Origin of the sequence: Oribacterium sinus, from assembly GCF_963553175.1 — a bacterium.
In the GTDB taxonomy this organism is placed as follows: Bacteria; Bacillota; Clostridia; order Lachnospirales; family Lachnospiraceae; genus Oribacterium; species Oribacterium sinus_B.
Genome location: NZ_CAUVME010000015.1, coordinates 1 through 57,671, shown reverse-complemented (window position 1 = coordinate 57,671; position 57,671 = coordinate 1). Strand labels below are relative to the sequence as shown.

48 protein-coding genes and 2 tRNA genes (1 of these 50 running past the window's edge) are annotated in these 57,671 nt (G+C 42.8%); 1 reads left to right on the top strand and 49 read right to left on the bottom strand.

Going from position 1 to position 57,671, the window contains the following annotated elements; genetic code table 11:
- The 24 genes from nifJ to RYO92_RS05825 form a co-directional block, all read right to left on the bottom strand.
- Positions 1 to 659 carry the 5' end (the start) of a pyruvate:ferredoxin (flavodoxin) oxidoreductase gene (gene nifJ / locus RYO92_RS05940; RefSeq protein ID WP_183684042.1) on the bottom strand. 2,878 nt of this gene lie to the left of the window's left edge, so only the first 659 of its 3,537 coding nucleotides appear in the window; it begins with the start codon at positions 657 to 659; the stop codon falls past the left edge of the window.
- A gap of 226 nt (positions 660 to 885) precedes the next feature.
- Positions 886 to 2,799 carry a VanW family protein gene (locus RYO92_RS05935; protein ID WP_315369779.1) on the bottom strand — a complete coding sequence of 638 codons (1,914 nt, stop codon included), beginning with the start codon at positions 2,797 to 2,799 and terminating at the stop codon, positions 886 to 888.
- Positions 2,800 to 3,029: 230 nt separating this feature from the next.
- Positions 3,030 to 5,444, bottom strand: coding sequence for a leucine--tRNA ligase (gene leuS, locus RYO92_RS05930; RefSeq protein WP_315369778.1), 2,415 nt, complete (start codon positions 5,442 to 5,444; stop codon positions 3,030 to 3,032).
- A 47-nt stretch (positions 5,445 to 5,491) separates the two neighbouring features.
- Positions 5,492 to 7,489: a selenocysteine-specific translation elongation factor gene (gene selB / locus RYO92_RS05925; RefSeq protein WP_315369777.1), complete on the bottom strand. Its 1,998-nt coding sequence runs from the start codon at positions 7,487 to 7,489 to the stop codon at positions 5,492 to 5,494.
- A 241-nt stretch (positions 7,490 to 7,730) separates the two neighbouring features.
- Entirely contained in the window at positions 7,731 to 8,201 is a 471-nt protein-coding gene (locus tag RYO92_RS05920; protein WP_314966499.1) for a glycine/sarcosine/betaine reductase component B subunit, read from the bottom strand.
- Positions 8,202 to 8,213: 12 nt separating this feature from the next.
- On the bottom strand, positions 8,214 to 8,990 hold the full coding sequence (prdD, locus tag RYO92_RS05915; protein ID WP_308579481.1) for a proline reductase cluster protein PrdD: 777 nt from the start codon (positions 8,988 to 8,990) through the stop codon (positions 8,214 to 8,216).
- A 65-nt stretch (positions 8,991 to 9,055) separates the two neighbouring features.
- On the bottom strand, positions 9,056 to 9,781 hold the full coding sequence (gene prdB, locus RYO92_RS05910; protein ID WP_083793702.1) for a D-proline reductase (dithiol) protein PrdB: 726 nt from the start codon (positions 9,779 to 9,781) through the stop codon (positions 9,056 to 9,058).
- Positions 9,782 to 9,818: 37 nt separating this feature from the next.
- Complete coding sequence (locus tag RYO92_RS05905; protein ID WP_007156068.1) at positions 9,819 to 10,064, bottom strand: CBO2463/CBO2479 domain-containing protein; 246 nt, start codon at positions 10,062 to 10,064, stop codon at positions 9,819 to 9,821.
- Between the two features lie 2 nt (positions 10,065 to 10,066).
- Positions 10,067 to 11,953, bottom strand: a complete 1,887-nt coding sequence (gene prdA / locus RYO92_RS05900; protein ID WP_315369776.1) for a D-proline reductase (dithiol) proprotein PrdA — start codon at positions 11,951 to 11,953, stop codon at positions 10,067 to 10,069.
- A 15-nt stretch (positions 11,954 to 11,968) separates the two neighbouring features.
- Positions 11,969 to 13,441, bottom strand: coding sequence for a proline reductase-associated electron transfer protein PrdC (gene prdC / locus RYO92_RS05895; protein WP_315369781.1), 1,473 nt, complete (start codon positions 13,439 to 13,441; stop codon positions 11,969 to 11,971).
- A gap of 238 nt (positions 13,442 to 13,679) precedes the next feature.
- Positions 13,680 to 15,587 (bottom strand): excinuclease ABC subunit UvrC, encoded by a 1,908-nt coding sequence (gene uvrC / locus RYO92_RS05890; protein WP_315369774.1) that lies wholly within the window; start codon positions 15,585 to 15,587, stop codon positions 13,680 to 13,682.
- Entirely contained in the window at positions 15,580 to 16,887 is a 1,308-nt protein-coding gene (locus RYO92_RS05885) for a putative glycoside hydrolase (RefSeq protein ID WP_183684049.1), read from the bottom strand. The genes uvrC and RYO92_RS05885 overlap by 8 nt, the downstream gene beginning before the upstream one ends.
- A 424-nt stretch (positions 16,888 to 17,311) precedes the next feature.
- Positions 17,312 to 18,523, bottom strand: a complete 1,212-nt coding sequence (locus RYO92_RS05880) for an FprA family A-type flavoprotein (RefSeq protein WP_315369773.1) — start codon at positions 18,521 to 18,523, stop codon at positions 17,312 to 17,314.
- Positions 18,524 to 18,526: 3 nt separating this feature from the next.
- Positions 18,527 to 18,691, bottom strand: coding sequence for a rubredoxin (rd, locus tag RYO92_RS05875; RefSeq protein WP_183684051.1), 165 nt, complete (start codon positions 18,689 to 18,691; stop codon positions 18,527 to 18,529).
- A gap of 233 nt (positions 18,692 to 18,924) precedes the next feature.
- The gene (gene rpmF / locus RYO92_RS05870) at positions 18,925 to 19,107 is read right to left on the bottom strand and encodes a 50S ribosomal protein L32 (protein ID WP_007156060.1); all 183 of its coding nucleotides are present in this window, start codon (positions 19,105 to 19,107) and stop codon (positions 18,925 to 18,927) included.
- Positions 19,108 to 19,251: 144 nt separating this feature from the next.
- A complete protein-coding gene (locus tag RYO92_RS05865; RefSeq protein ID WP_183684053.1) occupies positions 19,252 to 20,448 on the bottom strand; it encodes an acetate kinase in 1,197 nt (398 codons plus the stop codon).
- Between the two features lie 15 nt (positions 20,449 to 20,463).
- On the bottom strand, positions 20,464 to 21,474 hold the full coding sequence (pta, locus tag RYO92_RS05860; RefSeq protein WP_315369772.1) for a phosphate acetyltransferase: 1,011 nt from the start codon (positions 21,472 to 21,474) through the stop codon (positions 20,464 to 20,466).
- A gap of 141 nt (positions 21,475 to 21,615) precedes the next feature.
- Entirely contained in the window at positions 21,616 to 21,948 is a 333-nt protein-coding gene (locus tag RYO92_RS05855) for a cyclic-di-AMP receptor (protein WP_007156056.1), read from the bottom strand.
- A gap of 30 nt (positions 21,949 to 21,978) precedes the next feature.
- A complete protein-coding gene (locus tag RYO92_RS05850) occupies positions 21,979 to 23,115 on the bottom strand; it encodes a nucleotidyltransferase family protein (RefSeq protein WP_314346140.1) in 1,137 nt (378 codons plus the stop codon).
- 2 nt (positions 23,116 to 23,117) lie between these two features.
- Positions 23,118 to 23,894: an MBL fold metallo-hydrolase gene (locus RYO92_RS05845; RefSeq protein ID WP_315369771.1), complete on the bottom strand. Its 777-nt coding sequence runs from the start codon at positions 23,892 to 23,894 to the stop codon at positions 23,118 to 23,120.
- Positions 23,863 to 24,465 carry a dephospho-CoA kinase gene (gene coaE / locus RYO92_RS05840; protein WP_314667438.1) on the bottom strand — a complete coding sequence of 201 codons (603 nt, stop codon included), beginning with the start codon at positions 24,463 to 24,465 and terminating at the stop codon, positions 23,863 to 23,865. The genes RYO92_RS05845 and coaE overlap by 32 nt, the downstream gene beginning before the upstream one ends.
- Positions 24,444 to 24,710: a hypothetical protein gene (locus RYO92_RS05835; protein ID WP_183684058.1), complete on the bottom strand. Its 267-nt coding sequence runs from the start codon at positions 24,708 to 24,710 to the stop codon at positions 24,444 to 24,446. Before RYO92_RS05835 ends, coaE begins: the two co-directional genes overlap by 22 nt.
- Positions 24,711 to 27,317, bottom strand: a complete 2,607-nt coding sequence (gene polA / locus RYO92_RS05830; RefSeq protein ID WP_315369770.1) for a DNA polymerase I — start codon at positions 27,315 to 27,317, stop codon at positions 24,711 to 24,713.
- Positions 27,318 to 27,327: 10 nt separating this feature from the next.
- A complete protein-coding gene (locus RYO92_RS05825; protein WP_007156050.1) occupies positions 27,328 to 27,663 on the bottom strand; it encodes a zf-HC2 domain-containing protein in 336 nt (111 codons plus the stop codon).
- Positions 27,664 to 27,732: 69 nt separating this feature from the next.
- Between RYO92_RS05825 and RYO92_RS05820 the strand changes: the two genes are divergently transcribed.
- Positions 27,733 to 27,811, top strand: a tRNA-Leu gene (locus RYO92_RS05820).
- A gap of 154 nt (positions 27,812 to 27,965) precedes the next feature.
- Here the strand turns inward: RYO92_RS05820 and upp are convergent.
- The 25 genes from upp to RYO92_RS05695 form a co-directional block, all read right to left on the bottom strand.
- A complete protein-coding gene (upp, locus tag RYO92_RS05815; RefSeq protein WP_007156049.1) occupies positions 27,966 to 28,607 on the bottom strand; it encodes a uracil phosphoribosyltransferase in 642 nt (213 codons plus the stop codon).
- 173 nt (positions 28,608 to 28,780) lie between these two features.
- Complete coding sequence (locus RYO92_RS05810; protein WP_442945627.1) at positions 28,781 to 29,455, bottom strand: UDP-N-acetylglucosamine pyrophosphorylase; 675 nt, start codon at positions 29,453 to 29,455, stop codon at positions 28,781 to 28,783.
- Between the two features lie 95 nt (positions 29,456 to 29,550).
- A complete protein-coding gene (locus RYO92_RS05805; RefSeq protein WP_315369768.1) occupies positions 29,551 to 31,563 on the bottom strand; it encodes a DNA topoisomerase in 2,013 nt (670 codons plus the stop codon).
- A gap of 39 nt (positions 31,564 to 31,602) precedes the next feature.
- Entirely contained in the window at positions 31,603 to 32,655 is a 1,053-nt protein-coding gene (locus RYO92_RS05800; RefSeq protein WP_315369767.1) for an aldose epimerase family protein, read from the bottom strand.
- A 68-nt stretch (positions 32,656 to 32,723) separates the two neighbouring features.
- The gene (asd, locus tag RYO92_RS05795) at positions 32,724 to 33,806 is read right to left on the bottom strand and encodes an aspartate-semialdehyde dehydrogenase (RefSeq protein ID WP_315369766.1); all 1,083 of its coding nucleotides are present in this window, start codon (positions 33,804 to 33,806) and stop codon (positions 32,724 to 32,726) included.
- Positions 33,807 to 33,876: 70 nt separating this feature from the next.
- A complete protein-coding gene (locus tag RYO92_RS05790; RefSeq protein WP_315369765.1) occupies positions 33,877 to 36,111 on the bottom strand; it encodes a DNA gyrase subunit A in 2,235 nt (744 codons plus the stop codon).
- Between the two features lie 21 nt (positions 36,112 to 36,132).
- Positions 36,133 to 38,061 carry a DNA gyrase/topoisomerase IV subunit B gene (locus RYO92_RS05785; RefSeq protein ID WP_315369764.1) on the bottom strand — a complete coding sequence of 643 codons (1,929 nt, stop codon included), beginning with the start codon at positions 38,059 to 38,061 and terminating at the stop codon, positions 36,133 to 36,135.
- Positions 38,062 to 38,170: 109 nt separating this feature from the next.
- A complete protein-coding gene (locus tag RYO92_RS05780) occupies positions 38,171 to 39,712 on the bottom strand; it encodes a UDP-glucose--hexose-1-phosphate uridylyltransferase (protein WP_315369763.1) in 1,542 nt (513 codons plus the stop codon).
- A 6-nt stretch (positions 39,713 to 39,718) separates the two neighbouring features.
- Positions 39,719 to 40,738 carry a UDP-glucose 4-epimerase GalE gene (gene galE / locus RYO92_RS05775; RefSeq protein WP_304071270.1) on the bottom strand — a complete coding sequence of 340 codons (1,020 nt, stop codon included), beginning with the start codon at positions 40,736 to 40,738 and terminating at the stop codon, positions 39,719 to 39,721.
- Between the two features lie 9 nt (positions 40,739 to 40,747).
- A complete protein-coding gene (locus RYO92_RS05770; RefSeq protein ID WP_315369762.1) occupies positions 40,748 to 41,926 on the bottom strand; it encodes a galactokinase in 1,179 nt (392 codons plus the stop codon).
- The gene (locus RYO92_RS05765; RefSeq protein ID WP_304071276.1) at positions 41,923 to 42,633 is read right to left on the bottom strand and encodes a sce7726 family protein; all 711 of its coding nucleotides are present in this window, start codon (positions 42,631 to 42,633) and stop codon (positions 41,923 to 41,925) included. The genes RYO92_RS05770 and RYO92_RS05765 overlap by 4 nt, the downstream gene beginning before the upstream one ends.
- Positions 42,623 to 44,152: a hypothetical protein gene (locus RYO92_RS05760; protein ID WP_315369761.1), complete on the bottom strand. Its 1,530-nt coding sequence runs from the start codon at positions 44,150 to 44,152 to the stop codon at positions 42,623 to 42,625. The genes RYO92_RS05765 and RYO92_RS05760 overlap by 11 nt, the downstream gene beginning before the upstream one ends.
- 36 nt (positions 44,153 to 44,188) lie before the next feature.
- Positions 44,189 to 45,529 (bottom strand): L,D-transpeptidase family protein, encoded by a 1,341-nt coding sequence (locus RYO92_RS05755; RefSeq protein ID WP_315369760.1) that lies wholly within the window; start codon positions 45,527 to 45,529, stop codon positions 44,189 to 44,191.
- 12 nt (positions 45,530 to 45,541) lie between these two features.
- Entirely contained in the window at positions 45,542 to 46,291 is a 750-nt protein-coding gene (truA, locus tag RYO92_RS05750; protein WP_007156035.1) for a tRNA pseudouridine(38-40) synthase TruA, read from the bottom strand.
- A 9-nt stretch (positions 46,292 to 46,300) separates the two neighbouring features.
- On the bottom strand, positions 46,301 to 47,212 hold the full coding sequence (locus RYO92_RS05745) for a selenium metabolism-associated LysR family transcriptional regulator (protein WP_315369759.1): 912 nt from the start codon (positions 47,210 to 47,212) through the stop codon (positions 46,301 to 46,303).
- A gap of 45 nt (positions 47,213 to 47,257) precedes the next feature.
- Positions 47,258 to 48,298, bottom strand: a complete 1,041-nt coding sequence (gene selD, locus RYO92_RS05740) for a selenide, water dikinase SelD (RefSeq protein WP_331648381.1) — start codon at positions 48,296 to 48,298, stop codon at positions 47,258 to 47,260.
- Between the two features lie 88 nt (positions 48,299 to 48,386).
- Positions 48,387 to 49,652, bottom strand: a complete 1,266-nt coding sequence (locus RYO92_RS05735; RefSeq protein ID WP_315369758.1) for a glycosyltransferase family 4 protein — start codon at positions 49,650 to 49,652, stop codon at positions 48,387 to 48,389.
- A gap of 63 nt (positions 49,653 to 49,715) precedes the next feature.
- Positions 49,716 to 49,813 (bottom strand) — tRNA-Sec (locus tag RYO92_RS05730).
- A 135-nt stretch (positions 49,814 to 49,948) separates the two neighbouring features.
- Positions 49,949 to 50,185 carry a DUF3343 domain-containing protein gene (locus RYO92_RS05725; protein WP_315369757.1) on the bottom strand — a complete coding sequence of 79 codons (237 nt, stop codon included), beginning with the start codon at positions 50,183 to 50,185 and terminating at the stop codon, positions 49,949 to 49,951.
- A complete protein-coding gene (yedF, locus tag RYO92_RS05720) occupies positions 50,185 to 50,766 on the bottom strand; it encodes a sulfurtransferase-like selenium metabolism protein YedF (protein WP_315369756.1) in 582 nt (193 codons plus the stop codon). Before yedF ends, RYO92_RS05725 begins: the two co-directional genes overlap by 1 nt.
- Positions 50,767 to 50,921: 155 nt before the next feature.
- Entirely contained in the window at positions 50,922 to 52,061 is a 1,140-nt protein-coding gene (locus tag RYO92_RS05715) for an aminotransferase class V-fold PLP-dependent enzyme (protein WP_315369755.1), read from the bottom strand.
- Complete coding sequence (locus RYO92_RS05710; protein ID WP_315369754.1) at positions 52,058 to 53,143, bottom strand: ABC transporter ATP-binding protein; 1,086 nt, start codon at positions 53,141 to 53,143, stop codon at positions 52,058 to 52,060. The genes RYO92_RS05715 and RYO92_RS05710 overlap by 4 nt, the downstream gene beginning before the upstream one ends.
- Before the next feature lies 1 nt (position 53,144).
- Positions 53,145 to 54,656, bottom strand: coding sequence for an ABC transporter permease (locus tag RYO92_RS05705; protein ID WP_315369753.1), 1,512 nt, complete (start codon positions 54,654 to 54,656; stop codon positions 53,145 to 53,147).
- 172 nt (positions 54,657 to 54,828) lie between these two features.
- A complete protein-coding gene (locus RYO92_RS05700) occupies positions 54,829 to 55,935 on the bottom strand; it encodes an ABC transporter substrate-binding protein (protein ID WP_183684080.1) in 1,107 nt (368 codons plus the stop codon).
- A gap of 555 nt (positions 55,936 to 56,490) precedes the next feature.
- Positions 56,491 to 57,671, bottom strand: a 1,181-nt coding sequence (locus RYO92_RS05695; protein WP_315369752.1) for a M20 family metallopeptidase, incomplete at its 5' end; no start/stop codon positions are given.

The following is a 57,671-nucleotide window of genomic DNA, read 5'->3' as shown; positions in this document are numbered from 1 at the left end:
TGAGCGGAACCTCTCTCTACAGGGTGATTCGGGTTTAATGCGTTCTGACGGAATGCATCTACATACTCCCAATCCACCATATCCTTTAAGTCTTCGTAATCCCACTCTTCAATCTTCTGAATCTCATGGGAAGTACGGAATCCGTCAAAGAAGTTGATGAAAGGAATACGTCCCTTTAAAGCTGCAAGGTGAGCTACAGGAGTTAAGTCCATAACTTCCTGAACGGAAGACTCACAAAGTAAAGCGGCACCGGTCTGACGACAAGCCATAACGTCGGAGTGATCTCCGAAGATGGAAAGGGCGTGGCTGGCAACAGCTCTTGCAGAAACATCAAATACACCGGGAAGCTGCTCTCCGGCAACCTTATAAATATCAGGAATCATCAATAAAAGACCCTGAGATGCTGTAAATGTAGTAGTTAAAGCACCGGCAGCCAAAGCACCATGCACAGCACCTGCAGCACCTGCCTCGGACTGCATCTCAGTAACCTGAACAGTCTCCCCTAAAATATTCTGTCTTCCCTCTGTTGCCCACTCATCCATATGCTCAGGCATAACGGAAGAAGGAGTAATTGGGAAAATCGCAGCGACCTCTGAGAACGCATAGGACGCATGAGCAGCAGCCTGATTACCGTCCATGGTCTTCATTTTTCTAGCCATAAGTTTCCTCCTAAACTGAAATAAATAAAACCTCTACCTTTCCCCTTTTAGGGAAATCATACAAGGGAATACTAATCTATCCCCATGCTAAAATCAAGGAAAACGCTTACCGTTTTTGATTTAGTACAATAGCTATTTTTTTCACAAGTATTTTTTCGCTTTTTAAAGAAAAAAGCAGCCTTGAATTCCTTGACAATTGCCAAAAAATTCAAAGCTGCCGTAAGCCTTAGGTTCCGGGACCGCCGGAAATAACATCCGCTTCCGTAGTGGGAACATTGTTATTACCTACAGGTCCGTCATTGGAAACAACAGGATTCTCAGAGGCCTTTGTGGTACTCTGGGTTTTGCTCTCCTGCGCCTTGGTCTCTGAAGCCTTACTTTCCGTGCTTGCCGCACTGCTTGCTGCCGTGCTTTCCGCTGCACTACTGCTTTCTACAGCATTTGCACTGTACTTCTTAGGAGTATGTCCCTTATAGCTGACATAATGATCTTTTACCTTCTCAGTCTTGCCGTCCTTAGTAATAATCTTATAGGCCTGCCATTCGGAACCGGCGGAACCGTTGCTCTCCTTACCCTGCTGTGGAGTAATTACCTGCACTGCCGGAACGGGAAGGTCTTTAATCTTCTCGGATTCCAATTCCCACTTCACTCCGCTGGGAAGCACAGGAATTCCGTAGATCTGTACTGTAGCGGTTTGTTTGGAATACCAGGCACGAATACCGATGGCATGCTTGGAATCATTTACAAACTTAAAATCCGGTCCCGGCCAAGATACCGTAGCATCCGTACCCGGAGTTACATAGTTAGGGGCAAAGGTGTGGGATCTGCGATAGGTCGTGGTTAATCCGGAGCGGAATACCGCATTGTATAGAGTGGAAGAAATCTGGCAGATTCCTCCTCCTACCTCTTCTACAACTTCTCCCTGATTATAAGCCGCAGCCGCCTTATAGCCCTTTTCTGCAGTTCTCTGTCCTACTACACCGTTAAAGGAAAACTCCTCTCCGGGCTGAAGAACAGTACCGTTTACCGCCTCTGCCGCAAGACGAACATTGGTATTTCTCAGTTCATTAGAAGTAGTTTTGGTGGTAAAGCTGGCAATAATCTTATACTGATCCTTAATGGATGCAGTGGATGCGGGAACCTTCTCTCCCTCAGTACTAATCTCGGAGGAAAATTCTTTATTGTTCAGGGCGTTCAGAATATCCTGTGCGGTAGCATCCACATTAATGGCATAACCGTCCTTGCTGCCGCCAAATTCAAATTCTCCGGTAGATTTATTGTACTTGGTAATGTCTCCATTTTTCGGAGCCATCTTCCAAACAATCGCAAGCTGATTCACATAGTCTTTAATTTTATCGCTAAAATCGGGAAGCTGCAGAATATAATCCGCCTGAATGGCAGTTGAACTTTCCGCAGTGGTTTCTTCCGCCTTTTTCTTCTTCTTTTTCTTCTCTGTGGAGCTCTCCTCCGTACTGCTTTCCGAAGCCTTCTCTTCCTGATATTTGGTATAAATCTGGTCTACAAAATCTGTAATGCTGTCGGATAAGATATCCGGAATTTCATAGTCACTCTTATTGGGACGAATGGTTACATCGGAAAGGGTATTCTTAACCTTTACCACTTCCTCCGTTCCTTGATCATCTATACCGTCTTCGCTTTTATTGTCTTCCGCCTTTGGAAATTCCGGCATGGAAAAATAATCAATATTAGGATTGGCGTTTTTTACCACAAGATGCCAAGTGTAAGATTTCTTCAAGAAATCAATTACCTGCTCCTTGGTCATTCCCTTTAGATTTAAAAGCTCCGCTCCCGGTTTAAAGGCGGAATAATCCAAATACAAATCCTCATGAATTGCATTGGGATCTATGTACTCCGTTTCCGTAGCAGTAGTCTCCGCTTCATGAAAAAAGCCGGCATTCCTGCTTAAAGCAAAGACTGCGGCTGCACTGCCGAATAGGGCTACTGCGGCTATAATAATAGGAAGATGGCCATTGTTCTTGGGGCGTCGTCCACCGCTTCTACCATTACTTCGTCCACCACGTGCCCCTTTATCGCCATAGCTATACTGGGCACTTCTGCTTCTTGAACCACCCTTTGCTCTACTGATTCCTTGAGATAATCTTCTTTCGCTGGCTATCATATTCCATCCTTTGTATATGTTTATAAATTTGATAATCCGGATGAGATAGGATTCTCCTATACCATCGGTTAATAACAAGATACCGCACGCTTCGCAGGCGATATTCTTCAAGAATAAAAGGTGCTGAGACACAGCACCTTTTTATCATACCATAATCTTTTCATTTGTATAGAAAAGAATCCTAAAAAAAATCTATAGGGCTTTACAAAAATGTAAGAAAAATTCTTCTGTTATTTTACAACAAAGTTCACGATTTTTCCGGGAATATACACTTCCTTTACGAGAGTGCCGCCCAACTTATCCCCTAAACATTCCTTAGCCTTAGCAAGAATTTCTTCTTTGCTTAAATCCTTGGGAACCTCCAGTACCGCCTTTACTTTTCCGTTTACCTGTAAAGGAAGCTTAATTTCATCCGCCTCCATAGCTTTATCATCGTACTCAGGCCAGCCGGCGGCAAATACACTGCCTTCTCCCTTTGCCAAATGATAACACTCCTCTGCAATATGGGGAGCAAATGGAGCCAAAAGCACGGAGAAAGTGCGAAGGGTTTCCAAATCTACGCCCCCTTCTTTCTTTGCCAGATCCAAGAGACTGTTATTGTACTCCATAAAGCCGGAAACAACAGTATTTAAGTTGAAGCTGTCAAAACGAAGCTGAATATCATGAATTAAGTTATGCCGTACACGAATCATTTCTTTTGTAGGACTGATATTCTTATCCTTGGATTCTTCCACAAGATTATAGAAACGATTCAGGAAACGATAAACTCCATCAATTCCTCTGTCATCCCATTCCGCATCCAATTCGGGGGGACCTACAAAAAGCTCATAAAGTCTAAGAGCATCACAGCCGTAATCCCTAACCAGATCATCGGGAGAAACTACATTTCCCATGGACTTGGACATCTTAATACCGTTTTGTCCTAAAATCATTCCCTGATTAAAGAGCTTTACAAAGGGCTCCTTAAATCCTACCACACCGATATCATAGAGGAATTTGGTCCAGAAACGGGAATACAGAAGGTGTAATACTGCATGCTCCACGCCTCCGATATACATATCCACCGGCAAATATTTATCAGCCTTCTCTCTGCTGACCAAAGCCTTGTCATCATGATTATCAACATAACGCAAGAAATACCAGGAAGATCCTGCCCACTGAGGCATTGTATTAGTCTCTCGCTTTGCCGGACCTCCACACTTTGGACAAGTGCAGTTTACCCAGTCAGTAATGCCGGCCAAGGGAGATTCTCCCGTTCCGGTAGGCTCATAGTTTTCTACCTCAGGCAGCTTTAAAGGAAGCTCTTCCACCGGTACCGCTACATTTCCGCATTTCTCACAATGTACGATAGGAATCGGCTCTCCCCAGTATCTTTGTCTGGAGAAAACCCAGTCTCTAAGCTTAAAGCTTACGGTCTTCCGGCCGAAGCCTCTTTTCTCCACCTCATTAGCCGCTTCCACCTTTAATTCGGAGGACTCTCTTCCATTCCATTCTCCGGAGTTAATCATAATACCGGAGGCTTCTGTATATGCCTCTTCCAATACCTCTTCCTTCCCGTCCTTGGAAATAACCTGAACAATGGGAAGGTCAAACTTCTTGGCAAAAGCAAAGTCCCTGGCATCATGAGCAGGTACACACATAATGGCTCCGGTTCCGTGATCTGCCAATACATAGTCGGAAATCCAAATAGCACACTTCTCCCCGTTTAAAGGATTAATAGCATAGGCTCCGGTAAACTCTCCGGTTTTATCCTTGTCATTCACCGCCATTCTTTCCACGTTGGACTTATTGGCTGCCATGGAAATATAAGCTTCTACCTTTTCTCTTTGGGCATCCGTACAAATCTTCTGAACCATAGGATGTTCCGGAGCAAGAACAAGGAAGGTGGCTCCGTAAAGCGTGTCAGGTCTTGTGGTGAAAACAGTAATCTTATCTTCTCTTCCCTCTAAGGCAAAGTCCACCTCCGCTCCGTAGGAACGACCAATCCACTCTGCCTGCATCTTCTTAACCTTTTCCGGCCAATCCAATTCCTGCAAATCATCCAATAAGCGATCTGCATATTCGGTAATCTTCAGCATCCACTGTCTTAAATTCTTCTTGGTAACTGCCGTACCGCAACGTTCACACTTACCATCCACTACTTCCTCATTGGCAAGTCCTGTTTTACAGCTTGGGCACCAGTTAATAGGGAACTCCTTTTCATAAGCCAGTCCCTTCTCAAACATTTTCACAAAAATCCACTGGGTCCACTTATAGAAGTTGGGATCAGTAGTATTCACTTCCATGTCCCAATCGTAAATGGCATTAATCTGCTGTAACTGTCGCTTAATGTTCTCCACATTTTTCTTTGTGGTGATAGAAGGATGAATTCCCATCTTAATGGCATAGTTTTCAGCAGGCAAGCCGAAGGCATCCCAGCCCATGGGATGAATCACATACTTTCCCTTAATGACCTGATAACGGGACCAGGCATCGGAAATCACGTAGCCTCTCCAGTGTCCTACATGCAGTCCGGAACCGGAGGGATAAGGGAACATATCTAAGCAATAGTATTTTTCTTTCTTCTCGTCCTTTGGGTTAATGGGATTTTTCTCCCAAAATTCCTGCCACTTCTTCTCTACGGCAGCATGATTATATCTAGCCATTTTTTCACCTCGAACTTTCTATGATAACGAATGCCATTTTATAACCCCTACTCTGTCTCGTCAAGCTTAGGATAGGGCTTCCTTGCACTTTCAAAGCCGTTGTCCTTGGTAATATGCAATCGATCACAAGCTTTAAAAAATAGTTTACTGTTTTTTCTGGATAAGGAAAATTCTTCTCTCAAGTCCTCAACAGTGATTTCTCCGTTGCTCTGTAATTTTTTCAAAGTAAATTCTTTTAACTTGGAAAATAAATTACCCAAAGTATAATATTCCCCCTCCAGCTGCACCAGGGTTCCCTTCTCCTCCAAACAAGCTACGATATCCAACAGGATTTTTTCTTCCTCCTTGCTCCATAAAGGTTCCGTAATTTTCGAAAAAGAGAATTTAGCCTTTTGCATCAGAGTAATCAAAGTATTGGCAATCTTGGTATATTTTTCATCCTTTTTCATCTTATAATCTTTTAGGGCTAGAATATCATAAGATATTCTGAAAATTTCCTTTTCACGCCAATATTCCAGAAGTGCTTTATATATGTTTTTGTTGTAAGAACTAAAAAAACGACTGTACAATACCGGTGTTTTTTCTCCCATTTTATAAGGATTTCTTTGATAAAAATCCTTCATATAGTACTGAATTTGCTTTTCCTTCTCTTCCAGATCTTCCCCGGGAATCAGATACTTTTCTCCTTGCAAAAGGATGCTGATAAGTTCTCCCTTTTCTTCCTTATCTCTTAAGGCATTTTCAATATTGCCATATCCGGGAAAAGCTTTTCGAATAGTGGAGAGAGACAAAAAATTGCCTTTTTTCTTGTGAAAGAAATTCTGAAGCAAACTTCCTTCATCCGCATCTTCCAGGCTTCTCAGTCGTTCTGTTTGAAAACGCCCTTTTCTATGCCTACCCCTTGGCAAAGGATCTATTACCTTTCCCCCGCCAATGCTTAACTTTTGGGATTCGTCTCTTAGAATAAATCTATCCCCGCTTAAGGCTACAACAGGCTCTTCACACTGCAACTGAACCAAGGCTGAGCTCTTATTGGGAATTTCCTCCCCCTCCAAGCAAACAAGCTTGCAGAGCACATGTCTTGTTCCTAAAAGAAGTTCCAGCTTTCTGTTGTTCTTGATGGATTGTTCTAAGGCATTGTCTACCTGAACTCTGCAATCCAATAAAGAACTGGGATAAAGTAAGTCCTTCTCCGCCAGTACATCTCCTTTTTGACAAAGAGACTTATCCACAGAGGATAAATTCACGGCAACTCTTTCTCCGCCAACCGCAAAATCACTGTCTTTGCCATGAACCTGCAGATTTCTGACTTTTACCGGTAAATTCTTCGGGTAGAGGGCATACTCTTTTTTTAACTCTATTCTTCCGGACATTGCTGTTCCGGTAAGAACGGTCCCCGCCCCGGCAATGGAAAACACCCGATCCACAAACATTCTGAAAATTCCTTGTTCCGGCTTCCCTTGAATAAATTCATGCAAGGTAGATAGATATTTTATTAAATCCGGAATCCCTTCTTTGCTAAAAGAAGAAAGGGGGAAAATCGGTACGGTAAAAGAAAATTGCTTCTCCAGATACTCGGTAATTTCTTCTTTTCTTTGTTCCACTTCTTCCGGAGAAACAAGATCAATCATCGTTAAACAAATAATAAAATTCTTTATTCCAAGAAGAGACAGAATGCTGAGATGCTCTCTGGTTTGAGGCATAATACCTTCCTTGGCGGAGATAACCACCATAACCAAATCCATTCCCACAGCTCCGGCAACCATGGTTTTTACAAATTTTTCATGTCCGGGAGTATCCACAATTCCGATTTTCTGACCGTCCGGAAGAGACAATGAAGTAAAGCCCAGCTCAATGGTCATCCCTCTCTTTTTTTCTTCTTCCAGGCGGTCCGCATCATATCCGGTTAATGCCTTAATTAAGGCGGTTTTTCCATGATCAATATGCCCTGCAGTTCCAATAATCAGGTGCTTGGATTCTTTTTTTTCCTCAGGTTTTACTACATTGGATAATTGTTGAACATCAAGATTCTGCGTACTCTCCATAAGTTTTATTTACTCCATAGTATTTCCAAAAGATTTGTTCCGGATTTAAGATAATCAGTATATATTCTATTTCAAATTTACTCTCATGCTACGTACATTATCTTCAAAGTAAATTTTTCGCTTATTTTTACATAGCTTTTTTATCATACAAGATAATCTTAGGAAAATCGAGGGATTGCCTTAAAAAGGCCAAAAAAAGAAAGAATCCCCATGTTCCATTTAGGAATTCTTTCTAAGGTGCTTATCTTTTAACTGCTCTCATTTTCAGCTTCAGAAGTGCCTTTGCCTTCTTTGCATCCTGGGCAACGATATTATTTTCCCCGACAACGTTGGTTTCAATGCCTTCTTCACTCTTGTTAAAGTCCACAATAGTGTTCATATATTGATTCGTAACCACAAAGGCACCCTGGGTTCCCACAAAGGAAACTCCTACAACCGCAATATCTCTTTTACCGATTTCTTCAATGGCTTGAGCAAAATCCACGTTGCTGTTTCCCCAGCTGTCCTCACTGACAATTGCCCCTTTTACACGAAGGGCTTCAGCCCAAGCACCTACACGACTACCGGTAAAAAGTTTATTAACGTTATCCTGTGGAATTCCGGCAAGTATAATACCTACAAAGTCCAAGTCAGTATCATCGCAAAGCTCTTCTACCAGAGGGTCACGAAAATGATGCAAGGTGGTTTCTTTGGTTGATGGTCCAATTCCCATAAGCTCCTCCTCTTAATATAATGCTCGAATAGCGCCATCACGATACTCATTGGGAGAAATAATCATCGGCGCTCCGGTAATATCAATAATTGAATGAGATCCTATAAATCCGGAAGGTTCATCCGGAAGAAATCTGGTATCATACATAGCTCCCTGACCGGAAACCATCTTCACCAAAACCACTTTATCCTTACCCGGACGTTCTACATCCTTAAAATCATGACGCTCCGTACAGAAGGAACCATTGGTTTTCTTCAATACTTCGCGAATTTCCTGACAGAAATGATCACATAGTCTATGGCAGGCATCAGGCCCCGGTCTGGAATATCCGGCCTTCGCCTGTAATACCACATCAATTAGAATGATTATATCCTCAGGTCCCGGAGTCCCGGCACGGCCAAAAACCACCTGCTCATCTAAAAATCCGTCGGAATTACCAAAAGCGGAGACATAATTTCCTTCCGTATCCGTAGCGGTAAGGATTACATACACTCCGGTTAAAGTATGGCTAATTCCCTCTCCTATTTTACCCAATACTTTGGTAGAAATAGGCATTATATCCATAATAGAATTAATGGGAATGTGTCTTTCATTTTTATGAATGATTTTTAGACTGCAATCTTCAATCAGCTCTTCCTGCTTAGCGAAGTCCTTTAAACGATTGGGATTAATCACCAAGCTATATTCTTTATTTTCCTCTTTTTTTAAGGAGACTTTCTCTCCCTCTGAAACAGCACGAACATGAAAAGCTTTAATCGCTAACTGTCTCAATACTCTTTCTTCACTCATTCTATCCTCCAAGGAAATTTTAGAAAAAAATGGAAGCATGAAGATCATGCTTCCATTTCTTGGCATTATACCTTCGCAACGTATTCATATGGCAAAGGAACAATCTTACCGGCAGACTCGATTTCCTCAAGCTGCTCTAAGGTATCCTTTACGATATTGTATTGCATTTCTCTGTTGTTTGGCTCTCCGGCATTTGCACCCATCGGAACGAGAGGAGCAACTGCTCTGGGGGAACCGGTCTGTCTTACGACAGGAGGTAACGCAGCAATGATAATTGTAGGAATTCCTGCGGCCTCAATAGCTCTCTGCACAAGCACGGCAGAACGATGGCAAGTTCCTCAGCCAGCGGTGAGGATTACGGCGTCTACGCCCTCCTCTTTCAGCTGTCTGGCAATTTCAGGACCTGTCTCGTTTTTGAACTTTTCCTGGTTTCCACCACCGCCCATGAATCCGAAGTGTACAGGAGCTACCCCCTTAATTACACCATCTTTAGCCAACTCATGAAGACGATCAATTGGGAACATACAGTTGATATCTTTGTTAACGTCACCGTTATCGTAACCACCATGTGATACCATTAGTTCGCTAGAAGGCATTGTATCCTTGATAACTCTAAAGGTAAAATCACCAGCCAGGTTAAAACGCTTGTCATCTTTATGGTGCACACCTGCGGCCGTTGCAATGGCAATAACCATATCCTTTAACGGCTTTGTGACAGGAGCCCATACAGGTGGAGGAGTAACAGGTACGAAGATTTCAGACTGCATCCCTTTTACTACAGTATTACCCATGTCTTTCTCCTTTCATAAATTTTTTTATGTAATTATTCTACGGCTCTTGGCGCTTTTGAATATTACTAATGTATTTTTCATTTACATCCGGACTTAATTGCTCAATAAAACTCATATTGAAACCAACCTCCTGACCGACTTTAATTTCATAATCGGAAATGAGCATCCGCATGGGAATTTTTAAAAAGCCCAAACGACCTTTTAAGTCAATCCCCACGGCACCATCATGAACCTCCACGATAATGCCTTCCATGTAAATAATCTTATCTGTGTATTTAGCCATAATTATGCGTTCATGTACTTCTCTTTGAACTTATCACTCATTGGAAGAGAAGTTTCATTCTCAACAAGCTCAATGGGCTTTCCGGTAACATTGGAAACCAACTCAATGTTCTGGGTCTTTACGTTTGGATTCCACTTACGCTCAGCCTTCTTCACCTCTTCGCCTGCCATCTCAGCCTTCAACATGCTTAATGCACGGATAGCGTCCTCAGTACAAAGGGTGTTGTTAGCAAGAATCTCGTTCTCAATTCCGCCTTCAGATTTGTTGTTATCTACCATGCTGGTCATGTACTTGTTACCTACAACCAGAGCACCCTGGTTAGCACAGAAGGACATACCTACAACCTTGATTCCTCTCTTACCGATCTGCTCGATGTGAGAAGCAAAGTCAATGTGGTTGTTTCCGAATCCCTCAGTGGTTACAAATGCACCATCCGGTCCGATAGCCTCTAAGGTCATACCTACACGACGAGAAACATAGAACTTCTCAGCGTTAATCTGTGGAGATCCAACCAATACAACACCGGTTAAATCCACTTCATGATCATGAAGAACCTCTAATACCAACGGCTCTCTCCAGTAGTGACGAGACATCTCCTTAGATGCAGGTCCGATACAGGTTAATGCATGGATACATCCATCAAGAATCTCTAATGGAGAAACTACTACCGGAACGTTTCCGATATCAACGTTAGGCTTAGCACCAAGTACACCAACAGGCTCAACAGGAAGGAGTAAGTTATCATGCATTGCTCCCTGTCCCATGATTTCCTTAACGATAACAACCTTCTTCTTACCCGGTCTTCTTACCTGGTTAAAGGTCTCAGTATCAACAACCAAGCTCTCATCAGCCTTCTTTAATACCTTACGAATTTCATCGGTGATTAAGTCAGTTGCTGTGTGAGCAGCCAATGGTCCCGGACGCTCCATGTTGGTCTTCTCTTTGATGGTTACATTGGTCTTAATGAAGATATCTCCCTTGTCAGGACAACCGGGACGTCCCCACATAATATTCTCATCAAGGTATCCTTCGGAGGATCCGAACTCACCAATCTGAACACCATTCTCATCAGTTCCGGAAACCACCATAACAACGCCGTCTAATACACGGGTTGTTCCGGTTCCAACTTCATCATCACCCTCTTTGGTCGCAATAGGCTGAACATCCATGATGGTGTTGGAGTAGGTATGATATTGATCCGGAGTAATGATATCAATCTTCAGATCCACTACAAGCTTCTGAGAATCAACACATTCCTTTTCAATGCCTTCACGAATGGTAAGAACGGTACCCTCTAACTTGGTTTCAGGACCTCTCTTAACTTCAGTAATCTTGAAGTGCTTTCTGGTAAGACTGCGAACTACCACTTCCTCATCTGTAGCAACCGCTCCGGGAGCTGCAACACCTGAATTACCTGCATTACCTGCTACGGCCTGTGCTGCATTAGATACTACAGGAACGCCGGATGCGCCGCCTAAAGCACCTACAGGAATCTGAATGTCGATTCCCTTACCTTCACCAATGTGAATCTTCAAGCTTCCTCCTAAGGCAGGTGCTGCTACTGCTCCTACTGAAGCTGCCGCTGCTGCAACTGCCGGAGCTGCGGCAGCTTCTTCAACCTTTGCTGCCTCTGCAGGCTTATCGGCAAGCGCTACTAAATCTTTTGTAAGAGGTGTGAGAGAATCACAGGTCTTTAAAAGCTTAGCCCCTAAAACATCGCCAATGGTTAAACAACCATCCAACTTCAACAATCCCTGATCTACCAAATCATCAAAGATTTCAGGATCCTCCAAGTTGTGGCTGGAGAGAACTACTCCCTCCTCAGCCCTACAGCATAACACCGCCGGACTGCTCTTGTGCTCTTCTGCATACTCTGCTGAAATAGACATATTTTGCTTCCTTTCTTATGAAAATTCTATATGAATATCTTGGCCTTCTTCCACATGGATATGGAATAATCCATCATCCAGCATGGTAGAAAAGCTGAATTCCTGCTCCACTGCCTGCTCTGTCTTTTCCTCTTCCTTGGGGAAAGGAAGCTGGCGACCCTTATCATCTACCGGTAGCTGCTCTACAACCTTGGACTTGGTTAAGTAACGCATAGGCTCCATACCCACGGTTTCAAAGATATGATCAGTCTGATGATGAACATTCAGATTCATCTTCGGTGCAGATCCCATAACCGTATTGGTACAGTCACTACAGTTTCCGATAATGACATCAGTACATCCTGCATTCTTGAAGTGTAAAATCTTCTGTGCCTGTCCGGGGCAGTTTCCGGGGTTCTGGCACTTCAGTGTTCCTCGAACATCTTCAGCCTGCTTACAAGCCTGTACATCCGTAACCACGGCATTGTACTTCTTGCACAAATCTTCCATTCTTTCCAGGTTTCCACCACAGGCACAAAGAAGAATACCCATCTTTGCTCCCTTTAAATCCTTAAAGGGTTCTGTAACCAGGATTCCACCGCTGGTTTTGGTAATCGGTGTAGAAAACTCAACAGCATGTCCGGTGAAAGGACCTCCTAAAACGATTTCTCCGTATTCCCCGTCAATACCGCCGGCCATCTCGATAAGCTCACCTACGGTGGTGCCTACAGGAACATCCATAAAGACCTGTGTCTTAGTTCCCTTCTTTAGCTTTCCGCCAACGGAAATATTCTTTAAGAAGCAAGGCTTCTTATCCTCAATTGCCTCTGCTATGCGAAGACAGGTCTCTACGTTAATAACAACGGAGTCAGCTTCTGAAGGAAGGGAAGTGGGAGGAAGTAATTTACCAAGAACCTCACGAACAACAGCTCTTTCTTCTCCCATCGGGTAGATATCCGGTAGTAGATGAATGGAAATATTCGGGAATTTTTCCTGTAAAGAAAGAAGAACTTTAATTTCTTCCTCATGCTTCTTTTTAATGGCGATTACACCCTTAGCAGCATTGGTCACCTTCATACAGTAATCAATACCCCGCATGGTTTTTTCAGGCTGTTCCATAATCTGCTTCATGTTATGCTCCAGCAAAGGTTCACACTCCGCTGCATTCACCAGAATACATCCGCCCTTCAAGTCGATATTCAACTTCACAGCTGTGGGGAATCCTGCACCGCCCATTCCCACAATTCCTGCGGCTTTAATCAAATCAAGAGTATTCTCGCCCTCAATCTTTACGTAATCATCGCTCTGCTTTTCGGAAGCTTCAATGATGACCGCCTCCTCGGTAATTTCTTTTACCACACCATCCACACTGGAATGCACATTGGCGCCAAGTTTCTCCGGTGCGGCAAGCAAGCTTCCTCTTTTAACGGAATCCCCTACTTTTACGACCGGTGTAGCAGGTGCACCGATGTGCTGTCTGAGTAAAATTGTTTTAACCACTTTTCCCATCTCCTTCTTCAACTTACTGATATTATGGATTATTATCGCCTGACACGATAAAGTGTTACTCATCCTTCCTCTACAAAAGATTGTTAATTCTTTAGTAATATTACGGCGAAAATTCGGTTTTTACAAGTATTTATTATCATACGATATAAATCCTTGCTATTTCTTTAGCTTGGCAAAAAGCAAGAAAAAGCGCTAAAACACTGGGAATATCTGGCAATTTCGTAAGAATTAATTTAGACTATTCATCGTCCATTCTATTTCTGTTCTTAAAAAAATGCAATACCGATTGGGCGCTTTTTTCATCCATTCCCGGACAGGAAAGTAGCTCTTCGAAATCGGCTTTAGCCACGCCTTCCAAGTCTCTAAATTTTCTCATCAATGCTTTTCTTCTCACCGGACCGATTCCCGGAATATCCTCCAGAAGAGAATGGATCTGCTCTTTTCCTCGTAAGGAGCGATGATAGCTAATGGCAAAGCGATGTACCTCATCCTGAATTCTGGTAAGAAGTTTAAAGCATTCACTTCTTTCCGATAAGGGGTATTCTTGATTTCCAACCAACAATGCTCTGGTACGATGATGCTCATCCTTAATCATTCCGCAAACAGGAATGGTAATCCCCAGACTTTCCAGTACGGACTCACAAATACCGACCTGTCCCTTGCCTCCATCCATCAGTATTAAATCGGGAAATTGAGAAAAACGCCCCAGACGGTCCTCTTTTCCTCCGGCCTTATTTGCCTCCTGTTCCTTTAAGCCGTGAGAAAAGCGGCGAGTGAGCATCTCCTTCATCGCTCCGTAATCATCCTGTCCTACTATACTTTGTATTCTAAATTTTCTATATTCGTTGGGTTTTTCTTTTCCTTCCTGATAAACCACCATGGAGCCTACCGTTAGAGCACCGGAGGTATTGGAAATATCATAGGATTCGATTCTTTTAGGAATATCCGGAAGCCCACAGGCATTTTTCAGTTCCTCCAAAGCTTCTTTTCGCTTCTTTTCCTCCATTCTGTATTTTTCTACATAGCGAAGCATCAAAATGCCTGCATTCTTTCCTGCCAGCTCCACCAGCTTCTCTTTATCTCCTTGCTTGGGAACCAGAATATAAACCTTCTTTCCCTTCACATAGCTTAACCATTCTTCCAAAATCTTTTGATCCGGAAGCTCAACGGGTAAATGGATTTCCTTTGGAATAAAAGGTGTACCGTTATAAAACTGTTGTAAAAAGCTGGCTAAGATTTCTCCATCACTTTGTTCTTCGTCGATTCGCAAAAACTGGTGATCTCTGCCAATAATTTTTCCGTCACGAACGAAGAAAATCTGCACAATACAGTCACTGTGGTCTCTTCGTAATCCTATAATGTCCCTGTCCTCACCGTCCAAAGCAGTAATCTTTTGTTTGTTTTGTAAACTTTGAATTGCCTGAATCAAATCTCGAAATTCCATAGCTTTTTCAAAGTCCAAACGCTCGGATGCTTCCAACATCTTCTCTTCCAATTCCTTAAGGGTTGCTTCGGTTTTTCCGGATAAAAACTCTGTAAGTTTCGGAATGGAGGCTCTGTATTCTTCCTTGGTCTGCTTTAAAACACAAGGTCCCAGGCATTGTCCCATATCATAGTAAATGCAAGGGCGGGTTAAAGGATTATCCTCCGAAAATACTTTATTACAATTCCGAATATGCATGGTTTTTCTGAGTAACTCAATCACCTCATTGACCCGCTCCATAGAAGCGTAGGGGCCGTAATATTTTGAACTCTTAATCTTCTTATTACGGGAGGCAAAAAGCCTGGGATATGGCTCTTCCACACTTAATCGAATATAGGGATAGGCTTTGTCATCCTTTAACAGAGTGTTATAGCGGGGCTTATATTCTTTAATCAGATTGGATTCCAGCACCAAAGCCTCTATCTCTGAATCCACAACAATATATTCAAAGCGTCGGATTTGAGCGACCATCTGTTGAATTTTCACGGATTTTTTCGTGGATTTTTGAAAATATTGTTTGACTCTGTTTTTCAGAATTTTCGCTTTTCCAACGTAAATCACTTCATCCATATCGCCATGCATTAAATAAACTCCCGGCATTGCCGGGAGTTTTTTCAACTCTTCTTCAATAATAAACTCTTTATCAAAGTTTTTCTTATCCATTATTTCCTTCCTGATCCGTCTTAGCTTCGGATTGTACCGATGCTCCCTCTTCCTTGGTATAGAAATAGGAAAAATCATAATTACTTCCCGCATTCCAAAACAGCCATTCATCATATCCGCTATCGTATACAGCCTGAATTTGTGCCCGGAATTGTTCCTTTTCATAAGGAATATAATGCTGTAGATAGGATGCTGTAAAGCCCTGTAGCCAGGGACGAACCGTTGCCTGATAGTTGTCTCCGCTTTTCACCAAAGCCAGTTCCTTCTGAGATGACCTTAAAGCAGAGTAAATCGTTTTGTAGGGATCCGTATCCGGATGTTCTATACCGAAATTTCCGTCTCCATAGTGAGAGGGATAAATCATAGGACACATATAGTCCACGGAAGCTGCCATATCCGAATAATCCTGTCCAACAGCGGTACTGTCCACATAGGAACCTATAATGGTTCCAAAAACATCCGTAGAAAAAAAGACTTGTTTATTCGCTAAACGATCTGACATATACTGTACAAATTCTGTAATAATTTGGGTTTTATTGGTCTCTGCTTCTTCCGGGTACTGCACTTCCTTCATACCCTTCTCGGTACAAAATCGAACGTAATCCAACTGAATTTCATCAAATCCGTCATCAGCACAACGTTCCGCCACAGAAGCAATATAATCCCAATAATCTTTTTTATAAGGATTAATCCAGGTCATCCCGCTATTATCTTTAAATAAGCTTCCATCCGCCTTCTGATTCATCCATTCCGGATGAACTTCTCCCATGGCAGGGTCGCGAAAACAAACCAAACGAGCAATTAAATACAGTCCCTGATCATGGCATTTTTTTAGCAATGCCGGTAAGTCTTTGACGATATTCGTCGTATTGTAGAACTCCTGCTGTCCGCCATTATTCATCTGATATACGATTTGTCCGTTATCATTTTTAATATCAATGACTAAAGCATTCAGCTCAGTATCCTTCATTTTCGATAAGATATCCTCCATTTTCGGAGAACCGGCGGTAAGGTCTGTAATATAAATTCCCTTTACCTTTACCCTGTCCTTCTGAATATCTTTTTTCTTCCAAATCAAGGCCTCTTTTGCTTTCTCCTCCTCTTCCGCCTTTTCCTTAGCCAACAAGCTTTCCTGTGCCAGGGATTCTTTATACAAAGATTCCGCTTGTAATTCAGATTCGTACTGTTTCAGCTCCGGGGTTTTGTTTACATTGTACTGTAAAGGCTCCGGAGTCTTACAGGAACTTAATAAGCTGAAGGTAAGAAGAAAAAGGAAAAGAAAAGAAATATATTTTCTCATAATCCTCCCACTTTTTGCCTAAAACACAGGATAATTATATCACTTTACCCCTATATTACAAGAAAAATTGGGATTGGATGATTTTCCGCTGTTGGATAAGTCTGAAATTCTCTCGAAGATATTCCTTAAATAAAAAAAGTTTTAAAAATCAAAATAATTTTCTAATCAATATAGGCCTGAAACGAGGCACGCTCTCGCTAGCTTCGCCACGAAGCGGATACTAAGCGAAAAACTGCGTTTCTCTTGTTTTTCGCAAGTACCGTCGTGCTCAGACTGCCTCGTATTCAGACCTATATTGCCGAAAATTTCTATTTTTGATTTTTAAAACCCTTTTTTCCGCGTTAAAGCTTAATGAATACACTCCGGAAACAGATGATATATCCGGCTTTTCCGATTCATCAGAAAACTCGGTATTGTGCAAGTTTTATTCTTTTCCTAATACGGAATCAGCTACCTCATCAGCCAACTTCTCTAAAGCGCTGCGATCCACGGATGCGGACTTTACAGTAAGAATGTCGCCGATATAGCTCATATTTTTCATCTCATCAAAGGCTTTCTTCATCAGCTTACCGCTTTGAGGAGCCCAGCTTCCATTTTCCAAAATAGCAATCTTTCGATTCTGCACATTCAGATTCTTCATGTCGGTAATGAGATTTTCCATCTTCGGAAAAAGGTTATTGTTATAGGTTGTTCCCGCAAATACCAGATGACTGGCACGGAAACATTCTGCAATGCAATAGGATACATCCGTCTTGGATACATCGTAGGCTTTGATGTTCTTAACTCCACGAATACCAAGCTCTAATGCAAAATGGTCTACGACGGTTTCTGTATTGCCATAAACGGAATTATACAGAATCACAACGGCCTTCTCTTCCGGAAGATAACGGGACCATTTGTCATATTTATCAATGATAAAAGAAAGGTCTTCCGTCCAAATCGGTCCATGTAAAGGACAAAGCATCTCTACTTCCAGACTTAAGGCCTTTTTTAAAGCCGCCTGGGTTTGAGGGCCGTACTTTCCAACAATATTGGAATAATAACGTCTGGCATCATCCAGAAAATCCTTATCCTTATATCTTTGCTCGTGGGCAAGGATGTTGCCGTTGTTGCAACCGAAAACACCAAAGGCGTCTGCAGAGAATAAGGTCTTGTCCGTCATATCATAGGTAAACATAACCTCAGGCCAGTGTACCATAGGTGCAAAGACAAACTTAAGGGTATGTCTTCCTACAGAAAACTCATCGCCTTCCTTCACTTCCACCTTTCTGTCTGCAGGAATAGTCATCTGATAAAACTGATCCAGCATCTGAAAAGTTTTAGCATTGGAAATAATGGAAAGCTTTGGATATTTTTCGTACAAGTCCTGAATGCTCCCGCAATGGTCCGGCTCCATATGATTGATTACCAGATAATCCAAGGCCTTTCCCGCAAGGGCAAACTCTATATTCTCAATAAAATGGCGAGAAACGGTTTGGTCGCAGGTATCCAACAAAACGGTCTTTTCATCCAGTAAAAGATAGGAATTATAGCTTACGCCTCTGTCCAATGGAAACAAATTCTCAAACAGATGCAGTCTTCTATCTTCTACTCCAACATATACTAAATCATCTCTAAGTTTTCTGCATGAATACATCTTTTACTCCTCTGATGGCTCGAACTGATCCTTTCCTACACCGCATAAGGGGCAAAGAAAATCTTCAGGAACATCTTCCCAAGCTGTTCCCGCTGCAACATTTGCACTTTCCTCTCCTACTTCAGGATCATAGATATAACCACATACTGTACATACATATTTCTTCATGATATTCTCTCCTTTTTCTTTAAACTTAAGTGTTAAGCTTACGCTCGAAGGGTAGTTTATCATTAGATTGTGCACAAGTCTAGTAATTTTAGGAATTATTTTTGTTTTTCCCTAAAAACAGAAAAGAGAGCTCTAACCATTCTACTATTTCTATACGAAAGTACCATAAATTCAGTTGTTACATAACTGTAAGCCATAAGAAAAGGAGCTTCTTATGAAGCTCCCTTTAATTCTTAGTCCTCTACAGTAATAATCTCGCGCTTATTATAAGAACCACAAGCCTTACAAACTCTGTGAGGCATAACCAATGCACCACACTTAGAGCACTTTACAAGGTTTGTTGCACCCATCTTCCAATTTGCTCTTCTGCTATCTCTGCGGGCTTTGGATGATTTATTCTTTGGACAAATAGACATATTTACACCTCCTGTCTTAACCGAGTTTGAATCGGTGAATTTGGGCTATGCTTTACATTAGAAAAACACACTCGTGTAAAGATACACTAGTTTTCAGTAAAATGCAAGCAAAATCTAAAGGAAAGCGAAAAAATTATGCCTAATTTAAGCTTCAATCAAACGCTTTGTATCTCTTGCGATAGCCAATTCTTCATTGGTAGGAATCAAGAAAATCTTAACCTTGGAATCATCAGTGGAAATTAAACGCTCTTTTCCGCGAACATTGTTTCTTTCCGGATCAATCTTAGCACCAAGATAAGAGAAATACTCATCAATAACAATCTGTCTTGTTACCTTATCATTCTCTCCCACACCTGCTGTAAAGGAAATGGCATCCACACCGTTCATAGCTGCTACATAAGAACCGATATACTTGGCAACTCTGTAACGAAATGCATCAAGAGCTACTTTTGCCATGTGATTTCCTTCTTCAGCGGCATTCTCAATGTCACGGAAATCGGAAGAAATACCGGTCATTCCCAATACACCGGACTTCTTATTCAAAATATTTAAAACTTCATCAACAGTTTTATTCTCGTGGTTGGCAATAAACTGGATTACTCCTCCATCGATATCTCCGGAACGGGTACCCATAATCAGACCTTCCAACGGGGTAAGTCCCATGGAAGTATCTACAGCCTTGCCACCGATAGATGCGGAGATGGAAGCACCGTTACCTAAATGACATACGATAACCTTTGCCTTCTCCGGATCCAAACCGCCGAAACGAATGGTTTCCTGAGAAACGTAGGCATGGCTGGTACCATGGAAGCCGTAACGACGAATCGCGTACTTATCATAGTATTCCTTAGGAATAGCATAGTAATATGCCTTCTCCGGAAGGGTCATACCGAAGGTAGTATCGAAAACCGCTACATTCTTCTTACCGGGAACAACTTTTTCACAAGCCTCAATTCCCATTAAGTTTGCCGGGTTATGTAAGGGGCCTAAGTCAAAGCACTCCCGGATAACTTTCTTTACTTCATCATTTACAATAATACTTTCCGTGAAACGATTGGAGCCATGCAGTACACGATGTCCGATTGCACCGATTTCATCAACGGACTTAACCACACCATACTCTCCTGTCAGTGCATCAAAAACCAGCTTCACTGCCACAGAATGGTCCGGAAGATCTGTTTCAACCACATAATCTTCTTTTCCGGGAACCTCGTGCTTTAATCTGGAACCGGGAATACCGATTCTTTCGCAAAGTCCCTTGGCCATTACGGTCTCTCCCTCCATATCAATAAGCTGATACTTCAAAGAAGATGATCCACAGTTAATTACTAAAATTTTCATAGTTCCTCCCAATAATTAGTTATTATCGTAAAGTTGGCACTGCACTGCAGTAATCGCAACAACACCTACAATATCGGCAACATTACATCCACGGGATAAGTCATTAACCGGTCTTGCAATTCCCTGAGTCATGGGTCCGTAAGCTTCAGCCTTTGCCAATCTCTGCACAAGCTTATAGCCGATGTTTCCTGCATCTAAATCCGGGAAAATCAAGGTATTGGCATGACCTGCCACCTTGGAGCCGGGAGCTTTTAAGCTGGCTACGGATTCAACCAAAGCGGCATCCAACTGTAATTCTCCATCCACTAAAAGATTCGGATTATTCTCTTTCACAATCTTAGTAGCATCCTGTACCTTGGTAACCTCTTCATGCTTTGCAGATCCCATGGTGGAGTAAGACAGCATAGCCACCTTAGGCTCAGCCCCTACCAAGAAACGGAAGGACTCTGCGGAAGACTCTGCAATTGCTGCCAGCTCTTCAGAAGTCGGGTTTTGATTTAAACCGCAATCAGAGAAGACAAAGGTTCCCTTCTCTCCGTATTCACAATCAGGAACAACCATAACAAAGAAAGCGGAAACAAGCTTTGTGCCCGGCTTGGTCTTTAAAATCTGAAGAGATGGACGGAGGGTATCCGCGGTAGAGTGGTTCGCTCCGGAAACCAAACCGTCAGCCTCTCCCTTCTTAACCATCATAACACCAAAATAGGTGTTGCTTTCTGTCAGAAGCTTTCTTGCCTCTTCTTCCGTCATCCCCTTTGACTTTCTAAGTTCTACCAGGGTAGAAACATATTCGTCTAACTTGGCATAAGTCTTCGGGTTCACAATTTCAATACCGGAAAGGTCTACTCCCCAAGCTTTGGCATCCTTCTCCACCTGCTCCTTCTCTCCAAGAAGAATCAAGCGGGAAAATCCCTCTTTCTGAATCTGTTCTGCCGCCTGAAGAACTCTCTTGTCTTCAGATTCCGGTAATACGATGGTCTTCTGCTTTGCCTTTGCTTTTGCTTTTACATCCTCAATAAATGACATATTCTCTCCTTTTTCTGACATGATAAAACTCTTCCTTGCCATTATAGCAAAGGAAGAGAGAGTAAAAAAGGGAAGTTCTAAAGAACATTGCATATTTTTGTATACTATATCCAATATCCTTCCCTTTTAATTAAACATATTTTAGTATTTTTCGAAACGTTCCAAAGGAACAACCATAATGGTTGCGCCGCCAATCTCCACATTCATGGGCATGGTGGTGTAATTCATCAGACTGGAACCGGAAACATAGGGCATGTTTACAGTGATTTCCTGACGACTTCCACTTTGCTGTTTAATGATATCAATACACTGCTCCAGCTGTTCGTCCTGAAGGGCAATCATTAAAGTAGTACTTCCCTTTCTTAAAAAGCCACCAGTCGTAGATAGCCTGGTTACCGTAAAGCCTTCCTGCATTAAAGCGGAAGTTACATCATCTTCATTATCATTCCGTATTATGGCATAAACCAGCTTCATTCTTACTACCTCCTTCTTGTCTTTATACTATCACAATTTTATGAACTTTTCACGTCGTTCTTCTCTTCCTGTCAGGTAGATTTCCTGAAATAATTGTCCCGCAAATAAATCCCACTTCATCAGCCTTATATTTTCCCATTCAGGATGCTCCTTCAGAGCATTTCCTAATCGAAAAATGCTGTTTGGAGGAAGGTGAGACAGCAAATCTCTCCCTAAGCTGCTTGCGGCTAAAATTCTGTAATAGGGAGAGACTTTATCCAATTCTTCTCTTGCCTCTTCTTCTCTTATATCCAAAAGAATATGGAGTAGAGACCTGCTTACTCTGCTATAAGTATAATTTTTCCCTTTAAGATATTGAATCCACTGCGTAAAAGGAAGTTTTTTCGCAAAAGAAGCTTCTATTCTATTTGCCAGATCAGAAGATACATCCCAAAAAGAATCCAAAGCAATCTTATCTCTTTTTAATTCCATTAAACGATAGCGAAGAAAAGGATAGAGCTTCTCCGCTTCTGTATAGCAAGGGTGATCACAATCCTTTCCGCAGCTTTCCCGAATATCCTTTCGGATACTGTGGGCGGAAGCAAGGTGCAAGTTTCTCCGAATGATTCCCACATCCATAGAAGAATGAAGTCTCTCTAAAGCCATTAAGTAGGAAATTCCCAAACCGTCATTGGCCAAAATTTCCCCCGTAAAAAAAGCTTCCAAAGCTATTTCTCTCGCCCTGGGATAAGAATTTCCCTTTGCCATAAATTCCTTTAATTGTTTTTGATATTCCTTTTCCTGCCCCTCTTTCTCTCGAAGAAAAAACCTGGCAAGGCTTCTAAGCCTATTTAAATCGTAGGATTCCGAGCCGAAAACCAATATATCCACAAAGGAAAGCTCTTCCAAAATCTTAATGGCTCCGTAAGCAAAATATTCACTGGAGGCCAGGGAATAAAGAACCGGCAGTTGGATAACAAGGTCTATTCCCTTGTTTACCGCCTTCTCCGCCCTTTCGAATTTTGAAAAAAAAGCAGGTTCTCCCCTTTGTACAAAGTCTCCCGACATTACGGTTACAATATACTCCGCCTGAAAATCCTGCCGAATACCCCGGAGTAAGTATTCATGTCCCTTATGAAAGGGGTTAAACTCACTGACTACACCGGCTACTTTTTTCCCATTGATCATGATTACCACTCCACACAATCCGATAAAGCGGAACGTTTTGCCAAAGCTATCTCCAATTCCGGCTCCTTTACCTCTTTTTTCACGGTAGCCAAAGCCAGGTCCGGATCATTGTTTTCCGCACTGAGATGCCCCAGAAATACTTTTTTTAAGTCGGGATGTACCAGTTCCTTTAACAACTCTCCACTATGAAGATTGGAAAGGTGACCCACATTGGATAAAATTCTTCTTTTTAATGCCATAGGATAGGGTCCTTTTTCCACCATAGTAACATCATGATTGGCCTCCAGAAGCAGAACATCCAGCTTTTGTAAATGAGAGATTGTGTACTCATCATAACAACCTAAATCCGTAACCACCGCCACAGATTTTTCTCCACAGCTCACCCGATAAGCCACAGGATCTCTGGTATCATGAGAAACACTGAAGGGTAAGACGGAAAGATCTCCGATTTGAAAGCTTTCATCCTTTAGAATAGGTCGTAAAAGCTCCTTGGGGAACTCTTTCATGGCATCACAAAGTAAAATTCCCTGTAATGTTCCCAGGGTGGCATAAACGGGGATAGTGTATTTTCTGCAAAGGCTTCCTATGGCCTTAATATGATCGATATGTTCATGGGTAACACAGATTCCCTCAATATCTTTACAGGATATATCCAGGCCTCTTAATGCCGACTCTATACTCCGGATTCCTACCCCCGCATCCAAAAGGATATGGTGGGATCCGGAGGAAACAAAACTTACATTTCCGCTAGATCCGCTGGAAATACTGGCAAATCTCATCTCTTACTCTTTCTATACTCTCTTCCGTATTAATTACTAGTTGTGCCTGCTCTTTAAAGCGCTCAACGCTTTGGCTGTGAATAATCTGAAAGGCTTCTTCTTTCTCCAGTCCCCGACTTTCTATTAGCCGTTTACAACGTGTTTCCTCCGATGCATCCAGATAAAAAATCAGGTCACATTGAGAAAGAAAATCCTGATTGGGCAAAGCCGTCTCCACTGCAAGCTTTTCTCCCAGCAGTCTTACCCGCTCTATTTCTTTAGATACTTCTTGAAAAACCAAAGGATGAATCAATTCTTCCAAATGCTTCTTTCTCTCCGGCTCAGTAAACAGCAGAGTTCTAAGTCTTGAAAAGGATAAAGCTCCCTCCTTTGTAAATACCGAAGCGGGCAAAAGCTTTTTTATTTCTCTTAAAACAGCTTCTTCTTGATATAATGCTTTAGCCAACTCGTCCATTCGTAAAATACGATAGGAAAAGTCCCCTTGGAGGATGGAAAGTACGGTGGATTTTCCGCTGGCAATCCCTCCGATTACCCCAATGATTTCCTTCTTCACCCTTTCCGCCTTTCCCATTCCTCCATTAAATAAGCCCTGGCTTCTTCCAAGCCTTCCTCCGTAAAGGGAAAGCTTTTATAGCTTTTCTCCTCTTCTTTCGTATAAGCAAAGGCAAAGGGCTCCGGCCAGCAGGCTACCAACAAATGATTCTCCCCTTCTTCTTCCTTTTTTTCCATAAAATACCGCATTCCCTGAAAGGAAGCAGTATATCTTTCCTTTTTCAAAAAGCTAAGGGGCATTAAATCCTTCTTTTCGATTTCCATTTAGTGAGCCTCATCCCAGTTATTTCCTACAGTAGCCTCTACAATCAAGGGAACCGGTAGAGAAACTACATGTTCCATAGCGGAAACCAGAATATCCTTTACGGTCTCCAGCTCCTCCTTTACAACTTCCAATAAGAGCTCATCATGGATTTGAAGAACAATACGGCTTTGACAGTTCTTTTCTGTTAGCTTTTGATCTACAATCACCATAGCCTTTTTGATAATATCCGCAGCAGTTCCCTGAATAGGAGCGTTCATGGCTACACGCTCACTAAAGCTTCTTCTCATAAAGTTGGAGGCATGAATCTCCGGTAAAGGTCTGCGTCTGCCAAAAAGGGTCTTCACAAAGGAATGTTCTCTGGCAAAGGCTACTTCTCCGTCTAAATATTCCTTAACTTTGGGATAGCTTGTAAAATATCGCTCAATATACTCCTTGGCCTCCTGCCGGGAGATGCTTAAGCCTTCGGAAAGCCCGAAGGCGGAAATGCCGTAGACAATACCGAAGTTCACCGCCTTGGCATTTCTTCTAAGCTCCGGCGTTACCTCTTCCAAAGGCACGTGGAACACTTCGGAGGCGGTTACTCTATGAATATCCGCATCCTTCCTGTAGGCTTCAATCAGTTTTTCATCCTTGGACAAAGAAGCTAAAAGTCTAAGCTCTACCTGGGAATAGTCCGCATCCAGAAAAACAGATCCCTCCTTAGGAATAAAAACGGAACGGAATACCCTTCCCATCTCCGTACGAATCGGAATGTTCTGTAAATTCGGTTCAGTGGAAGAAAGCCTTCCTGTGGCCGTTACCATCTGCTGGAAGCTTCCGTGAATTCTTTGGTCCTCTCCCACATAATTGCTTAATCCTTCCGCATAGGTGGAGTTTAGCTTGGAATAGGTTCTGTATTTTAAGATTTTCTCTACAATAGGATAGTCTTCTTGTAATTTTTCTAAAACATCCACCGCAGTGGAATATCCGGTCTTCGTCTTCTTTCCTCCGGGAAGCTGCATTTTCTCAAAAAGGATTCCCCCAAGCTGTTGAGGAGAATTAATATTAAATTCTTCCCCTGCCATAGCATAGATTTCTTCCTGCAGCATGGCAATATTCTTCTTAAGCTCTTCTCCGTAGGACAGAAGAGCCTCCTTATCTACTAAAATTCCTGCCTTCTCCATACGGTAAAGTACAGGCACCAAAGGCTCTTCCACATCCCTATACAATTCCCACTGCTCTGTATCCTTCAGCTCCTGAAAAATTCTATTTTTAGCCTGCCAAGAAACAAAGGCGGAATATAGCCCCTCTTCAGCGGTATTTTGAAGCTCCTTCTTTCCCGGCAGTACAAGGTCCATATAATCTCTGGCTAAGTCATCATAGGCATAAGAATCCTTTAAAGGATTCAAAAGGTAAGCTCCTAGAGATAAATCATGAATTTCACCCTCTAAAAGCTCCTCCCAAAGATGGTACTGATCCTTTAACTGCAGGGTGAAATATTCTCCCTCCTTCAGAAGCTCTGTGAGCTCTTCTTCGCAAAGGGACAGAGGGATACGATAGAGTCTTGTGTCGGAAAGGCAGAGATAAACATACAGCTTTCCCCCATCGGATGGATCTGCTTGCATAAAAATGCCGGCTGATTTTTGTTTTTTTGCATCCTTAAAGGCAATTTTGGCAAGATAAGGATCTGTAACATCCTTCCACGCAGGAAGACTAAGTTTTTTCTCCGCTGTACTCTCCTCCTCTTCAAAACGGGAATAAAGGGAACGGAATTCCCACTTTCGAATCAATTCCTTACTTTCGGAATTAGCATAGTTTTCCCACTTACAATCGGAAAAATTTAAGCTAATAGGCACATGAATATTGATGGTGGCAAGCTCCTTGGAGAGCTTCGCCAGTTCAAAATGCTCCTTAAGGTCCTTTCCGGCACTTGGTTTTCTGGGCACTTTAAATTCAGAATCCTCTGCATGGGCATAGGCTTCCTCGATACTTTTATACTTTTGAATAATCCATGTAGCGGTTTTTTCTCCCATTCCCGGAACTCCCGGTATATTGTCGGAGCTGTCTCCCATGAGAGCCTTTAAATCAATAAACTCTATGGGGCTTACCCCCCATTCCTCCTCCACATCCTTGGGATAATAGGAAAAAACCTTAGTTTCCCCCTTAGAGGTTTTGGGAATACTGATTTTTATATGTTCATCGGACAGTTGTAACAGATCCCGGTCTCCGGAAACTACCACTACTTCCTTCCCCTCTGCCTGCATTTGCTTGGCAACGGTTCCCAGAATGTCATCCGCTTCAAAGCCCTCCATCATCAGGAGAGGCATATGCATTTTCCGTAAAAGCTCCTGCAATAAAGGAACCTGTTCCTTCAGTTCCTCTGGCATTCCCTTTCTGGTACCCTTATATTCCGGAAATAGCTTATGGCGAAAAGTGGGCTTTGGAACATCAAAGGCCACAGCCACATATTCTGTCTCTTCCAGCTCTATCTCTTTAAACAAAATGTTTAAAAAGCCATAGATTCCGTTGGTGGGAATTCCCTCTTTATTGTTTAAAAAAGGAACCCCATAGAAGGCTCTGCTTAATATACTATGACCATCAATTAATAAGATTTTCTCTCTTTTCAATGCCTTACTCCTATCCTATAAATCCGTACAAACTATACCAGGCAGAAAAGAAAACTGCCCAAAAAAGAAGGGAATGTACCACAATTCTCAGTCCCCTGAAAAAATGGTTTTGGAAGATAAAGAAATTGGCTTCTTCTATTAAGTTTTGATAGGATTTTTCCAGCTGCAGCTCTTCCTGTTCTCCCTCTAAGCTCTGCAATCCCTCATAGATCATATGGGTAATTCTAAGCTCTTCCCGACAATCTTTGCAGGATTCCATATGCTCCAAAAAGGACTCACATTGTTCCTCTTCCCAGTTGCCCTGGATAAAATCATTAATATATTTTCTGGCCTCTAAACAATTCATTTTTCTCCCATTTTCTTGATAAAGGACTTGCAAAGAAAAGAAAAAAGTGGTAACCTAGGTTCTGTTCTTGCCGCCGTGGCGGAATGGCAGACGCACTTGACTCAAAATCAAGCGGGAAACCGTGCCGGTTCGAGTCCGGCTGGCGGCATGAAGGAGAGAGAAATCTCTCCTTTTTTTATGCCATTTTCCAGTCCTATATAATTCTATAGCCTATTTACAATCCGCTTATTTACAATATGCTTATTCGATTAACTTATTCAACTAGCTTATTATAATTCGCTTCTTGCGATTTTCTCTTATTCCTATTTTGTACCGAAAATTCTATCTCCGGCATCTCCCAAGCCCGGGCAGATATAGGCATTTTCATTTAACTCCCGATCCAGATTACCCACATATATTTGTACGTCCGGATGGGCTTCGTGAAGCTTCTTTACGCCTTCAGGAGCGGCAATAATACAAACAAATTTAATTTTCTTTCCTCCGTGCTTTTTAATCTGGCTGATGGCATCCACTCCGGAACCGCCGGTAGCCAGCATGGGATCGCAAACCACAATGATTCTTTCTTCGATGGGGTTTGGCAATTTACAGAAATATTCCACCGGATTATGGGTTGTTTCATCTCTGTACAAACCGATATGTCCAATCTTTGCGGAAGGAACCAGTGCCGTAAGTCCTGAAACCATTCCCAGTCCCGCTCTTAAGATAGGAACAATGGCCAGCTTTCGTCCGGCAATAACCAAAGTCTCCGTCTTTTCGATAGGGGTCTCCACCGGCATTTTCGTCATGGGAAGGTCGGACAAAGCCACGAATCCCATCAACATAGCAATCTCTTCCACCAACTGACGAAATTCATTGGTTCCGGTGTTCTTATCCCTTAAAATGGAAATTTTATGGGTGATTAAGGGATGATCTAAAATAATTACATTCTCTCCAAATTCGTTCATGGCTTTTCCTTTCCTATTGTTCTAATCCAGGGTGCTGGTAATCTTTACTCCGTTAAGACGATAGTACAGAGTATTTTCTTTTTCAAGTCTTTTCTAATTCTTTTATGCTTTCAAGAAAGAAGACCCATTCTTTATCAACGCCCCAATACGATGCATTTTTTCTGTTCTTAATTCTATCTCTCTTCTTTTTGTACAATATTGTTCTTATCTTTATAAATATGTTTAGGAGGAACAATACCCCGTACCGGAGATAAGGGATAAATATTGGAATGAGAGCAAAGTATGGTTCCCGGATTCAGTACGGACTGACAGCCTACTTCCACCTGTTCTCCCACAATGGCTCCAAATTTCTTTAAGCCTGTTTCAAGCTCTCCGTCTTCTGCATGAACCTTTACCAGGGTCTTGTCGGATTTTACATTGGAGGTTAATGCCCCTGCTCCCAGATGAGAGTATTCTCCTAAAATGGAATCCCCCACATAGTTGTAATGAGGAGTTTGCACATGGGGGAAAAGAACCGCATTTTTAAATTCACAGCTATTTCCTAAGACACAGCCCTCTCCGGCAAATACATTTTCCCGTAAAAAGGCTCCCGGACGGACTTCGCAGTTCGCCATAATAATAATATTCTCCCCCAGATATACATTGGGATAAAGCTTTACACTCTCATGGACAAAAACTCCTTTTTTCACTTCTTGAAAGCCTGAAGGAAGCTTTCCCTGCATAGCGGAAATCCAGGTTTTAATCTTCGGTAAGGCCTCCCAGGGATATTGACATCCTTCAAAAAGGGATTGGTAAGGTTCCTCTAAGGATGGATAAAAAGCTTTACATTCCAAGTCCTTCTTTTTCATCATTGCTCCTCTCTTTGTCGCAAAATCACAAGTCGATACTTCTATAAACTCTTTACTCTTTACTCTTTAAATTATTGGATGTCCGGCATTTTACTTTATAAACTCTTTACCTTATTGGTATTCTTTTCTACAAAGGCTTCCAGCTTCCGCATATATTCTTCTTCCGAAATTTCTCCTCCCTCCACATAGGAAAGCCCCTTCTCCCAAGAGGCGGTAAGAGTGGGATTCAATAAAGCCGGTATGGATTTGGAAAGAATCTGCACAATCTTTTCTCCCAGTTCGCTGGGGCTCAATTGTTGATTCTTTTTTTCCAAATGAATATATTCATTTTTCTCAAGCTTGCTTAAAATTCCGGCTCTGGTAGCGGATGTTCCTATACCGGAACCCTTTATCTGGGCACGAAGCTCTTCATCTTCTATCAGCTTTCCCGCATTTTCCATGGCCAGAATCATACTTCCGGAGGTATATCGCTTAGGGGGCTGGGTTTCTCCCTCCTTTAGCTTAAGCTCCTGTAAATAAAGCTTGGCGCCCTTTTTCAGTTCGGAAAGCTTGGGATTGCCGCTTTCCGTGACCGCTTCCTCTGATTCCGTTTCCTCAGCCCCCTGGCCATTGCCACTACCGGTGGAATCTGCCGGAGAAGTCTCTTTATCCTTATCTTTCTTTTGATAAAGGCAAAGATAACCATCCTTAGTCAATACTTTTTCGTTGGCAACAAAGCATTCTCCCGAAACTTCAATTTCTAAAGCTATCTTTTTGTACTCTGCGGCAGGATAAAAAATAGACAAGAAACGACGAATAATAAAGTCCAGCACCCTCTTTCCCTGATAGGAAAGGGAATTATATTGTCCTGCTCCCTGTCCCGTAGGAATAATGGCATAGTGATCCGTTATCTTTTTGTCGTCTGTATAGCGGGAACGGGCAATGGATTTCACACTGTCCATAGCAAGAACCTCTTTGGCATACTTTGCATAGGGGGAAAAAGACAAAAGTCCCTGAATATTTTTCTCGATCTCCTTAGCTACTGCAGTGGATAATACTCTGGCATCCGTACGGGGATAGGTACACATTTTCTTCTCATAAAGCTCCTGTACAAGCTTTAAACACTCGTCAGGACTGATTTTTAAAGACTTTGAGCATTCGTTTTGGAGCTCCGCCAAATTATAGAGCAATGGAGGATTTTTACTTTCCTTCTTTTTTTCCAGAGCAGTCACTCTTCCTTCCCTGGGTAGTGGAGAAAATATCCCCAAAAATTCCTCTCCCTTTTCCTTTAGCAGAAAGCCGATATTTTTGTATAAATCCTTCTCTTTATAATAAGGGCTTTCCTCTCTGCTTCGAAACTCACAAAGAAGACCGGCTTCCCCTCCCTCTTCCAGGGAAAAATCCCCCAGAGCTTTATAGAAGACAGTCTTTTGAAAACGACGGATTTCCCACTCTCTTTGGACAATCATAGCCAAAACGCAGCTCATCACTCGTCCCACGGCAATCAGAGCACTTTTTTCCTTGCCAAGGCTTTTTGCCAAAGCTCTGCCATACCTTAAGGTCAATACTCTGGAAAAATTAATTCCCATAAGATAATCTTCCTTGGCTCGTAAATAGGCGGCTTTGGCTAAAGAATCATAGGCGGATTCTAGCTTTGCTTCCCGTATGCCTCGAAGAATCTCTTCCTTAGTTTGTGAATCAATCCAAACTCGTCTTTCCTCCGCCTTTAAATTCTTGCAAAAAGAGGCTACCAAACGGTAAATGTATTCCCCCTCCCGTCCGGAGTCGGTACAAACATAAATGCAGCCGATATCTTCCCGTTCCATCAGGCCTGTAACCTGTTGAAATTGCTCTTTAACGGAAGGAATCACCTCATAAAGAAATTCCTTGGGAAGGAAGGGAAGGGTTTCCATACGCCAACTCTTGTACTTCTCATCATAAACCTCCGGATAGCTCATACTGACCAGATGTCCTACACACCAGGTAAAGATATGTTCTCCCGCCTCAATATAGCCTCTTCTTCCGGAAGAGTTGGTATTTACCCCCAGGGCTTCCGCAAATTGCTTGGCTACAGAAGGTTTCTCCGCAATATATAAATTTTTTTTCTTTCCTACATCTGTATTTGACATGAAATCTCTATATTTTCTATAAATTCCTTCTTAGTATATTTAAATCAATCTTTGCCGAAAACGATAGATGGTTTCAGAATGGTAGGTGGAGCCTGCAGCTACAATAGGGGCAAGAAAGTTAGGAACATTGATGGCATCCGGATAGTACTGGGTTTCAAAGCAATATCCGCTATGGGGCTCATAGCTCACTCCGCCCTTTCCCATATCCTCCGCCATTAAAAAATTGGCGGTATAGAACTGAATTCCCGGACAATCCGTTTCTACCAACATTTCAATGGCTGTTTTCTTGGAGTAAGCTATAGCTGCTTTTCGAAGGCTTCCCGCTTCCCCGTCTACACAAAAGTTATGATCATAGCCCCCTGCCGCCAAAAGCTCCTTATCTTTCTTAAAGGCTTTCTCAAAAATCGGTCTTTCCTCTCGGAAATCAAAGGCTGTTCCCGTAACAGGACGAATCTCTCCCGTAGGAATCAAAAATTCATCGGAGGGAGTATAGTGGGAAGCGAAAATTCGAACACTTTGTTCCGCTATATTTCCCTGGTCATGACCGGATAGATTAAAATAGGCATGGTTGGTAAAATTCATCAGGGTATCCTTATCCGAATTTCCCTTATAGCGAATATGCAAAGCATTATCCTCCGTCAACTCATAGGTCACGGAAAAATCCATATTTCCGGGAAAACCCTGATCCATATCTTTGGAAAAAAGGGAAAAACAAATGGAATTTTCTCCCTTTTGCTTTGCCTGAAATAATCTTCTGCCAAAATATTCCGGACCGGAATGGCAGTTGCTATGCTGCTTGTCATTTAAAAACAAATGGTATTCTTTCCCATGTAGCTGAAAACGTCCCCCACTAATACGGTTGGCATTTCTTCCGACCACCTCTCCCATATGTCCCGGGTTTTCCATTAAATCTTCCCAGTTTTCAACGGACAAAAGCACATCCACCAATTTCCCGCTACGATCCGGAAAAAGAAAGGATAGCCAGACAGCGCCAAGGTCGGTGAAAACCGCCTGAACCCCATTCTTATTTTCCAAAATATAACGATGTACTTCTCTTTCATCTACAAAATGACCACATTTTTCAATACGCATAGCAAGCCTCCTGAAAAAAAGGAGTGTGAAAAAGAAAGTAAATCCCCCTCGTTCACACCCCCTACACTTTATCTTTTTTGAATATATCCAAGCTCTACCAAAGTTTCCGCGGAAAGTACTCCACCGCCGGCTGCCCCTCTAAGGGTGTTGTGGCTCAGTCCCACAAACTTGAAATCGAAAAGATTATCTTCCCGTAATCTTCCGATGGAGATTCCCATTCCCTTTTCAAAATTCACATCCGTAAGAACAGATGGTCTGTTGTCCTCTTCCAAATACTGAATAAACTGCTTCGGTGCAGAGGGTAAATTCTTCTCCTGGGGTAAGCCCTTGTAATTTCTAAGAGCGGAAATCAACTCATCCTTAGTAACCTTCTTCCGGAAACGAATGGAAACTGTAGCAGTGTGTCCGTTTAAAACAGGAACGCGGATACACTGAGCACTTAAAACCAATCCCTCCTTCAGCTTAATGCCGTCCTCTGTATAAGTTCCCAATACACGAAGAGGCTCCTTCTCGGACTTTTCTTCCTCTCCGCCGATATAAGGAATGATATTTCCTACCATCTCAGGCCAAGTCTCAAAGTTCTTTCCTGCACCGGATATAGCCTGATAGGTGGAAATTACACACTCATAAGGCTCATATTCTGCCCATGCTGCTAAAGCAGGAGCATAGGACTGGATGGAACAGTTAGGCTTAACCGCAATAAAGCCTCTCTTGGTTCCTAAACGCTTTCTCTGCTTTTCAATCAGCTTATAATGCTCCGGATTAATCTCAGGAACTACCATGGGAACATCCTCTGTCCAGCGATGTGCAGAGTTGTTGGAAACCACCGGAACCTCTGCCTTGGCATATGCCTCCTCGATGGCTTTGATTTCCTCCTTCTTCATATCCACAGCGGAGAAAACGAAGTCCAGGCCCTGTACCACATCTTCTACCTTGGATACATCCTTAACCACCACCTTCTTTAATTTCTCAGGCATAGGTTCTTCCAGCTTCCAACGATCCCCTACCGCTTCTTCATAAGTTAAGCCGCTGGATCTTGGAGAGGCGGCAAGACAAGCCACCTCAAACCATGGGTGTTCTGCCAGTAAAGTGGCAAAACGCTGTCCCACCATTCCTGTTGCTCCTAAAATACCTACTTTAAATTTTTCCATATCTTTTCCCTCTATTCCTCATTAACGCCTCTATTGTAGCATGGCAGGGTGATGAAAAAAAGTATTTTCCCTAACTATGCTTTACACCCTTTCCCCCTCTTTTTCCCTGCTTTAATCTTTGCAGGTTCAGGGTTTTACTTTCCAGCTCCACATTTTCCTCTGTAGCAAGAGAATATACCTTTTTAACATAATCCTTAGGCCGCAAACTCATAGCCAGTACACCTTTCGCTGTCTTTTTCTGTAAAGGTACTTCCGATAAAGAGAATCTTAGGAAATAGGAATCCTCCGTTTCCAAAACAATATCCTCTTCCAAAACAGGCAGTACACTCAGGAGTCTATCCTCTTCTCCCAGTTTGGTGGCCTGGACCAGACGGTTCTGGGTGGCAAATTCTTCTCCCTTTACCCTCTTAATCTGAGCCTGTTCCGTCACAAAGAGAAGGGTTTCTTCCTCTAATACCTTTCGAATAAAGACTGCCACCACTCTTTCCTGCTCTGCAGAGAACTTACTCAGATTATCCAGGGGAACGCCTTTATCCTTAAACTTCGTAACCGGAACATCCAAGATCTTAATCTGGTGCATATTTCCTAAATCTGTAAAGAAGAGGAGACGATCCGTATTCTTACAGGGAAGTACATAGGCATAGTCCGCCTCAATACTTTCCTTATTTCTCTGGAAGGTACCCGGGTCTACACACTTTACATAACCAAAACGATCCTGCAAATAATATAAATCCATCTCTTCAATGGCAGTATCGTCATATACAGCTTCCCGGGCATCACAGATTTTCGTTTTTCTTTCCTTCCCGTAATCCTTTTGGATTTGCAGAAGCTCCTGCTCCAAATGAGCATAAAGCACCTTTTTGGAGCCCAAAAGCTCCTTATAGTTTTTAATGTTTTTCAGGCTTTCTCTATGGGACTTTTGCAGAGACAAAATCTCCAAGCCGATAAGCTTGGACAGGCGCATATCCAGGATGGCCTGAGCCTGTAAATCTGTAAATCGGAAACCCTCTATGGTCTTTCGAAAAACTTCATCCCTTTCCTTTAGCTGGATTAAAGATAAATCCCCCTGCATCAGAGCGGTTTTCGCATCCTTATGATTCTTGGCTCCCCGAAGCAGTGCAATGATGGCATCGATACAGTCCACCGCGGAAATCAAACCTTCCTCGATTTCCCGCTTTCTTTCTTCCTTTTCCAGTAATTTGGAGAACTTCGCCTCCAGTCTTTCTACCTGAAAGCCAAGATATTCTTCTAAAATTCTCTTCAAAGAAAGAGTTTCCGGTCTTCCATGGGCAATGGCCAACATATTGACCGGGAAGCTGTCCTCCAGCTTGGTCTTTTTATAAAGAATATTTTCTATCTTTTCAATATCCGCTCCGGACTTTAACTCTAAAACGATACGAATTCCCTGTTCATTGGACTGGTTGGAAATATCCAGAATATCATTAATCTTTTTTTCCTCGCAAAGATTCGCTACATCCTGCATAAACTTACTGATGCCCTGTCCCACCATGGTATAGGGTATCTCCGTTACCACCAGCTTATCCCTGTCGGAACGACCTTCCTTTTTCTCAAAGGAGAGCTTACCTCTTAAACGAAGTCTTCCCTGTCCGCTTCGGTAGATTTCTTCCAGCTCGGACTGATTCGCTACAATTCCGCCGGTAGGAAAATCCGGTCCCGGCATGATTTCCAGCATTTCCGAAAGGGAAAGCTCCGGATTTTTAAGATAGGAAAGAATCAAAGAAATCACTTCGGACAAATTATGAGAAGGTGTAGAAGTGGTCATGCCCACTGCAATACCCTCAGAACCATTTAAAAGAAAATAAGGAATCTTAGCGGGAAGCACCACCGGCTCCTCTAATTTTCCATCATAGTTAGGCTGGAAGGGAACGGAAAGGGCCAGATCTTGCAGTAAGACCTCCTCCGTAAATTTCTCCAAACGAGCCTCCGTATATCGGGGAGCCGCCGCAGAGTCTCCTTCAATGGAGCCGAAGTTTCCCTGTCCCTCCACCAGGGCCTGATTCTTCTTAAAGCCCTGGGCCAAAACCACTAAGGTTTCATAGATGGAGCTGTCTCCGTGGGGGTGATATTTACCCATGGTATCACCGCAGATTCTGGCAGACTTTAAAGTAGGTCTGTCATGGAAAACCCTTAACTCTCCCATATCAAAAAGGACTCTTCTTTGCACTGGCTTTAAACCGTCCCGAATATCCGGAACGGCTCTACTGGTAATTACGCTCATGGAATAGTCCAGATAGGACTTTTGCATTTCCTCGGAAAATTCCGTGGTTAAAATTTGTTCTGGCATACTTTCTCTTCCTCAGCCTTTCTATGCATCGATTTCCGCTTCCATAGCATGGGTGAAGATGAACTCTCTTCTGGGAGCCACCTCCGTACCCATCAGCATACTGGTAACCTGAGAAGCCAGCTTGGCATCCTCAATTTCCACCCTCTTCAGCACTCGGTTTTCCGGATTGAGAGTCGTTTCCCAAAGCTCCTTGGGATTCATTTCTCCAAGCCCCTTAAAGCGCTTTAACTCATAGCCGGAACTGCCATGCTTCTTCTGATAAGCAAGTAATGCCTTTTCATCATATAAATACCGGGGCTTTTCTTTTTTATTGTCCGGAATCACAAGATACAGGGGTGGCATGGAAACATAGATATGCCCTTCCTGAATCAGTTCCGGCATAAAGCGATAAAAGAAAGTAAGTAATAAAGTATCAATATGGCTTCCATCCACATCCGCATCCGTCATTAGGATAATTTTATGATAACGAAGCTTGGAAATATCAAAGTCATTTCCAAATCCCTCGGAAAAGCCGCAACCAAAGGCATTAATCATGGTCTTAATTTCCGCATTGGCCAATACCTTATCCATGGAAGCCTTCTCCACATTTAAGATCTTTCCTCTTAAAGGAAGGATGGCTTGAGTGTGGCGGTTTCTGCTGGTTTTGGCAGAGCCTCCCGCACTGTCTCCCTCCACGATAAAAATTTCACATTCCTCCGGCGTTTTGGAAATGCAATTAGCCAGCTTTCCGTTGGAATCAAAGCTGTACTTGGACTTAGATAAAAGGTTTACCTTGGCCTTTTCTTCCTGCTTTCGAATCTTGGCGGATTTTTCCGCACAGGAAAGAATGGCTTTCACGATTTCCAGGTTTCTGTCAAAGTATCGCTCCAGCTCTTCCCCTACCACTGAGGAAACATCCTTAGCCGCCTCTAAAGAAGCCAGCTTGGTTTTGGTCTGCCCCTCAAAAACCGGCTCCGGATACTTTACGGAAAGCACAGCCACCATACCATTTCTGGTATCCGCTCCGGTAAAGTTCGGATCCTTCTCCTTTAAAATGCCCAGTTGCCTTGCATAGCTATTCATCATTTGAGCAAATTTTGTCTTTAAGCCCACAATGTGGGTTCCCCCCTCCTGGGTATAGATGCCGTTACAAAAGCCCAAAAGATTTTCTTCAAAGCTGTCAGTGAACTGGAAGGCACACTCCACCTCTGTCTTACCGCTCTTTCCCTGAAAGGATATGATGGGAGACACAATCTTCGTCTGATCCTTTACCAGCTCCGCCACAAAGGCATGAAGTCCTTCCGGCTCGTAGTAATCTCTGCTGACAACTTCCTCTCCCCGTTCATCACGGAAATGAAGGTGAAGGGTAGGATTTAAGTAGGCAGTCTCATGGAGGCGGGACATCAGCCACTCCTCCTTAAAACGAGTTTTTTCGAAAATGCTGTCATCCGGAATAAAGGTGGTTTCCGTACCTGTCTCCTTGCTTTTTCCCACCACAGGTAAAAGGCCGTCAATCAACTCCGTCTTTGGAATCCCTCTTTCATACTCATCTTCGTAAATTTTTCCATTCTGATAAACCCTGACCCGCATATAGTTGGACAGGGCGTTCACCACGGAGGAACCTACACCATGTAAGCCTCCGGAGGTTTTATAGGAGCTATCATCAAACTTTCCTCCGGCGTGAAGGGTAGTCATTACGATTCTTTCCGCAGAAATCCCCTTCTTATGCCGGTCAACAGGAATTCCACGTCCATTATCCCTTACCGTACAGGAACCGTCTTTATGGAGGGTTACAGATATTTCCGTACAATATCCTGCCAAATGCTCGTCTACGGAATTATCCACAATCTCATAAATCAAATGATTTAAGCCCTTGCTTCCGATGGATCCGATATACATTCCGGGCCTTCTTCGTACCGCTTCCAATCCCTCTAAAACAGTAATACTGTCTGCATTATAGCTCTTTGCCATTTTTCTCCTTTTTATTTCCCGGGCTTTTCCTTACTGCTCTATTTTGAGCTTGTCCTTACTGCCCTATATTGGGCTTTCCCTTACTGCCCTATTTTTTCTATTTCGAAAATTATGCTTTAGAAATCACTTCCGTAAAACGACGGAAAGCTTCCTTTCCTTCAGGATTTCTTTTAAAGATTCCGGCACAGGAAAGAACCTCCATGAAAACCTTGGCCAATTCCTCCTGCACAATTTCATGGACATTTTCCGAAGAAAGCTTCGGATATTTTCTTAAAATCTCATCGCCCCAATCCGCATGCTTCTGAAGGCTTTCTTTTTTCCGTAAATCTTCTCCGGAAACAAGCGCTGCTTCCAGCTCCTCCAGCTCCTGTTTAAGTCTTGCGGGAAGAACTGCAAGACCCATGACTTCGATAAGACCGATATTTTCCTTCTTAATATGGTGATACTCCTCATGGGGATGGAACAATCCCAGGGGATGCTCCTTGGTACAAAGGTTGTTTCTCAGCACCAAATCCAACTCAAAATCCTCTCCCCTTCTTCTGGCGATGGGAGTAATGGTATTGTGGGGAGTATCCTCCGTAAAGGCATGGAGGGAAACCGCCGGATCGGAATAGTTTCGGAAACGCTCTAAAATCATCGTTCCGCAGGAGGATAGCTCCGAAACATCCTTTCCCCTTAGGCGAATCACGGACATGGGCCAGTTTACGATTCCGGCCTTTATAGTAGGATAGTTTTCCAATGTAAAGTATTCCTCAACTTCCGCCTTTTCCATAGGAAAGCTATAGTTACCTCCCTGAAAATGCTCATGGGAAAGGATGGAGCCTCCCACAATGGGAAGATCCGCATTGGAGCCCACAAAATAATGGGGAAATTGCTCTACAAAGGAGAAAAGCTTAGGGAAGATTTCCGCAGAAATCCGCATGGGCTTATGCTCCTTGTGGAAAACAATGCAATGCTCCGGATAATACACATAGGGAGAATACTGGAAGAAAAACTCCTCCCCTGCCAGGTTTAAGGGAATAATTCTATGGTTTTCTCTTGCCGGAAAGTCCAGTCTTCCTCCATAGCCCTCGCTTTCTTTACAAAGCATGCAAGCCGGATAGGAAGAGGACTGCATCTTCCCAAGGAGGGCAATCATCTTCGGATCCTTCTCCGGTTTACTTAAGTTAATGCTGATTTCCACAGGACCGTAGTCTGTTTCCTTATGAAAATGAATATCCTTCCGAATACGATAGCGACGAATATAGTCATTGTTTTGGCTAAATTCATAGAAATACTCTGTAGCCTTTTGAGGAGATTCCTGATAATATTTCCGGAACTTTTCTTGCACATGGCTTGGACGGTCTGTAAGAATTCCCATGATTCTGGTATCCAAAAGATCCCGCTCCACCACATTGTCCTCTTTTAAAACGCCTTTTTCCAAGGCAACGGATAAAAGCTTAGAAAGTAAGCTTTCCAAATATGAACCGTCTTCTATGCTTTCCTTGGAAATTCCCTGAAGCTTTTCCCTGATTTTCTCATAAGAATAATCCTTAGGTTCTACCCTTAATAAGGTAGCAAGGCTGTTATAGATATAGACAAAGTCCGCTTCCTCAATCAGCTTACAATAAGCGCCATAGGCCACAAAGTCCTGTAATAGTTCCTCTATCATCTTCCCTTACTCTCCATATCCGTTGGGATTTTGAGACTGCCATCTCCAGCTGTCCTGACACATTTCCAAAATATCCTTCTCTGCCTTCCAGCCTAGAACCTCTTCCGCCTTCTTGGGACTGGAATAACAGGTAGCCACATCTCCTGCTCTTCTTTCCTCAATCACATAGGGAAGAGTCTTTCCACAGGCTTTTTCAAAAGCATGAATAATTTCCAGAACGGAATAGCCCTTTCCGGTTCCCAAATTACATACCAAAACACCATCATTTTTCTCTAAGCGCTTTACCGCCTTAACATGCCCCTTAGCCAGGTCTACCACATGAATATAATCTCTTACACCTGTGCCATCCTTGGTAGGATAGTCCTGTCCGAAGACATGGATTTTCTCCAAAGCACCGGAAGCCACCTTCGCTACATAGGGAAGGAGGTTGTTTGGGATTCCCTTGGGATCCTCTCCGATTTTTCCGGAAATATGGGCACCGATGGGGTTGAAGTAGCGAAGAAGGATCACATTCCAATCCGGATTGGCCTTTTGCACATCGCAAAGCATCTGCTCCTGCATCCACTTGGTCCAACCGTAAGGATTGGTACAGGTTCCCTTGGGACAGTTTTCCGTAATGGGAATCTCTGCAGGGTCTCCGTAAACTGTTGCGGAGGAAGAGAAAATAAAGTTTTTGCAGCTGTACTTTTTCATACAATCCAAAATATTTAAAGTCCCTACCATATTGTCATGGTAGTAAAGGAGCGGCTTTTGCACAGACTCTCCCACCGCCTTTAGGCCGGCAAAATGAATTACCGCGGAAATATCCGGATGTTCAGAGAAAATCTTTTCCATATCCTCTTTTTTCAACATATCCGCCTCATAGAAGGGAAAATCCTTTCCGCTGATTTCCTTTACCCGCTCAATAGCCTTTTTGCTGGAATTATAGAAGTTATCGAAAACCACCACATCATAATTTTCCGCCAAAAGTTCAATAACGGTATGAGAACCGATATAGCCTGCACCGCCGGTAACTAAAATCTTCATATTGCCTCCTTATAATTCTCTTGGACCGTCAGAAACCTCTGCCTCATAAAAGCTACAGGGGTAGCCAATCTTTCTTTCGTAGATTTTCGCCACTTTTCTCATAAATTCCTCTTTCTTATCCTTTTCCAAAAGAGTAACGGTACATCCGCCGAAACCTCCTCCTGTCATACGGGAGCCATAGACATAGGGAAGAGCTCTTGCTGCGTCCACCAAGGTATCCAGTTCTTCACAGGAAACCTCATAATCATCCCGAAGGGAATCGTGGGAAAGATTCATTAATTCTCCAAAACGATGCAAATCTCCCTCTTCCAAAGCTTTCTTTGCCGCAATGGTTCTGCTATTTTCCAATACCGCATGCTTTGCTCTCTTCCGAATAATAGGATCGGAGATTTCCTTTTCCAAAGCAAAGAAGTCTTCATCGGAAAGCTCTCCCAGGCTCTTAATGGGACGGAATTTCTGCAATATTTTCAGTGCTTCTTCCGACTCTCTTCTTCTGTCATTGTAGGCGGAGCCGATAAGCTTATGCTTTTTGTTGGTGTTACTGATAATGATGCAATGCTCCTTTAAAACTATGGGAGCATAGGAAAATTGCAGGGTGGCAGTATCCAAAAAGATCGCATGATCTTTCTTTCCCATCGCACTGGCAAACTGATCCATGATTCCGCAGTTCATCCCGTTATAATTGTTTTCACTGTATTGCCCGATTAAAGCCAGTTCCGGGAAGCTTACGGAAAGTCCGTAAAGCTCCTTACAAATGCTTCCCATCAAGACCTCTAAGGATGCAGAGGAAGAAAGTCCGGAGCCGTTGGGAATATTCCCGTAAAGCACTAAATCCAGACCGCAGGGAATGTCCAGACCTCTTTTTTCCATAGCCCAAACCACGCCCTTTAAGTAAGCAGCCCACTGCTTGTCCGTAAGAGGGGTAAAATCATTTTCTCCCGCAGAAATCACCCCTGCTCCCTCCACATTTAAGGAGTAAAAGCGGAAGTTCTTATCTTCTCTCTTCTTTACGGCCGCATAGCTTCCCATACTGAGGGCACATGGAAAAACATGGCCTCCGTTGTAATCGGTGTGCTCTCCGATTAGGTTTACTCTTCCCGGAGCAAAGAAATAGCGAATCCCCTCTGTATTTCCATAAAGCTCGGAAAACTTCTCTTCTAATGCCTTTTTGATCTCTTCCTCTCTCATTTTTTTACCGTCCTCTTACTTCCTTTACGAATCAAATGGGTAACCCCCAGCTTCGTTTTCGTCAATGATTTTTTTCTTCTTTTGTATTTTTTCTTTCTGATTTTCTTTCCTTTTTTAAGTTCCTCCGCTCCTTCTGCCTCAGTGCTTTTTTCTTCTACAAAAAATATCGTATAATCTCTCTCCAACAATAAATGAGAGAAATCTTTTTGCAGTTCTTCTTCCGCAATTCTTTCTAAAAGATAATTCACTAAAAAGCTTTTGGATTTATTCTGATACTTGGGAAACCCGTATTTTTTCTGCAATTCCTGTAGTTCGGATTTCCAAAGTAAACTTGCCTTTCTTTTTATATCACAAAACGGATTTTTTTGCTCCTGTCGAAGTATATAAAAATCACATTTCCCTTCTACCTCTTCCACCGTGATAATCCCCCAAAAGGAGGGAACATGACTTTCTATGCTGTGGGCGTGTTTACTGCCCACTACCACCATATTGTAGTCAAAATATTGATTATAATTTTTTACCTGTCCTTCCAGTCGACTATAGCTGTCATGGTCCGATTTAATTTCAATCCCCATAAAGCTGTCTTCCTGTATAAGAACACAGTCTGCCCGGGCTCTTCCAATAACCTTTTCTTCCAGTATTCTGGACTTTCCGTAGCTTTCTTCCAAAAAGAAGAATAGACTTTCCCGAATCTCTTTATCGTACATCTCCGGGCCCCTGGTCGGAAATAATATATTCTTCCGAGCTGCTTTCCTCTTGCTTTTTTGTCTCCGTCTTCTTTTCTTCCTGTTTTGCAGCAGGCTTCTCTTCCGCTTTTGTTGCTTCGGTATTTTCCGAAGAAGCGGCCTGGCTTGTTGCCTGGGATTCCGCTACCGCCTCGGAAGAAGCTTCCGCTCCGACAGTCTCTGCTGCGGGCATTTCCGGAACAGGAAGGGCTGTTCCGTTCTCCAGTCCCCTTTCCAAAGGAACTCCGGAAAGCATATACAGCTCATGAAAATTCTCCCTTTCCTCTTTAGAGGCAAAGAGCAAAAGAATCTGTCCTTTGGGAAGAATTTCCTTCGTGTATATGCCTAAATAACTGCTTCCTTCCATACTGTAGCTGGCGGTAAGAATCCCGTCCACAAGACAATTCCCCTGATTCGCTCCGGGAACCAAGGAAAGAGACTGGGCCAAAATGCCATTTTTTCCTAACATACCTAAAGCTTCCATTTTTTCCCTTGGAAGCAGTAAGCCTGTATCTCCGATTTCATGAAATTCTTCTTTAGAAATCTTTATGCAATAGGGCTCCTGCTCCAATAAACTATTTAAGGGAGTTTTTAAGCTATCCTGCGCGTTTTCTTCGCTTTTCGCCACATCTTCCTGCCCTTCCATCCCGGGCTTTTCAATAGCCTCTATAAAGGCATTTGGGTAAAAACGCTGAACAAAGCCGGAGTAGGCCTCCCTTTCCGTCAAAAAGGCTTTGGGGTCAGTTTGCTTTTTTGCCATAAGCTCTGCAAGATTCATGACTTCCATGCCATAATATTCTGCAAGATTCTTCACCACAAAAGCATTGTCCTTGGTATGCCTATCCTCCGCAAATGCCCGGTCTCCAATCAGGCACAAAATCTCTGCCTGTGGAAATTTCCTTTGGCAATCCCGCAGCAATAGCTCGTAATAATAAGGAAAAGTATAAGGATTGTCATAATCCGAAAAGGAAAGAAAAATCACATCTCCGGAAAGCTCTTCCTCCTGTAATTTCAGATATCCGGATAAGGCAGTAGCATTTCCGGGAAGCTCCGGAATATTCCATTCTACCTTTCCGCCGTATTTTTCTTCCAGTGCTCCCTGAACAGTAGTGAAAAAGTCATTCTCCGACTTTAAATAGTCATTTCCGAGAAAAAGAAGCTTAAGCTCCCCTTTTGTCTTTAATTTGTTGATACTGTTGGAAATCTTATCCTCTTTTTGATCTCCCGGCTTTTCATCCTGCTCAGCAACTACCGTTTCTCCGTTATGCCGATTCCTTTCCGCTATCACATTTTTCCCATAACGATATACCCCATAGAGAAAAATTCCTGAAAGTAAAAATGGTAAAAGAACGAAAAAGAGGAGAAAAGGACTTTTCCCCTTTCTCCCATAGGATTTTCTCTCTTTTTCTTCTGAACCCTCTTCCTTGGCTTCATGAACAAAAGCTTCTCCGGACTTTTGCATACTCAGTACTTCCTGCTTTTGCTTTTCTTCCCCTTGCACTTCTCATCCTTCTTTCTACTATACTTTTATTTTCCCTTAATGATGACAAATAATCGGCATACCCTGATAAACAAACTGGTACAAATCCTTTGCAATCTGAGGAGGAAGATTCACGCATCCATGAGACCCGCCTCTTAGGTAAATATTTCCTCCGAACCGGTTTCTCCACCAAGCATCATGAAAACCGATTCCTCGATTAAAGGGCATCCAATAGCTCACCTTGGTTTCGTAATCTTCACCCTTCAAAGTAGCATTCTTTGTCTTATAGGTAAGGGGATAAATACCATCCGGTGTTCCGTTGTTTCTGGATACGTTTCCGGTCACACAGTCAGAGCTAAGCTTGATTTCTCCGTTTTCTACATAAAACATTTTTTGTTTTGCAATATCCACTTCCACATAGGTATTTCCTAAATCGGAGGCTCCTCTTCCCGTTGCCACCGTGTCATACTCCGCTTCTCTGGATACCGCTTCATTGGACTTTAAATTTGTAAGAAGTGCCGCTTCTTCTTTTTTTACGGAAAGAGAAAAACCGTATTTTCCCTTCAACAAAAGTACTCTTCCGTCTTCTGTATGAAAAGCTCTTTCTTTCCCTGCGGTGTCGGTAAGCGCCTTTAGCTCTTTTACATAGTCCTTTAATGCCTTTTTATTGAATTCTCCGTTTTCCATCCATTGGTGGTAACGGTCCGGGGTCAGTTCTACTGTCTCACCGGAAAAGTTGTAACGAAGAAGGGCCTGCAAGCTTTTATTTTTTTCCTCTGCCACCGGTTTTAGCTCTTCCGTTTTCGCCTCGGGCTTTTGATAAAAATCTCCCTCTCGAAGATCAATTTGGGAACTTCCTTCCGAAATGGCCTGAATAAGCATAGTCCGAAATTTATCCCGATCGATTTTCCCGCTCCACTGCTCATCTCCCACCGCATAGCCTTTTCCGGGAATATAGGCAGTAAGAAAGGCAGCCCTTGCTTCTTCATCACTGTCATGCTTTTCAAGATACTTTGTAATAAAAGCATCCAGAGCAGCTTCATCATAGTGCAGGCTTCCTTCTAAATCATAATTCTTTTTCTTTCCCAAAGAAAACAAGAGATAGAAGGAATCCGGTTTTGGAATATGAGAAAAGTCGGAATCATAACGAAGCTGAATATCCTTTCCATAAAGATTCTCCTGATGACCGTTTTTATCGATGATAACAAGATGATAGGCATCCTGTCTTTTCTGTGAGAATAATTCTTGGGCTTCTTCCCTCTTTAAAAGAGAAACATCGACATTCTCAATGTAGGTTCCGGGAAAAAAACGACCGGACAGCAGACTTAAGCCTATTAAAACAATGCATACTATGGATAAAATGCTTATTCCCAAGGAGCATAACAACGCTTTTTTCAATTTCAATCCTTTCTAATCGTAAAGAACCTTCATAAGACAAAGTCCCTTTGCCGGTACCGTGTAACCGGCTTGCTGCCTATCCTTTGCATCAATAATCCCGGGTATATCCCCGGCTTTCCTTTTATGATAGCCTACTTCCAGAAGTGTCCCTACCATAATCCGAATCTGGTACTGCAAAAATCCGCTGCCTTCAAAGTAAAATCGAAGCAGATTTTGACTTTTTTGAATACGAATACTGCTTATGGAACGAATGGTGGATTTCTTCATCTTGGGATTACCGCAGAAAGATTTAAAATCCTGTTTTCCGATCAAAAACTTCGCCGCCTCCTGCATAGCCTCCAAATCAGGCTCTTCCTCCAAATGGAGCAAAATCTTTCGATCAAAAACCGGTTTTGTTCTTCCGATATAGCAGGAATAGCGATAGATTTTCCCCAGGGCATTGTATCTGGCATGAAAGCGGGGGCTGACCTTCTTTACAGAGACAATGGCAATATCTTCCGGAAGATAACGATTTCCGTAATCCAGAATCTCTTCCTCGGAAAGCTCCGTATCCAAAAATACATTGGCACACATCCCTCTGGCATGCACCCCTGCATCGGTTCTGGAGGCACCGATAATCTCTACCCCCTCTTCATTTCCCGGAATTCTGGAAAATACCCCTTCCAGCTTGCCCTGAATGGTCGCTTCCTGATCCTTCTGTTTTTCAAATCCAAAATATCGGGAGCCGTCATAGGCAACGATAAGCTTATAATTTTCCTTCATGAATATCCTTTATAAAATCTTCTGCTTTTCAACATGATTCTGCATCATCTGTAAGAACAGCTTCACCCGATTGCTCATGGGATAATGATTGTTGCTAACCAAATAAATTTTACGAAAATATCCGTTCTCCTGCAGCGGAAAATCCAAAAGTTCCTGATTCTTGATAGCATTTCTTGCTGCAAGACGGGATACTATGGCTACCCCAATGCCTTCCTTAACGGAAAGCAAGATGGCACCGGTATTGGCAAAACGAGCCACCACCTTTAACTCCTCCGGTTTTAAGCCCATCTGTGTTAAAAGATTTATCGCCTCTTTTTTCGTGCCGGAACCATTCTCCCGCATAACAAAATCTGCCTTTCGCAAGAAAGAAAGATCTCCTTCCTTCTGTTTAGTCTGGTAAAATTCCGTATTGGGTGTGACCAAAATTAATTCATCTTCATAGAAAGGCAGAAAATTGCAGTTAGACATGGGAACGATGGATCCGGAAAAAGCCAAATCCGACCGATGCTCCGCCACATCGGTAACCGCTCCCTTGCTGTCTGTCTCATGAATACGAAACTCTGTATTCGGGTATCGTTTGCTAAAGTTTGCCAAAATGCCGGGAAGCAGGTATTGCGCCGGAATGGAGGATGCGGAAATAATAATTTCATTTACCTCTTCCTTCTCTTCATCTTTAAAAGCATTCCGAATCTTATTGGAAAGATTCACAATGTCCTTGGCATAGAGATAAATCTGCTCTCCTTCATTGGTGGTATGCACTTCTTTTGTAGTTCTGTTAAAAAGCTGTACCCCCAAGTCCTCTTCCAAACTACTGATATAAGAGCTCACTGTAGGTTGGGTAAGATATAATTCCTTGGCCGTTTGTGAAAAACTTTTGTTTTTAACGATACGAACAAATGCTTCTAGCTGTTTAATATTCATGCTACGTCTCCTCGTTGCCTTATTTGCTATTGCTTTGCAAGTTTTTTAGTAGAGAATAATATTTTTCTCTTCTAATTCCCTTACTTCTCCTATACAGGATACCGTCGTATCTAAATCTGCCTTTTCAAAAGCTTCCAGTGCTCTTTCCTTTTCTTCCATGGGAATACTGTAAAGCAATCCTCCGGAGGACTGGGGATCAAAAAGTAAATCCTGAAATGCCGTGGAAATTCTGCTGACATCCACTTTTGCCTCCTGGAACTTCCGGTTAGCGTAAGCCCCTGCCGGAATCATACCCAATTCCGCATACTCCAGGCTCTCCGGAATATAGGGTATGGAGGAGGAATCTAAGTGAAAAGTCACCTTGCTGGCCTCTGCCATCTCCAGAGCATGTCCCATCAAACCGAAGCCGGTAATATCCGTGCAGGCATGGACCGTAAATTGATCCATTACTTCCTTTCCCTTTCGGTTTAGGGAAGCCATGACACGATAGGACTCCTCTTTTGCTCTCTCACTGGCAAATTCCACCTTGGCGGCGGTATTAATAATTCCTGTACCAATCTGTTTCGTTAAAAGAATACAGTCACCGGGTTTGGCTCCGTAGTTTTTCTGAATTTTCTTAGGATGTACAAGACCGGATACGGTAAGGCCGTAGAAGGGCTCATCGTTTTGAATGGAATGTCCTCCAATCAAGATGGCTCCGGCTTCTTTTACCTTATCCGCTCCTCCCTTCATGATTTCGGATAAAACATCAGGAGAAAGGCAATTCGGAAAACCGACTATATTCAAGGCTACCTTAGGAATGCCTCCCATCGCATAAACATCGGAAAGGGCATTCGCCGCTGCAATCTGTCCAAACAGATAGGGGTCATCCACTACAGGGGTGAAAAAATCCACTGTTTGAATCATTGCCAAATCCTCTGTAAGCTGGTAAACCGCTGCGTCATCAGAAGTATCCAACCCTACCAATACATGAGGATCAAAATCAAATTTTGGAAGCTTACTCACAACCTGAGCAAGGGTCTCCGGACCTATTTTCGCGGCTCAACCGGAAAGTTTGGTCATCTGGGTTAATCTAAGTTTACTCATCTAATCTCCCTTACTTAACAAAGCAGGGAAAGGTACAGAAAACCCCTTCCCTGTTATTTCTATATCAGTTTTCTATTGTACGGTTTATCTATAAAAAGTCAAGATAAGACAGGACTTTCTCGGCAATTCCATCCCAGGATAGACTACCCATGGAAATCATTTTAGAATACTCGCTATCCATACATAGAGCAATTTGTTTTTCTAAGCGTTCCTCAAATATCGGAAGAGCTTCCTCCGGTATTTCATCCGCATTTTTACGAGGAGGCAACTCTACAAAAAAGATCGGTGCTGTGGGAAGATTTTCTGAAAAAAACTCTTCCAAGCCTTCCAAAGCCGTAAGAACCACCTTGTTCCCACAGGCCAAGGACTCAATCACCGTCATGGGTACTGCATCAAAGAATGAAGGCAGAAGAAAACAATCGGAAAACTCATACCAGGGTACCAGGTTGGCATAGTCCAAACGACCTAAAAAGTGAATGGGATAGCTACAGGTTTTGGCCAGGGCATATACCGCCTCCTTCTCCTCCTGATTTCCGTTATCCCCAATCATAAAGAGGCGAAAATTCTTCCTTCCCTTTTGAGAAAGAGCCTCCAGGCTTCTTAAAAGAGAAAATACTCCCTTTTTTTCTCCCAGCTTTCCGGCAAAAAGCAAGTCTATACTTTCTCCCTTGCTAAAAATTTCTCCTGAAGCAGTTTGAATCTCTCTTCTTCTGGGAATACCATGGGGACTGACCACATCTCCTGTGGGTAAGCCAAGAACTTCCGAATTATAGCCAATGCCGATATTTACCACCTTCTCAGGATTCACACCATAAAGACGAAGAACCTCCTGTCTCTGTGCCTCCTTAGGTGTAAATATTTTATCCAGCTTTTGAATGTTTCGGATAATTCTTTCCTTTTCCAAATCATGCTTTTCCATTTGACGAAGATCCGTATTATGGCAAAAAGCAAAGATAGGAATATCGGGACATTTTTCCCTCACCAAGGCAGTAAGCAGATATAGATGATGACAAAGAATCAAATCCGGGGAAAACCCGGACAATACTTCTTCCAGCTTTTTAGAAAAAGCCCTTTCAAACTGTTCCAACATTTCCTTCGTCAAATCCTTATATCTGGTACTGTTGTAAGGCATCTCATCACTCATTCCCAAAACCGGATAGGGCAATTCTTCCGATTCATAATACACCGGAAAAAAATCCACGGAAGGAATATCCGGAAGCTTGTCTTCCCTGGTGACCCCGCAAATCACAGCCTGCTCTTCTCCAAGATGCTGATAAGATTTCAGAATCTCTGTCAGGTAAATGCCGGAGCCCGTGCTACTGGGTTTTTGTGTAATAATACTGAGTATTTTCATCTTCCCTCCTGCTGAAAAAGACTGCCCAAAAAGGGCAGTCTAAACGGCAAATGCCGGAATCTTTGGCGAAGGTGTGTGAGAATCGAACTCACCTAGGATGTTCTACACATCCAACACTGGTTTTGAAGACCAGGAGGCTCACCAGGTACCTATCCACCTCCAAAGGAACACTGCACACTATACCATAGAAAAAAATGCTCTGTCAAATCTCGAATAGATTCATAGGAAATCACAATAAATTTCTATAGAAAATTCCTATAGAGTAAAAAAAGTGACAAAGCAAATTTCAAAAATTTCTAAAACAGAATTTCATGTACGGCACTGGGCTCAAGACCGGCTTCCTTACAAGCCGCCAAAGTGCTCTCTCTATTCTCCAAAGCCGTACTCCAGGCAAGTCCGCAGCCTGCGGAAATCACGGAAGGAAGGGGAATCAGTCGTCCCGGCAGGTCCTTCTCCTTTCCCAGCTTCTCCATCTGTAAGGCATCCACCGTATTATGAAAGCTTAAGATGCATTGTAAAGATTTCTCTCTCATTATGGTTTAATAATCTTATCGGACTGCATCTGTGTTTCCACGATCTCATACATATTGGAAATAATACCTACAGCCACCTTCTCCTTAATTTTATAGTAGTCTGCACAAAGCCCGCAGGTCATAATCTTCACACCGGCTTTCTCCAGAGTCTTTAAGTCGGAAAGCACCGGAGAATCCTCTGAAGTCAAATAAGCTCCGCTGTTGTAGAAAACCATTGCCGTTGGCAAAGGATCCACATTGCTCAAAGCGAAAACGAAGGACTTAATCAAAGTATGTCCAAGCTCCTCTGCACCCTCTCCCATCTTGTTGGAAGAAAATACCACAGTACAAGTAGCTTCCTTCTCCTTGGATGTACCCTCCTGCTTCTTCACTTCAATACGAACCTCAAATTCTTTCTCAGAAAGCTTTTGGGAAGCTACCGCGTACTGAAATTTCTGTCCCAGTCTCTGCAAATTCTGTACTGCGGTCTCATTATCCACCAGTACGGTAAGAATTCCTTCCTGCATTTCCTCCATAGCCTTCTTTGCTTCCACTACGGGAAGAGGACAAGCCAAGCCTTTACAGTCTAAGTTTTTATCCATTTTGCTTCTCCTTTCAATAATGATTCTCCTAAACTATAAAAAATTCAGGAGAAAAAGTCTAATAAGAAATTATTATAAAAAGACTGTTTATATTTCAAATTAATATAAATAGTCTTTTTTATCTATCTACTACTTTTACTTCCCTTTTCGGTTCTCTAGCCTTCCTCCGAAAGAATTCGAATGGCCTCCACCGCCTTGGCCACTTCCTCCTCCGTATTAAAATGAGAAAAGCTAAAGCGAACACAGCCCTGCTCCACATTGTTTAAAGCCTTATGCATAAGAGGTGCACAATGCCCTCCTGCTCTGGTGGCAATATTAAAACGGGTAAAGAGTTCATCACTGACCATGGCGGAATCATAGGCATAGAGATTCATGCTGACAATAGGACAGCGTTTTTTCTCCTGGAAATTTCCGTAGAGCTTTACTCCGGGAAGAGACTCAATTCCTTTTTTTAACTGCTCCATTAGGCTAAGCTCCTTCTCCCGAATTTTAGCAATATCTTCTCTTTGAATATAGGCCACCCCTTCATGAAGTCCTGCAATACCATGGGCATTTAAGGTTCCTGCCTCCAAATGATTCGGATACTCCAAAGGCATATCTTCATTATAAGTTTCCACCCCGGTTCCCCCATAAGATAAAGAGCGTAAAGAAATTCCTTCCTTAATCAGCATTCCTCCGGTGCCCTGAGGTCCTAATAAGGATTTATGGCCTGTAAAGCAAAGGATGTCTATGCCCAGCTTTTCCATATCAATATCATAAACTCCGGCAGTTTGAGAAGCATCCACAATCCAAAGCAGAGACTTTTCTTTCACAAAGCTGGAGATTTTTTCCAAATCCACCAGATCTCCTGTCAGGTTGGAGGCATGGGTGTGAACAATGGCTTTGGTATTTTTCTTCCATAACTTTTCTAAAGAAGCATAATCCAGAATTCCATGCTCATCCAAAGCACAAAAGGACAGCTCTACCCCCTGCCTTTCCATGGCATAAAGAGGACGAAGAACGGAATTATGCTCCATCACCGTGGTAATCACATGATCTCCCGGCTTTAAACTGCCTAGAATTGCCATATTCAAGCTTTCCGTTGAATTTTTCGTAAAGATACAATGACTGGGATTCTTTCCATGAAAGAACTCCGTCAGTAAAACTCTTGTGTCAAAAACCGTCTTTGTAGAGCTGTGGGCCGCCTCATGGGTAGAACGCCCCGCATTTCCCATACTTTCCATGGCATGAAGAACAGCCTCCAAAACCTCCTTCGGCTTCTTTTGGCTGGTTGCCGCATTATCCAAGTAAATCATTGTTCTTCCTCCTTCTCATAGAAAAATACCTCTACTTCCTCTCCCTCCCGGAAAGGAGCATTGGCCTGCAGCTTAATATGGACTTCCTCTCCGTCAATACTCACCCTATACAAACGGTAGGTGGCCAGGAAAATCTCGGAAAGCACCCGTCCTTCCTTTCGAAGCTCTCTTTTCCCCTCCTGTCTTCCGGACAAAGGCTCTATTCTAGCCTTTTCCGAGGAAATTCCAAAATCCTCCGGACGAAGAAAATGGTTTTTCCCATTCAGAAAAAGTACGAAATACTCTCCGAAAAAGCGCCGAATATATTCGTTTTTCGGGTGCAAATACAGCTCTTCACCGGTTCCGATTTGCAGAATCTTTCCCTTTTCCATAATACCGATTCTATGGCCCAGTTCCATGGCTTCTTCCTGGTCATGGGTCACAAAAAGCATGGAAAGTCCGAGTTTACGCTGCAAATCCGCCAGTTCTTCCCGAATATCCTTCCGAAGCCCTGCATCCAAATTGCTTAAGGGCTCATCCATCAACAAAAGCTTGGGTTCCACCGCCAAGGATCTGGCAAGAGCCACCCTTTGCTGTTGTCCGCCGCTAAGCTCCGTCACCATTCTATCTCGAAAGGACCATAATTTCATCATATCCAGGTATTTTTCCGCTCTATCCCGCTGATTTCTTTTTGAAAAGCCCTTCCATTTTAGGCCATAACAGACATTTTCCAAAACCGACATATGGGGAAACAAAGCATAAGACTGAAATACCGTGGATACAGGTCTTTTTTCCGGTGGTAAGGCGCTATAATCCTCTCCTTCTATCAAAATCTTTCCCTTTTCCGGAAAGAGGAAGCCTCCCAGAAGCTGTAAACATGTCGTTTTTCCACAGCCGGATTCTCCCAAAAGACAAAAAATCTCCCCTTCCCCTATAGATAGAGAAAAATCCTCTAAAACCAAATCCTCCTTCGGATCATAGCGAAAGGATATTCCCTCTAAAGCAGCCAAAGTATTGCTTGGGTTCAGCTGATTTAGTCTTTTCGAAGGATGTTCTTGAAATCCCTCCTGTATCCTATTGCTGTTGTATAACTCTCTTTGCATATTACTTCCCAACTCCTCTTCTGCATACAAGACTCTGCACCCTTCCCAGTAAAAAGGAAAAGGCTAAAGACAGTAAAATCATGATTCCCGATATCAGAGAAGCCACAGCATAGTCCCCCCGGTTTATGGCATCAAAGAGGGTATAAACCAAGACCTTATACTTTGCACTAATCAGGAAAATGATGGCTCCCGCAGTGGTTAACCCCTGGCTAAACTGTAAATACACAGAGGAGAAAAAGCTGGGTAAAATTCCCGGCAAGATGATTTGAAAAAATACCAAGGAAGGCTTTGCCCCCAAATCTCTGGCTGCAAGCTCCAGATTCTTTGGACTCTGACTTAAAGCTGTACTGGCTAACCTACTGCCTAAGGGCATTTGCCGGAAAAGCAGGGAAAACAGCATAATCCATACCGTTCCGGTAAGCTTCAAGGGAGCCTTATTAAAAGCCAGGATATAGGCAAGACCGAAGCAGGTTCCCGGAAGCAAATAGGGTAAAGAAAGGGCAAAATCCAAGAGCTTCTTGCCTCTTTTCATTTTTCTTTCCATAAGATAAGCCAGAAGAAAGGCGAAAAAACTGCCTACTACGGAGGCGGCAAAAGCCAACAGCAAGCTTAATCCCATGGTGGATAAATTATACTGAAAAAGACTGCCCATATTTTCCCAAGTAAAAAAGATTTGCTTTTTGTTAAATCGCAGAAAGCCATAGAGGAAAATGGAGGCATATTGCAACAGCTGGAAAAGCAAAAAGAAAAACAAAAGGAATTGAATGGGAAGATTCATCCAATGCCTGTTATCCAGTCTTAATCCGGTTTTTCCTTTCTGTTCCTTATTTCGATCATCCGCTTTTTTCATGGACATCCGATAAAGAAGGAAACTGAAAAAAGCAGGAAACAAAAGCAGAATATTCATGGCTGCCGCTTTAGAAAAGTCGGAAAAACCGATAATTTGCAGATAAATCTCCGTTGCCAGCGTACTGTATCTTCCTCCAATAATAATCGGAGTTCCGAAATCGGATAGCCCTCTTAAAAAGCTTAAAAAGAAGGAGGCCAAAATAGCCGGAGACAACAAAGGAAGTAAAATATCCTTTAGCACGAAGAAAGCATTTGCCCCCAAGTCCCGTCCGCTGTCATAGAGCTTTCCGTCAAAATCCTCTAAGGCATTGGTAAAAAACAGGGTATTCATACAGGCAAAGTGAATGCTTTGCATAAGAATTACCCCCCATTTATGGTAGGGATCAAAGGATAATCCCAGTAAACGATAGGTAATCAGTCCTCTTCTGCCATACAAGGTAATAAAGGACAGGGAAGAAATAAAGGGCGGGGAAACCATACTCATGGATAAAAGGACTAACGCAATTCTTTTCTGCCATTTTCCGGTAGAACGAATACCATAGGAAAGAAAAAAAGCCAAGCCGGTAGAAATCAACGCCGAGTAAAAGGAGCTTTCCATACTATGGAAAAATGCAGTTTTGTATCGCAGACTGATTTCCTGAAAAAATTGTCCCGGATTCTCCACCTGAAAGGCTTTCCAAAAAAGTAGAAAAATCGGATATACAATAAAAAGAAAAATGGGAAAAGTCAAAAGAATAATAGAGAGCGAAAAAAATACAGCAGAAAAAAGAGTGGAATGCTCCACTCTCTTTCCTGCATTTTCCTCTATTGATTTTAGGGAAAAGAACGACTTCATCTTAAGCCTCGTTCTTAGAACCTGCTAAAGTCTCCCACTTACTGAGAATACTGTCTCTCTGAGAACCGAATAAGGATAAATCTTCCTTCATTAATAGACCGGTATCGAAAGATAAGTCAACATTGGACAGCTTTGGTAAAACAACCTTAATAGTGTTCTTTCCGTCAATTTCAGCCAATTCCTTTAAGTGATCCTCACTGTTGTATAACCAGTTTAAGAACTGCTTTGCAGCCTCTGCATTGGCAGCGCCCTTAAATACGGCAACGCCCTCCGGTACATAAGGAATTCCATCTTCAGGATAAACCAAAGAACATCCCTGCTCTGTAGCAAGTTTCTCGGTCTTCTTATCCATCGGGGTGATTCCGATAGCAACCTCTCCCTGAGCGGTCTTCTCTCTTGGGTCTCCTCCACGCTTGGAGTAATACTTTACATTATCATTTAATGCGGTAAAGTACTTCCATCCCTCTTCTTCACCCTTCTTCTGTAAAAGAGCATTTACAACACCGTAGTTGGTTCCGGATACTGCAGGATTGGACATCAAAATCTCATCCTTGTATGCGGAGTTAAGTAAATCGTCCCAGCTCTTAGGTGCTTCCGCATTCTTAGTCTTCAGCATCTCATCATTAACAATAAAGCCTACAACGGTAACGCCCTTGGTGTACCAATAGTGATCAGGATCAACATAGCCGGATGCAAAGTCATTTGCAGCGTCTAAATCAATCTTCTCCAGTAAGTCACTATCCTTAGCACTCATGAAAGCATCAATTCCGCCGCCAAACCAAAGATCAGCGGTAGGTGTGCCTCCCTCAGCCTTTAACTTACTGAGAACCTCTCCGGAGGACATGGAAAGGAGTTCTGTCTCAATGCCGGTGTCCTTTGTAAACTCATCAAATAACTTCTTGTAATCTTCGGAAGTTGCCACGATAGCCAGCTTTCCTTCAGCCTTAGTCTCGTTGGCTTTCTCTGTAGCCTTCTCGGTCTCAGCGGAGGACTCCTCTGCCTTAGCACTGGTTGCCGCTACAGAACTTTCCTTTGTCTTCTGTCCGCAAGAGGCAAGAACAGCTAATGCCAGTAAGGACAATGTGGTTAATGCAAGCTTTCTCTTCATAATGCTCCTTTTCAACTAGTTATTTTTTACACTCCCGTTTGCGATCCTCTATAACCGCAAACAGGCATTAGTATATCATATTAAAAAGAGAAGTTTTATTTTGATTTTAAATAGAATATAGCTGTTTATTTGAATGTTCTATAGGAAGATAATGTTTTTTATGTTTACGCTTTTTGTGATACTGTCTGTGGGCAGGGAAGCTTTACGCTTTTCAATGATACTGTCTCTGACCGGAGCACGCTCTCGCTAACCTCGCCACGCAGGGGGTACTAAGCGAAAAGCTGCGGTTCCCTTGCTTTCCGCAAGTACCCGCGGGCTCAGATTGCCCCGTACCATAGACAGTATCACGAAAAGCTGTTCCCCGGAGTAATCACATTAATTTCATAATAGAATAAGCAAAACAGTGTGGATCAACCACTTGTCTTAATCAACACTCCGGTATCCACACTGTCAAAAATTTTGGGATTTATATTTTGAAGCCCTTAGAATTAGATTAAATCTCCCCTACACAGAGATTATGCTCTTATACCATGGACTATAAAGCATCTAAATGAATTAAATACCATTCTTATAAAAGTCTTTTAAAAGCTCAAAATATACTTTTTCACATCGAAGTACATCTTCTTTCTCAACGTATTCATCTCGTTGGTGGGCCATGTCTAGTGATCCGGGGCCGTAGGATAGGGTGGTATGGTTATCGCATTTTCCGGCGACCACTGCTGTATCGGTATAGCCCGGGAAGGGGCAGACCTTGGCTTTTTGGTATCCGGCTGCTTCAATGGCTTTTTTGCATTTTGCCAAAAGCAGACTTTCCTCATAATGGGGTATGGCCGGTCGATTTCCTGTAATTAAAATAGTAGATTGAAGACTGGGGTAAAGTTTTTGTACCTTTTCCACCGCTTTCTCCAGAATTTCTTTTCCTGTTTCAGCAGTATAGGGGGGAACCAGACGCATATCCACAGATACCTTGGCTTCTGCAGGAACCTGATAGGGGTGAATTCCTCCGCTACACTGTCCGAAGCAAATTTTGGAATCTCCCAAAAAGCTATCTTTTTCTAAAGCATCCACTCCTTTTTTCGCCTCAGGAATGGCCATGGCCATAGAGAGAATGGCATCAATTCCGGTTTCAGGCTCACTGGCATGAGCCGCCTTTCCGTGAAACTGCCATTCGTACCAGAATCTCCCCTTATGGGCAGTTTGTATGGTACCGTCTGTGGGCTCCGTATCCATCAGTAAGGTACTTTTATCCAGCCATCCTTCTTGAATAGCTTTTTCTACCCCCTTCATATCCCCCTCTTCATCACAGGTAAAGACCATCTGGAGGGAAATCTTGGGCTTTTGTTTCTCCTTCTTTGCCATAGCTAAGATTTGTAAAAATGCAGAGATTGCTGCAGCGGTTCCCCCCTTCATATCACAGGAGCCTCTACCGTACAGTCGGCTTCCCTCCCACTCTCCGAAGGGATTTTTCTCCCAATGCAGGCCGATAGGTACCGTATCCATGTGGCAAATAAAACTGAAGCACTCCTTCGTTTCTCCCGGAAGCTTAACCCGAAGTATGGGGCGGTGAGCTTCTACCTCCACCTTTTCCACAGTGCCGGACAGCTCCGACACCGCATCCTTAAGAAGTGCCAAAATATCCTCGGCTACCCCTTCTTCCAAAGCTCCCGGATTTGTACTTTCCCTAGCCACCAATTTTTCCAAAATCTCTATGCAGTTCATTTTCTTTAAGCCTTTCT

Excerpts from the sequence above, each read along its gene's own strand:
- RYO92_RS05835 (WP_183684058.1), bottom strand. The coding sequence starts at position 24,710 with ATGGAAATCGAAAAGAAGGATTTAATGCCCCTTAGCTTTTTGAAAAAG.
- RYO92_RS05885 (WP_183684049.1), bottom strand. The coding sequence starts at position 16,887 with ATGAGAAAATATATTTCTTTTCTTTTCCTTTTTCTTCTTACCTTCAGC.
- RYO92_RS05850 (WP_314346140.1), bottom strand. The coding sequence starts at position 23,115 with ATGATCAATGGGAAAAAAGTAGCCGGTGTAGTCAGTGAGTTTAACCCC.
- RYO92_RS05745 (WP_315369759.1), bottom strand. The coding sequence starts at position 47,212 with ATGAATATTAAACAGCTAGAAGCATTTGTTCGTATCGTTAAAAACAAA.
- prdC (WP_315369781.1), bottom strand. The coding sequence starts at position 13,441 with ATGGGAAAAGTGGTTAAAACAATTTTACTCAGACAGCACATCGGTGCA.
- RYO92_RS05710 (WP_315369754.1), bottom strand. The coding sequence starts at position 53,143 with ATGCAAAGAGAGTTATACAACAGCAATAGGATACAGGAGGGATTTCAA.
- RYO92_RS05725 (WP_315369757.1), bottom strand. The coding sequence starts at position 50,185 with ATGAGAGAGAAATCTTTACAATGCATCTTAAGCTTTCATAATACGGTG.
- RYO92_RS05865 (WP_183684053.1), bottom strand. The coding sequence starts at position 20,448 with ATGAAAATTTTAGTAATTAACTGTGGATCATCTTCTTTGAAGTATCAG.
- RYO92_RS05715 (WP_315369755.1), bottom strand. The coding sequence starts at position 52,061 with ATGATTTACTTGGATAATGCGGCAACCAGCCAAAAGAAGCCGAAGGAG.
- yedF (WP_315369756.1), bottom strand. The coding sequence starts at position 50,766 with ATGGATAAAAACTTAGACTGTAAAGGCTTGGCTTGTCCTCTTCCCGTA.
- RYO92_RS05765 (WP_304071276.1), bottom strand. The coding sequence starts at position 42,633 with ATGTACGATAAAGAGATTCGGGAAAGTCTATTCTTCTTTTTGGAAGAA.
- coaE (WP_314667438.1), bottom strand. The coding sequence starts at position 24,465 with ATGGGAAAGGCGGAAAGGGTGAAGAAGGAAATCATTGGGGTAATCGGA.
- truA (WP_007156035.1), bottom strand. The coding sequence starts at position 46,291 with ATGAAGGAAAATTATAAGCTTATCGTTGCCTATGACGGCTCCCGATAT.
- selB (WP_315369777.1), bottom strand. The coding sequence starts at position 7,489 with ATGGAGAGTACGCAGAATCTTGATGTTCAACAATTATCCAATGTAGTA.
- pta (WP_315369772.1), bottom strand. The coding sequence starts at position 21,474 with ATGTCATTTATTGAGGATGTAAAAGCAAAAGCAAAGGCAAAGCAGAAG.
- upp (WP_007156049.1), bottom strand. The coding sequence starts at position 28,607 with ATGAACGAATTTGGAGAGAATGTAATTATTTTAGATCATCCCTTAATC.
- RYO92_RS05790 (WP_315369765.1), bottom strand. The coding sequence starts at position 36,111 with ATGCCAGAACAAATTTTAACCACGGAATTTTCCGAGGAAATGCAAAAG.
- RYO92_RS05770 (WP_315369762.1), bottom strand. The coding sequence starts at position 41,926 with ATGAGAGAGGAAGAGATCAAAAAGGCATTAGAAGAGAAGTTTTCCGAG.
- RYO92_RS05845 (WP_315369771.1), bottom strand. The coding sequence starts at position 23,894 with ATGAGATTTGCCAGTATTTCCAGCGGATCTAGCGGAAATGTAAGTTTT.
- RYO92_RS05905 (WP_007156068.1), bottom strand. The coding sequence starts at position 10,064 with ATGGCTAAATACACAGATAAGATTATTTACATGGAAGGCATTATCGTG.
- uvrC (WP_315369774.1), bottom strand. The coding sequence starts at position 15,587 with ATGGATAAGAAAAACTTTGATAAAGAGTTTATTATTGAAGAAGAGTTG.
- asd (WP_315369766.1), bottom strand. The coding sequence starts at position 33,806 with ATGGAAAAATTTAAAGTAGGTATTTTAGGAGCAACAGGAATGGTGGGA.
- RYO92_RS05825 (WP_007156050.1), bottom strand. The coding sequence starts at position 27,663 with ATGAATTGTTTAGAGGCCAGAAAATATATTAATGATTTTATCCAGGGC.
- RYO92_RS05780 (WP_315369763.1), bottom strand. The coding sequence starts at position 39,712 with ATGATAGAGGAACTATTACAGGACTTTGTGGCCTATGGCGCTTATTGT.
- RYO92_RS05800 (WP_315369767.1), bottom strand. The coding sequence starts at position 32,655 with ATGCGTATTGAAAAATGTGGTCATTTTGTAGATGAAAGAGAAGTACAT.
- RYO92_RS05935 (WP_315369779.1), bottom strand. The coding sequence starts at position 2,799 with ATGATAGCCAGCGAAAGAAGATTATCTCAAGGAATCAGTAGAGCAAAG.
- RYO92_RS05855 (WP_007156056.1), bottom strand. The coding sequence starts at position 21,948 with ATGAAGCTGGTTTATGCCATAATACGGAATGATAATGAAGATGATGTA.
- prdA (WP_315369776.1), bottom strand. The coding sequence starts at position 11,953 with ATGTCTATTTCAGCAGAGTATGCAGAAGAGCACAAGAGCAGTCCGGCG.
- rd (WP_183684051.1), bottom strand. The coding sequence starts at position 18,691 with ATGAAGAAATATGTATGTACAGTATGTGGTTATATCTATGATCCTGAA.
- RYO92_RS05810 (WP_442945627.1), bottom strand. The coding sequence starts at position 29,455 with ATGAAAAAGAAGGACTTGGAATGTAAAGCTTTTTATCCATCCTTAGAG.
- galE (WP_304071270.1), bottom strand. The coding sequence starts at position 40,738 with ATGAAGATTTTAGTTACCGGCGGTGCAGGCTATATCGGTTCTCATACC.
- rpmF (WP_007156060.1), bottom strand. The coding sequence starts at position 19,107 with ATGTCTATTTGTCCAAAGAATAAATCATCCAAAGCCCGCAGAGATAGC.
- RYO92_RS05920 (WP_314966499.1), bottom strand. The coding sequence starts at position 8,201 with ATGGGAATTGGACCATCAACCAAAGAAACCACCTTGCATCATTTTCGT.
- prdD (WP_308579481.1), bottom strand. The coding sequence starts at position 8,990 with ATGAGTGAAGAAAGAGTATTGAGACAGTTAGCGATTAAAGCTTTTCAT.
- RYO92_RS05700 (WP_183684080.1), bottom strand. The coding sequence starts at position 55,935 with ATGAAGAGAAAGCTTGCATTAACCACATTGTCCTTACTGGCATTAGCT.
- RYO92_RS05735 (WP_315369758.1), bottom strand. The coding sequence starts at position 49,652 with ATGAAAATACTCAGTATTATTACACAAAAACCCAGTAGCACGGGCTCC.
- RYO92_RS05785 (WP_315369764.1), bottom strand. The coding sequence starts at position 38,061 with ATGGCAAAGAGCTATAATGCAGACAGTATTACTGTTTTAGAGGGATTG.
- RYO92_RS05880 (WP_315369773.1), bottom strand. The coding sequence starts at position 18,523 with ATGTATTCATGCAGAAAACTTAGAGATGATTTAGTATATGTTGGAGTA.
- leuS (WP_315369778.1), bottom strand. The coding sequence starts at position 5,444 with ATGGCTAGATATAATCATGCTGCCGTAGAGAAGAAGTGGCAGGAATTT.
- RYO92_RS05805 (WP_315369768.1), bottom strand. The coding sequence starts at position 31,563 with ATGTCAAATACAGATGTAGGAAAGAAAAAAAATTTATATATTGCGGAG.